The 45,071-nt window shown below is 60.1% G+C and carries 39 protein-coding genes and 4 pseudogenes; 14 read left to right on the top strand and 29 right to left on the bottom strand.

Annotated elements, in window-relative coordinates; translation table 11 throughout:
• The first annotated feature begins 8 nt into the window (after positions 1 to 8).
• Together ABK249_RS30330 and ABK249_RS30335 are read left to right on the top strand one after the other, a co-directional pair.
• Positions 9 to 923: a HEPN domain-containing protein gene (locus ABK249_RS30330; RefSeq protein ID WP_348864761.1), complete on the top strand. Its 915-nt coding sequence runs from the start codon at positions 9 to 11 to the stop codon at positions 921 to 923.
• A 536-nt stretch (positions 924 to 1,459) separates the two neighbouring features.
• Positions 1,460 to 2,086 (top strand): outer membrane protein, encoded by a 627-nt coding sequence (locus tag ABK249_RS30335; RefSeq protein WP_227702606.1) that lies wholly within the window; start codon positions 1,460 to 1,462, stop codon positions 2,084 to 2,086.
• Positions 2,087 to 2,190: 104 nt separating this feature from the next.
• Here the strand turns inward: ABK249_RS30335 and ABK249_RS30340 are convergent, their stop codons facing one another.
• A complete protein-coding gene (locus tag ABK249_RS30340; protein WP_227702607.1) occupies positions 2,191 to 2,871 on the bottom strand; it encodes a hypothetical protein in 681 nt (226 codons plus the stop codon).
• Positions 2,872 to 3,286: 415 nt separating this feature from the next.
• On the opposite strand from ABK249_RS30340, the gene ABK249_RS30345 reads away from it, so the two are divergent.
• The gene (locus ABK249_RS30345) at positions 3,287 to 3,769 is read left to right on the top strand and encodes a DUF2380 domain-containing protein (protein WP_037151271.1); all 483 of its coding nucleotides are present in this window, start codon (positions 3,287 to 3,289) and stop codon (positions 3,767 to 3,769) included.
• Between the two features lie 137 nt (positions 3,770 to 3,906).
• On the top strand, positions 3,907 to 4,338 hold the full coding sequence (locus ABK249_RS30350; protein ID WP_037151204.1) for an EF-hand domain-containing protein: 432 nt from the start codon (positions 3,907 to 3,909) through the stop codon (positions 4,336 to 4,338).
• Between the two features lie 386 nt (positions 4,339 to 4,724).
• Here ABK249_RS30350 and ABK249_RS30355 read toward each other — a convergent pair whose 3' ends face one another.
• From ABK249_RS30355 to ABK249_RS30365, 3 genes are all read right to left on the bottom strand, one after another.
• Complete coding sequence (locus ABK249_RS30355) at positions 4,725 to 5,423, bottom strand: RES family NAD+ phosphorylase (protein ID WP_227702608.1); 699 nt, start codon at positions 5,421 to 5,423, stop codon at positions 4,725 to 4,727.
• The gene (locus ABK249_RS30360) at positions 5,417 to 5,830 is read right to left on the bottom strand and encodes an MbcA/ParS/Xre antitoxin family protein (RefSeq protein WP_037151210.1); all 414 of its coding nucleotides are present in this window, start codon (positions 5,828 to 5,830) and stop codon (positions 5,417 to 5,419) included. Before ABK249_RS30360 ends, ABK249_RS30355 begins: the two co-directional genes overlap by 7 nt.
• 220 nt (positions 5,831 to 6,050) lie before the next feature.
• Entirely contained in the window at positions 6,051 to 6,725 is a 675-nt protein-coding gene (locus ABK249_RS30365) for a metallophosphoesterase family protein (RefSeq protein WP_280107502.1), read from the bottom strand.
• A gap of 78 nt (positions 6,726 to 6,803) precedes the next feature.
• On the opposite strand from ABK249_RS30365, the gene ABK249_RS30370 reads away from it, so the two are divergent.
• On the top strand, positions 6,804 to 7,445 hold the full coding sequence (locus ABK249_RS30370) for a winged helix-turn-helix domain-containing protein (protein ID WP_227702610.1): 642 nt from the start codon (positions 6,804 to 6,806) through the stop codon (positions 7,443 to 7,445).
• Positions 7,446 to 7,473: 28 nt separating this feature from the next.
• Here ABK249_RS30370 and arsH read toward each other — a convergent pair whose 3' ends face one another.
• The 16 genes from arsH to ABK249_RS30450 form a co-directional block, all read right to left on the bottom strand.
• Positions 7,474 to 8,190: an arsenical resistance protein ArsH gene (gene arsH / locus ABK249_RS30375; protein WP_227702611.1), complete on the bottom strand. Its 717-nt coding sequence runs from the start codon at positions 8,188 to 8,190 to the stop codon at positions 7,474 to 7,476.
• A gap of 37 nt (positions 8,191 to 8,227) precedes the next feature.
• Complete coding sequence (locus ABK249_RS30380; RefSeq protein ID WP_210052686.1) at positions 8,228 to 8,551, bottom strand: ArsR/SmtB family transcription factor; 324 nt, start codon at positions 8,549 to 8,551, stop codon at positions 8,228 to 8,230.
• A 783-nt stretch (positions 8,552 to 9,334) separates the two neighbouring features.
• Positions 9,335 to 13,150, bottom strand: a complete 3,816-nt coding sequence (locus tag ABK249_RS30385) for a vitamin B12-dependent ribonucleotide reductase (protein ID WP_227702612.1) — start codon at positions 13,148 to 13,150, stop codon at positions 9,335 to 9,337.
• 677 nt (positions 13,151 to 13,827) lie between these two features.
• A complete protein-coding gene (gpt, locus tag ABK249_RS30390; RefSeq protein WP_210052691.1) occupies positions 13,828 to 14,325 on the bottom strand; it encodes a xanthine phosphoribosyltransferase in 498 nt (165 codons plus the stop codon).
• A gap of 606 nt (positions 14,326 to 14,931) precedes the next feature.
• Positions 14,932 to 16,386: an NADP-dependent succinate-semialdehyde dehydrogenase gene (gene gabD, locus ABK249_RS30395; protein ID WP_037146183.1), complete on the bottom strand. Its 1,455-nt coding sequence runs from the start codon at positions 16,384 to 16,386 to the stop codon at positions 14,932 to 14,934.
• Positions 16,387 to 16,433: 47 nt separating this feature from the next.
• Complete coding sequence (locus tag ABK249_RS30400; protein WP_037146184.1) at positions 16,434 to 18,041, bottom strand: GMC family oxidoreductase; 1,608 nt, start codon at positions 18,039 to 18,041, stop codon at positions 16,434 to 16,436.
• Positions 18,041 to 19,465, bottom strand: a complete 1,425-nt coding sequence (locus tag ABK249_RS30405; RefSeq protein WP_348864759.1) for an FAD-binding oxidoreductase — start codon at positions 19,463 to 19,465, stop codon at positions 18,041 to 18,043. Before ABK249_RS30405 ends, ABK249_RS30400 begins: the two co-directional genes overlap by 1 nt.
• On the bottom strand, positions 19,462 to 20,307 hold the full coding sequence (locus ABK249_RS30410) for a shikimate dehydrogenase family protein (protein WP_227702613.1): 846 nt from the start codon (positions 20,305 to 20,307) through the stop codon (positions 19,462 to 19,464). The genes ABK249_RS30405 and ABK249_RS30410 overlap by 4 nt, the downstream gene beginning before the upstream one ends.
• 52 nt (positions 20,308 to 20,359) lie before the next feature.
• The gene (gene fabG, locus ABK249_RS30415) at positions 20,360 to 21,169 is read right to left on the bottom strand and encodes a 3-oxoacyl-ACP reductase FabG (protein WP_037146187.1); all 810 of its coding nucleotides are present in this window, start codon (positions 21,167 to 21,169) and stop codon (positions 20,360 to 20,362) included.
• A 1-nt stretch (position 21,170) separates the two neighbouring features.
• On the bottom strand, positions 21,171 to 21,875 hold the full coding sequence (locus tag ABK249_RS30420; RefSeq protein WP_037146189.1) for an ABC transporter ATP-binding protein: 705 nt from the start codon (positions 21,873 to 21,875) through the stop codon (positions 21,171 to 21,173).
• Positions 21,862 to 23,619 (bottom strand): branched-chain amino acid ABC transporter ATP-binding protein/permease, encoded by a 1,758-nt coding sequence (locus tag ABK249_RS30425; RefSeq protein ID WP_200883910.1) that lies wholly within the window; start codon positions 23,617 to 23,619, stop codon positions 21,862 to 21,864. Before ABK249_RS30425 ends, ABK249_RS30420 begins: the two co-directional genes overlap by 14 nt.
• 50 nt (positions 23,620 to 23,669) lie before the next feature.
• Complete coding sequence (locus ABK249_RS30430; RefSeq protein WP_227702614.1) at positions 23,670 to 24,557, bottom strand: branched-chain amino acid ABC transporter permease; 888 nt, start codon at positions 24,555 to 24,557, stop codon at positions 23,670 to 23,672.
• A gap of 58 nt (positions 24,558 to 24,615) precedes the next feature.
• Entirely contained in the window at positions 24,616 to 25,818 is a 1,203-nt protein-coding gene (locus ABK249_RS30435; protein WP_037146195.1) for an ABC transporter substrate-binding protein, read from the bottom strand.
• 43 nt (positions 25,819 to 25,861) lie between these two features.
• Entirely contained in the window at positions 25,862 to 27,601 is a 1,740-nt protein-coding gene (locus tag ABK249_RS30440) for an acetolactate synthase catalytic subunit (protein WP_227705111.1), read from the bottom strand.
• A 2-nt stretch (positions 27,602 to 27,603) separates the two neighbouring features.
• Complete coding sequence (locus tag ABK249_RS30445; protein ID WP_227702615.1) at positions 27,604 to 28,632, bottom strand: NAD(P)H-quinone oxidoreductase; 1,029 nt, start codon at positions 28,630 to 28,632, stop codon at positions 27,604 to 27,606.
• Positions 28,629 to 29,672 carry a zinc-dependent alcohol dehydrogenase gene (locus tag ABK249_RS30450; protein WP_037146198.1) on the bottom strand — a complete coding sequence of 348 codons (1,044 nt, stop codon included), beginning with the start codon at positions 29,670 to 29,672 and terminating at the stop codon, positions 28,629 to 28,631. Before ABK249_RS30450 ends, ABK249_RS30445 begins: the two co-directional genes overlap by 4 nt.
• Positions 29,673 to 29,815: 143 nt before the next feature.
• Between ABK249_RS30450 and ABK249_RS30455 the strand changes: the two genes are divergently transcribed.
• Together ABK249_RS30455 and ABK249_RS30460 are read left to right on the top strand one after the other, a co-directional pair.
• Positions 29,816 to 30,517 carry a GntR family transcriptional regulator gene (locus ABK249_RS30455; protein ID WP_227702616.1) on the top strand — a complete coding sequence of 234 codons (702 nt, stop codon included), beginning with the start codon at positions 29,816 to 29,818 and terminating at the stop codon, positions 30,515 to 30,517.
• Between the two features lie 175 nt (positions 30,518 to 30,692).
• Positions 30,693 to 30,821, top strand: a pseudogene (locus ABK249_RS30460) (type II toxin-antitoxin system VapC family toxin); the annotation flags it as partial.
• A gap of 245 nt (positions 30,822 to 31,066) precedes the next feature.
• Here ABK249_RS30460 and ABK249_RS30465 read toward each other — a convergent pair.
• Together ABK249_RS30465 and ABK249_RS30470 are read right to left on the bottom strand one after the other, a co-directional pair.
• Positions 31,067 to 31,489 (bottom strand): OsmC family protein, encoded by a 423-nt coding sequence (locus ABK249_RS30465; RefSeq protein WP_425272361.1) that lies wholly within the window; start codon positions 31,487 to 31,489, stop codon positions 31,067 to 31,069.
• A pseudogene (locus ABK249_RS30470) lies at positions 31,482 to 31,655 on the bottom strand (thioredoxin family protein); the annotation flags it as partial. The gene ABK249_RS30465 and the pseudogene ABK249_RS30470, both read right to left, overlap by 8 nt.
• 237 nt (positions 31,656 to 31,892) lie before the next feature.
• Here ABK249_RS30470 and ABK249_RS30475 point away from each other — a divergent pair.
• From ABK249_RS30475 to ABK249_RS30495, 5 genes are all read left to right on the top strand, one after another.
• Positions 31,893 to 33,140 carry an efflux RND transporter periplasmic adaptor subunit gene (locus ABK249_RS30475; protein ID WP_052182629.1) on the top strand — a complete coding sequence of 416 codons (1,248 nt, stop codon included), beginning with the start codon at positions 31,893 to 31,895 and terminating at the stop codon, positions 33,138 to 33,140.
• Positions 33,137 to 34,282 (top strand): ABC transporter permease, encoded by a 1,146-nt coding sequence (locus tag ABK249_RS30480; RefSeq protein ID WP_037146201.1) that lies wholly within the window; start codon positions 33,137 to 33,139, stop codon positions 34,280 to 34,282. Before ABK249_RS30475 ends, ABK249_RS30480 begins: the two co-directional genes overlap by 4 nt.
• Before the next feature lie 4 nt (positions 34,283 to 34,286).
• A complete protein-coding gene (locus ABK249_RS30485; protein ID WP_227702618.1) occupies positions 34,287 to 35,018 on the top strand; it encodes an ABC transporter ATP-binding protein in 732 nt (243 codons plus the stop codon).
• A gap of 584 nt (positions 35,019 to 35,602) precedes the next feature.
• Entirely contained in the window at positions 35,603 to 36,526 is a 924-nt protein-coding gene (locus ABK249_RS30490) for a DnaJ C-terminal domain-containing protein (RefSeq protein ID WP_227702620.1), read from the top strand.
• A complete protein-coding gene (locus ABK249_RS30495) occupies positions 36,523 to 36,864 on the top strand; it encodes a chaperone modulator CbpM (RefSeq protein WP_037146208.1) in 342 nt (113 codons plus the stop codon). Before ABK249_RS30490 ends, ABK249_RS30495 begins: the two co-directional genes overlap by 4 nt.
• A gap of 160 nt (positions 36,865 to 37,024) precedes the next feature.
• Here the strand turns inward: ABK249_RS30495 and ABK249_RS30500 are convergent.
• The 3 genes and pseudogenes from ABK249_RS30500 to ABK249_RS30510 all read right to left on the bottom strand — a co-directional run.
• Positions 37,025 to 37,370 (bottom strand): annotated as a pseudogene (locus ABK249_RS30500) (TSUP family transporter); the annotation flags it as partial.
• A 35-nt stretch (positions 37,371 to 37,405) separates the two neighbouring features.
• Positions 37,406 to 37,714 (bottom strand): annotated as a pseudogene (locus tag ABK249_RS30505) (phosphotransferase enzyme family protein); the annotation flags it as partial.
• Positions 37,715 to 37,853: 139 nt separating this feature from the next.
• A complete protein-coding gene (locus ABK249_RS30510; RefSeq protein WP_227702621.1) occupies positions 37,854 to 39,089 on the bottom strand; it encodes an MFS transporter in 1,236 nt (411 codons plus the stop codon).
• Positions 39,090 to 39,518: 429 nt separating this feature from the next.
• Here ABK249_RS30510 and ABK249_RS34045 point away from each other — a divergent pair, with 429 nt between their 5' ends.
• Positions 39,519 to 39,716 (top strand): YjiS-like domain-containing protein, encoded by a 198-nt coding sequence (locus ABK249_RS34045; RefSeq protein WP_425272363.1) that lies wholly within the window; start codon positions 39,519 to 39,521, stop codon positions 39,714 to 39,716.
• Positions 39,717 to 39,759: 43 nt separating this feature from the next.
• Here the strand turns inward: ABK249_RS34045 and ABK249_RS30515 are convergent, their stop codons facing one another.
• The 3 genes from ABK249_RS30515 to ABK249_RS30525 all read right to left on the bottom strand — a co-directional run bounded on the left by ABK249_RS30515 (position 39,760) and on the right by ABK249_RS30525 (position 43,250).
• The gene (locus ABK249_RS30515; RefSeq protein ID WP_227702623.1) at positions 39,760 to 41,082 is read right to left on the bottom strand and encodes a multidrug effflux MFS transporter; all 1,323 of its coding nucleotides are present in this window, start codon (positions 41,080 to 41,082) and stop codon (positions 39,760 to 39,762) included.
• 436 nt (positions 41,083 to 41,518) lie between these two features.
• Positions 41,519 to 42,361, bottom strand: a complete 843-nt coding sequence (locus ABK249_RS30520) for a universal stress protein (RefSeq protein ID WP_037146214.1) — start codon at positions 42,359 to 42,361, stop codon at positions 41,519 to 41,521.
• A 103-nt stretch (positions 42,362 to 42,464) separates the two neighbouring features.
• The gene (locus tag ABK249_RS30525) at positions 42,465 to 43,250 is read right to left on the bottom strand and encodes a competence/damage-inducible protein A (protein ID WP_037146216.1); all 786 of its coding nucleotides are present in this window, start codon (positions 43,248 to 43,250) and stop codon (positions 42,465 to 42,467) included.
• Between the two features lie 249 nt (positions 43,251 to 43,499).
• Here ABK249_RS30525 and wrbA point away from each other — a divergent pair, with 249 nt between their 5' ends.
• Positions 43,500 to 44,099, top strand: coding sequence for an NAD(P)H:quinone oxidoreductase type IV (wrbA, locus tag ABK249_RS30530; RefSeq protein WP_227702624.1), 600 nt, complete (start codon positions 43,500 to 43,502; stop codon positions 44,097 to 44,099).
• 168 nt (positions 44,100 to 44,267) lie between these two features.
• Here the strand turns inward: wrbA and ABK249_RS33980 are convergent, their stop codons facing one another.
• A complete protein-coding gene (locus tag ABK249_RS33980) occupies positions 44,268 to 44,564 on the bottom strand; it encodes a DUF982 domain-containing protein (protein ID WP_081952681.1) in 297 nt (98 codons plus the stop codon).
• Between the last annotated feature and the right edge of the window lie 507 nt (positions 44,565 to 45,071).

Below are 45,071 nucleotides of genomic sequence, written 5' to 3' on the forward strand. Positions count from 1 at the left end.
CGGGTGTTTTGGTGACGGACAACAATGACGGCCTCGGCCATCTTCCGGAGCGCAAGCAGCGGGAGTTGGCGCGCGCCTTGAAAATCATCTTCGAGGAATTCGAGGCGGCACAGCAGTCGAAGCTTTCAGAAAAGAAGAGAGCCGGGCGGATCTTGAAGGTCATCCTCTTTGGTTCGCACGCCCGCGGCGACTGGGTGGAAGACCGCAAGAGCGGTTACAGGTCCGACTACGACATTCTCGTTGTCGTCAACATGAAGAGCGTCGGGGAAGACAATGATCTCTGGCACGATGTATCCGATCATTTCCTGCGCGAATTGACGATCACCAAGGAAATCGAGACGCCGGTCAACATCATCGTTCACACGCTGCAGGACGTGAACGACCAGCTGGCACGTGGACGGCCGTTTTTTATCGACCTCATCCGCGATGGCATCATGCTCTACGAGAAGGAGGGCCATCCGTTCGTGCCACCGAAGCCGCTTGCCGAAGAAGTTGCGAGGAAGGAGGCTGAGGGTTATTTCGAGCAGTGGTTCAAACTTTCTAACCAAGCCCTTGAAGTAGCTGAACTTGCGCTCGCCAAGGATATATGGCGAGATGGTGCATTCATGCTTCATCAAGCTACTGAGCGCCTCTATCACTGCGCGCTACTTGTCTCGACCCTCTACTCGCCAAAGTCGCATCGCCTGAAATTCCTGCGATCCTCGGCCGAGCGGATCGACCCGCGCCTGATCGAGGCATGGCCACGAGATACCAAATTCGCGCGTCGTTCTTTCGAGCGGCTCGATCGCGCCTATGTCGATGCAAGGTATTCGCCGCATTATGAAATCACGGAGGAAGAACTTCGCTGGCTGATCGAACGCATAAAGGTTCTACTGTCGCTCGTCCGGATAAGCTGCGAAGAGCGCCTCGTAAAAATGCCGTAGCGTGCGCCGAGAAAGTGCGCGCGGGGGCGAGATTTGCTACGGCAAGGTTGACACGTTGCAAAGCGAAGCATGTGACGCTTCGTGACGCGTCCGCCAAGCGGCATGAGATGTCGCATTCCCTGACACGAGCCGATACCGACCGGGCCTCTTTGATCCCCTTCGTTCGTCTCACCATAACTTTGTAATCCAAGCACCCACGCCAGCTTAACGGCGGAGCCTGCCAGCGCAGGCGAAATTCCAGCTGCCGCGAGCTTATGCTTCCGATAGCCGCTGGTAGTGCCTTCCCCGGCCCGTCAGAAAGGGTGTGAGGCGTGCTCGCGCAATCGTTACTCTCGCAGTTTCGCTTGCCTGCTCCAACTGGGGCTCCGGTTAAGGAAGTGTTTATAGATTCATGAAAATGAGAGGGAGCCGCCGTTGATGCGGCGTCGCTGTACGGGAAGTCTGAGGACGGGCGGGACGGCCGCGCAGCGCTTGTAACCTGAGTAAATTTGCTTGCGCTTTTTGATCCGCAGGCGCTGTACGGAGTAAAGCATACCATGAACGCGAAGCCCTTCGCCCTGGCGTTGATCGCCGCATTTTCCACCACGCCCGTCTGGGCTGCCGACCTGACGTCCTATTCCGAACCGCCAGCCTATAACGAGCCGGCCACGCCGAACTCCGGCTGGGGCGGTGCCTATGTCGGTGGCGATCTCGGCATGTCGTCCCGCAAGCTCAACCCCTTCGACGGCGACAAGGGCCTGGTTCTCGGCGTCCATGGCGGCTACAACATGGACCTGGATTCCGGCGTCATCGGCGGCGAAATCGAGGCTTCCCATCTGGGCAACGTAAAAAGCCGCGTTCCGGGCGGCAATATCAAGGAACAGGGCCGTGTGGCTGCGAAGGCCAAGGCCGGTGTCGGCATCAACCAGACGCTCGTCTATGGCACCGCAGGCGTAGCGCTCACCAGCTTTGGCGATCACCGGGGCACCGATGGTCCCGATGGCTGGAAGCCGGGCTGGATCGTGGGCGCCGGCGTCGAGCAGAAGCTTTCCGACAATCTCTCGGCCCGGTTCGAATACAACTATACCATGACCAACGATGTCCGCAGCACCACCGGCGGCGTCAGCTCGAAGACCGACGTGCGTGACCAGGTGCTCAAGGCCGGCGTGAACTATCGGTTCTGAGCCGAGGCCTTCGGTCCCGGTCCGGGTCGAAGGCGGATTTCGGGGATTGAAAGATGACGGCGCTGCATGCCTGAACGGGGATGCAGCGCCGCTGGTTTTGTGGATCAGTCCTCGATGACCGGTTCGGTGGCCGCTTGGACGGTCATATCCTCGCGGACCTCGTCAATCTTGCCGACCGCAGGGCCGACGCCCAGAACATCCTGCGCCCACGACAATGTTTCGTCACTCACCGGCGCACCAGAAAAATCTTCCAGCGCATCACGCAGCGCCAGTTCGCCAAGCGCGGGGTCCGTCACGGCCGGATCCATGCCATTGGCGAGCTCATATTCTGCATAGGCCGTCACATAGGCTGAAAGCGAGGCCATGCGCGGATCGCTTGTGTTGAGATAGGCGTGATAGTTCCGCTGCAGCGAGTTAAGGCCGGCGAGCGTGGATGCTGCCGGCTTCGATGTCGGCACGGGCACCGTTTTCGAAACCTGACGGGGCGTATCCTTCCTGACCCGTTCCTTGCCGGAACCGCGATCGGCGGATGCCGAGCGGCTTTTGACCGAATTGCTGTGGTCCGAGGCCTTGTCACGGCCTCCGCCGTGGCCACGATCGCCCCCATGGCCACCGCCATTGCCACCACCGTTTCCGCCGCCATTGCCGCCACCGTTTCCGCCGCCACCGCCGTCACCGCCTTTGGCGAATGCGATGTCGGCAAATCCGGCCACACCTCCGCCGACGGAAACTACCACGAGCCCCATGGCCACGATGCCGTTCTTCAGGACGTTCTTCAGCTTCATCGCTTTCCTCCACACGCTCATTGCGAAAACGAATCGACGCTCATCGCTTCGCGCCTCCATTCCGTTACGTAAGTCTGGCGCAGCGGTCGGGACAAATCCATGGGCATGGGACCAAATATCCAGATCTCGGGACCAAGGTCGGGCCCCGGGAGGACTTTGGTCTGATGGGAGAGGGGTTTTGCCAAGCCTCTCTCATCAAAAGGAAGGTCGGCGGCGGTGTCCGGAGACTGTCTTCGCAGGGATGCGCTCAGGCTGTTGCCGAGCCTGCTGCCCGCCCGATCGCTTCCCGTTCGCTGCACGCATGACGAGACGGCATGTTCGCGTTATAATTCCGGCTGCCATTTTCCGGCCGGAGGAGAAAATGCGACACCTGCCCATGCCAAGTTCGTATCTTCCTGCATGTTGCGCGCTTCTGATGGCGTCCGCTGGTATCGTCGGAGGTGCTGCATCCGGTTTCGCCGATGCCGCGGAACCGGTCACTCTGGCGACATCCGGTTTCGATTTCAGGGACACGTCCGGAGAAGCCAGGGACCAGCGTGCCGAGCACGCGAAGCGGCTGAAGGTGCTGGGAACTGCGCTGCAGGAAGGTCTCTCCACCAGCGCGAGGATGAATGTTGTCCCGCTGACCTGTGGGGGCGGCAAATGCACGGCAAGAACCGCCGGACTGGAAGCGCTATCCGTCCAGGCCAGAGAAGCCGGGGCAAGATACCTGCTGGTCGGAGAGGTTCAGAAAATGAGTACGCTGGTCGGCGGGGTGAAATTCGCGGTGCTCGACCTGGTCAGCAACAAGCCGACCTGCGACCGGTTTCTGAGCTACCGGGGCGATACCGATGAGGCCTGGCGGCGCGCCGGGGCATTTGCGGCACAGGACATCGAAAAACGCTGCCTGCCGGAGTAGGGGTGGGGCATGCAGTCGCCGGCGGGATTGTTTTAAGCCGCGCCCATTGCCAACGCTCTTGCCGTGCCTTCCGGATTGACCGCGATGACCTTGAGATCGGCCTTGAAGGGACCAAGCCAAGCCAAAGGAGAAACGAGATGAGAACGACAACAATTCCAGCCGCGGTCCTGCTGGCCGCGGCAATCGCCGTCGGAAGTGCAGGCTTCGCCCTCGCGCAGACAAGCGGAGCGGATCCGCATCATCCGGCGGACTCGTCGCAGGCGGCCTCGCCCTCGGGAACAGAGGGCGTGACCGGACAGGGGCAGGGGACGCTGGGCTCCGACATGATGCCGGGCGGAATGATGGGGCGGGGCATGATGATGCAGCCCGGCATGATGGGGGGCATGCCGCCGATGGGCATGCGCGGGCAGATGATGAAGATCATGTTCGCAATCGCCGACACCGACGGGGACGGTGCCCTGTCCTTCGAGGAGGTGACGGCGGTCCACAAGCGGATTTTCGACAGCGTTGATGCGAACAAGGACGGCAAGGTAACGCCCGAGGAGATGCAGGCGTTCTGGCGGCAATAAGTGCCGCACCGGCGACTGCGGGATCGGCGACCCGCAACGCCGCTACGATCTCGGTTGTTCTGGCCGGTGTTGATTGCCGCTGAGAACTGACCCGTCGCAGCCCAATATTTCCATTGAGAATTCTCGGTGGAAATGCCGGGTCAGTTCTCAGTGGCAATCAACAGTCCCAGGTTTCTCATTGAGGTTGAGACTGCGAGCGGTGCGACTTTTGATGCGGCGTTTACCTATTACGCTTTATGGCAGACTCCTAATTTAACTCCCGAACAACAGCCTAAATGAGGGCAAGAAGAGATAACTTTCCCTGCGTGTGTTCAACTCGCGCTCTAACGGTTAGTGATCGAGTGCAGGTATCACGGTATTGTGGAACAAGCGCCACAAGCCACCAGCTAAGTGACTGCAAGTACCGCTCCAGTGTCGTATTGACGCACGAAATCTACCCGAGTACCGTTCCAGTGATAGCAGTAGTGCCGCCCTTGGACGGGAACAGGGATGGTATCCGGCCAGAAGATGCCGATACAGCGTTGACCAGGCTTTCGAACGCTGTTCCACAGGAGGCCATCGCTTCCAGCCGCCCGAAGTCTACGTCCCTCAACTTGCGAAGCGGTGTAATCGTCCGGATGCAGAACCTCAGGCACCGCGTTCACGTCGTCAAGTGCCCGGTCAACGCTGCCCACCAGGACACGAAAGTCCGATGTCCATCCTGGAGGCTGGGGCGTCGAACTCATGAATTTCTGTTGGTGATGGATTGTCTCGGCCAGCGCGACGTCTTCACTCTCGCCTGCATAGTAGATGCCATAGCTTCCATCCGTGAAGCGTCCTGGCCGCCCTGTTGAGCAATGGACGAATGGGGCCATTACGTAACTCGCGCCGGGGCCAGAAACGCGACGGTTGGCGGGCACCTTGCCTAGATCGCCTACTTCAAAACGAATCCGCGGATTGGTTTTTGCCTCGACGGCAACAAGGGCCTCCCAGTCGCGGGGATCGGCGATGTCCTCGAACAAATCGATGGGTGGATAGATCGATCGAATGATGCGGTAGGTCTTTGGCCAGCGCACATGGGAACGGACAGCAAGGCCACTTACCAAGCGCTGCGCTCCGCATCGAGCCATTCACGCATCACGGCAAGATCAGAAAGCTCGCCTTGCAGCATCACGTCCAGCGCCGACTTGCCGCCAAAGGCCGTATTTGGCGCTTTGATCCACTCATATCCCCTTGTCGGATCCTTAAACAGATGTCGCACCCCCTTATGGATACCCATCAGGTGAGCCATCCGCATTTTCAGGTCTCGATCAATACGTCCGACGCTGCCTTCTTTCCAACGTGCCCACGTTCGAGCTGACAAACCGCCAAGCAAGGTGCAAGCCTGCGCGTCTGTGAGCTTCCAGGCGTTGAAGAGGTTCACGGTGGTACGAGCAAGCGCCCCTGCTTCCTCATCGGTGATTTCCGTTGAGGTTCGGTTGAAGGGAGTTGAAGCAATGGGTTGAAGTTGCATGGCATCCTCTCTTTTTGGCGGAAGATTAGCATGTTTATGCCAATTGGCAAGATCCAGTTGCTTTCGAACGGGCCACATCACATCGACAGTGATGGGCTACCTACCTTCTTACCGAGGGCGTGTCCTTAAACTTCTTCATGATTTCACCCGCCCCTGATGGGCGATAGTTAGTTCAATCTGGATTAATTTAAGCTGCGTTCCAGAGTTGAACGGAACTTTTTCAGCCTGCGGATAGCGATGCTGCGAGGCTCTGCGGGCGTCGACGAGAATCTGACCACCAAGGTAGAGCCCGATCCGAACGAAGGTCGAGAGGCTCGGCTATGCTGACCACATTCCCTGTCGATGCCTGCAGGAAGAACCGCGCGCCATCGTCCAGGATCCCGAGCGCCGAGAGGCCGCCGGATGCTCCAGCTACGGTGTCGAGCGCAATACGGTTGTCGTAGATTTCCGGCCGGCGCGATGTCGTCACCGTGTGACCATGGACGACGATCGGACCGAAGTCGAAATCGCTTTCAAGGAAATCCGCGCGGATCGTGCGCAAGTCCTTCGTGGTCTGCTTCTCAATCGCGACGCCGGGTCGAAGGCCGGCGTGGACAAACACGTAGTCGTCCTCCGGAATGAGCGCCGCCGCTGTCCGCACTGCCTCGATGTGCGCCGGGTTCGCCATCAGGAGGTCGATGAGCGTTTCGTGAGCGTCTTCTATCCGAGGGTGGGGACGTTCGACATCCAGACCGTAGGACGCTGCGGTCGCCGCTCCGCCATTCGACATCCAGTGATCGAAAATGATTTCCCGCTTGTCCGGCCGGTCGAGGAAGTGGAGAAGGACTTCCTCATGGTTTCCCAGGATGAGCCTGCTGGCCGGTCGTTTCCGCAGTTCTCCGATCACGAGGTCCACCGCCTCCTTGCTCTGGGCTCCGCGGTCAATGATATCCCCACACCCGGAAGCTTGGGAGGGAAGACCGATAGGAGCACCATGCGCAACATCCTGCTCGTGCAGTCCAATCCCTATCTCGGAGAGATCCTCAAGGCGAGCTTCCAGCGTGAAGGGTTCAGTGCAATGCTGCTGGGATCTGTCAGTGAAATCCCCCGGAGTGCCGCCGAGACCGTTACGGATCTCGTAGTCCTCGAAGAGACGTCCGCCATGGGCGGTATCGATATCTTTACAGACATCAGGCTCGCGACCTCCGCCCCCATTCTCGTTCTTGCACGTGCAGAGGCGGAACGGCAATGGGCGGGGATCGCGGACGACGTGCTTGCGGCTCCATTCGCCGTTCAGGAACTTTTTGCACGGAGCAGCACGCTCGTGGGCAGGGGGGCGCTGCGTCGGACAATCTACGCGGCCGGGGATATTTCAATGAACCTCGAGATGCACCGGGTGACCAGGGGAGCACGTGTCATTCATCTGGGGCCCACCGAGTTCAGACTCCTGCAACTCTTTCTTGCCGAGCCCCAGAGACTGTGGTCCCGTGCCGAGATCGTCGATAAGGTGTGGTCACCGGGCAGGGACGAGCGCAACGTCGACGTTGATGTGAAGAAGCTACGCGCCGCCTTGAACCGGAAAGGGGAGAGTGATGCCATTCGCACGGTCCGCGGGGCGGGATACGGCATGGCGTAAGCCGCCGCACGCACTTGCCTTCGGCTGTTCAGCCTCCGGCAGCCTTGCCAAGATTGACGCGCTTCGACAGCTCATCCACGGTCTCCTTGCGCTCGCTGTAACGGTCCGTGAGGTATGGCGACACGTCCCTTGTGAGGAGCGTGAACTTGACCAGTTCCTCGCAGACGTCGACGACCCGGTCGTAGTAAGACGATGGCTTCATCCTGCCATCCTGATCGAACTCGAGGAAGGCCTTGGCGACGGACGACTGGTTGGGAATGGTGATCATCCGCATCCACCGACCCAGCACCCGGAGCTGGTTGACCGCGTTGAAGGACTGGGACCCGCCACTGACCTGCATCACCGCGAGCGTCTTTCCCTGCGTGGGCCGGACTGACCCGATCGAAAGCGGTATCCAGTCGATTTGCGCCTTCATGATCCCGCTCATCGATCCGTGCCGCTCGGGGGAAATCCAGACCTGACCTTCCGACCACTCGGAAAGTGAGCGCAACTCCTGGACCTTCGGGTGGCTCACCGGCTCCTCGTCCGGAAGTGGAAGTCCGCGTGGATCGAAGATCTTCACCTCGCACCCGAAGTGCTCGAGGAGGCGCCGCGTCTCGTGCGCCAACAGTCGGCTGTAGGAGGTTTCCCGGAGCGAACCGTAGAGGATCAGGATGCGGGGCTTATGGGTGGACATCGGCGGACGGAGGGCTTCTGCATCAGGGAGCATCAGATGCTCGTCGACGGCGGCGGGGAGGCTTGTCATTTCGTGTCTCCGTGGTCTTGTGCAGCAGCGTTGCTGTTCATGCCTGCTGGGATGGAAGTTGTTCCTGATCGACTGGAAGGCCCCGGCAGCATTCCTTCAGGAGGAATGATACGAGGTTGCCGATGGCGTCGAAGCGGGCGCTGTAGATGAGCGATCTGCTGTCGCGCCGCATCGAGATCAGGCCCGCGTGCTCCAGCTCCTTCAGATGGAAGCTGATATTGGAAGGGGAGGTGCCCAGTATCTCGGCGATCCTGCCAGCGGCCAGGCCGTCAGCGCCAGCGACGACCAGCGTGCGAACTACGTTCAGCCTGGTCTCCTGTGAAAGTGCCGCAAAGGCGGCTAGCGCCTGCTTGTCATCCATGATTCAATATCCGTTGAAATCTAATAATGCAGATATGTCACGGGACGGCTTGGTGCAAGGAGGAGTTGGAAAAAGATCCGGCACCTCGAGGGCGTGCCCAGCCATTGCTTTCGGCAGCCAATGGGTCGCTCGCTTGCCCCATCGTGCGCCCTTAAACATGCAATTCACTACTATAAGATGTATCGAGTAGGGCGCTGAGGGGGGGATGCCATGCCATTTCTGGACGACGACATCGTGCATCTGCGTAGGCCTGACTTCGTACCCTGCCACTGGCGCTATTTCGTCTATACATCAATTCATGGGCGCACCCACGGAGCTTGGTATGGCGGTAGTCGACGCTCGGATCCTCATTCTCTAGCGGACTTATCAAAACGTATTCGGAGACTGGAGAATCTCATCTCCAACAGTGTGTTCGCTCGCCGGATTCGAAGGGACGTCTTCAACACCTAGATCATCCGGCGAGCGAAATCCTCCAGGCCGCACCGAGATGGGTGAGAGAGCGGCTTTGGCTTCGTCGAGATGAGTACGCCCCTGCTCGGGAGTCGCGACTTAAATTCGTCTGGCTGGACACAGCCATTGAGATATCCAATCGAAGGACGTTCGAGCAGACAAAAAATTAAGCAAATACAGGCGTCGAAACGCCTGTATTTGCCGGACTTGCGACCGTCCCAACTCGTTGGCCGCTTTTGGCTTCCAGATCGGCCAGTAATTGGCCGTTTTTCGCCTTTTTAGCCAGTTCTAGGTTCGGTTTCTCACTGCTGTTGCCGCGAGTACGATGAGTACTCAAGAACACCCACTTGTACTTCCGCACGTGTCGCATTTCTCGCAGGTGCCGTTTCTTACCATAGTGAAATTCTGGCACTCGGAGCACATGTTGCCCGTATATCCCTGGGCGATGGAGCGCATGCGGCGTTCGTTCTCCACCTTCTTGGCTTCGGTCTTCGCGGTTGCGGCTTCGTCGGCTGCAGCATCGGAGAAGAGGCCGGTGGTCGCCTGCTGTTCCTCTGCCAGTTCCTCGACGATCTCTTCGGCAAGCTCCCGGGCGCGTTCCTCGTAGTCCCGCTTGAAGGAAACCACTTCCGAAGTGGAGACGGCGACGGTCGGCTCCAGCTTGCGGGCCGCAGCGCCGGCAAAGGCGGTGACGGTCGCGCCGGCCGAAGCCCGCGCCGGCGCTGCGGTCGCGGCACCCTTGGCTTCGGAGGCGGCCGGGCGCTCGCCGCCGATCTTCGGCACCAGCGTGGGCTTGTATCCGCGGGTCAGGCCTTTGGAGACGATGTCCGCCTTGCCTTCCGAGACACCCCGGCCGAGCGCGGTGTTGGAAAAGTCCGACGTGTCCACATGGGCGAGATCGTGGCGGCCGAGATAGGAAATCGCGAGTTCGCGGAACACGTAGTCGAGGATCGACGTGGCGTTCTTGATCGCGTCATTGCCCGTGACGATGCCGGCCGGCTCGAACTTCGTGAACGTGAAGGCGTCGACATATTCCTCGAGCGGCACGCCATATTGCAGGCCGAGCGAGACAGAGATCGCGAAATTGTTGATGAAGGCGCGCAGCGCCGAACCTTCCTTGTTCATGTCGAGGAAGATTTCGCCGAGACGCCCGTCGTCATATTCGCCGGTGCGCAGGAAGATCGTGTGGCCGCCGATCTTGGCCTTCTGGGTGTAACCCTTGCGGCGGGCGGGCAGCTTTTCCTGCGAGCGGACGACCTTTTCGATGATCCGCTCAACGATCTTCTCCGTGACCTGCACCGCTTGGGCGGCAGCCGGCTGGCTGAGCAGTTCCTCGATCGCGTCGTCCGCATCGTCCTCATCGATCAGCGACGAGTTGAGCGGCTGCGACAGCTTGGAACCGTCGCGGTAAAGCGCGTTCGCCTTCAATGCGAGCTTCCAAGAGAGCATGTAGGCCGCGCCGCAGTCCGCGACGGTCGCGTCGTTTGGCATGTTGATCGTCTTGGAGATTGCACCCGAGATGAACGGCTGGGCGGCCGCCATCATGCGGATGTGGCTTTCGACCGAAAGGTAACGCTTGCCGATCTTGCCGCAGGGATTGGCGCAATCGAAGACCGGCAGGTGCTCGGCTTTCAGGAACGGCGCGCCTTCCAGCGTCATCGCGCCGCAGACATGGATGTTGGCGGCCTCGATGTCCTTCTTCGCAAAACCGAGATGTTCGAGCAGGTTGAAGCTGACGTCGGAAAGCTGCGCGTCGGTGACCTTCAGCGTGTCTTTCAGGAAGTCGGCGCCGAGCGTCCACTGGTTGAAGACGAACTTGATGTCGAAGGCCTGCTTCAGCGCTGCATTGACCGCTTCGATCTTTTCCGCGGTGAAACCCTTCGCAGCAAGCGTGGTGGGGTTGATGGCGGGCGCCTGGTTCAGATTGCCGTGACCGACCGCATAGGCCTCGATCTCGGCGATCTGCGCTTCGGAATAGCCGAGCGTGCGCAGCGCCTCGGGTACTGCGCGGTTGATGATCTTCCAGTAGCCGCCGCCGGCGAGCTTCTTGAACTTGACGAGCGCGAAATCGGGCTCGATGCCGGTCGTGTCGCAATCCATGACAAGGCCGATCGTACCGGTCGGGGCGATGACCGAGACCTGCGCGTTGCGGTAGCCGTGCTGTTCGCCGAGTTCGAGCGCCTTGTCCCAGGCGGCCTTGGCATGGGCCGCGAGATCCTGGTCCGGGTTGTCGGAATGGACGAGCGCGACCGGGTTGACCGACAGCGCCTCATAACCCGAGGTTTCGCCATGGGCCGCGCGGCGATGGTTGCGGATGACGCGCAACATGTTGTCGCGGTTCGGCGCAAAGTTTGGGAAGGGGCCGAGCTCGGCGGCCATTTCAGCCGACGTGGCGTAGGAAATGCCGGTCATGATCGCGGTGAGCGAGCCGGCGATGGCGCGGCCTTCCGCCGAGTCATAGGGAATGCCGGTGGACATCAAGAGGCCGCCGATATTCGCATAGCCGAGGCCGAGCGTGCGGTATTCGTAGGAGAGTTCGGCGATGCGCTTCGACGGGAACTGCGCCATCATGACGGAGATTTCGAGCACGATCGTCCAAAGACGCGTGGCATGTTCGTAATCGGCGATATTGATGCGCTTGGTGGAGGCATCCTTGAAGGCGAGCAGGTTCATCGAGGCGAGGTTGCAGGCCGTATCGTCGAGGAACATGTATTCCGAGCACGGGTTCGAGCCGCGGATCGGGCCGCCGGCCGGCGACGTATGCCAGTCGTTCATCGTCGTGTTGAAGTGGATGCCCGGATCGGCGGACGCCCAGGCGGCATAGGAAATCTGCTCCCAGAGGTCCTTAGCCTTCAGGGTCTTCATCACACGGCCGTCCTTGCGGGCGGTGAGGTTCCAGTCGCCGTCGTTTTCGACAGCGCGCAGGAAGTCATCCTTCAGCGAGACGGAGTTGTTGGAATTCTGGCCGGAGACGGTGAGATAGGCTTCCGAATCCCAGTCCGTGTCGTAGGTCTTGAACTCCATGTCCTTGTAGCCCTGGCGGGCGAACTGGATGACGCGGCCGATATAGTTTTCCGGAACCTGATCCTTCTTGGCGGCGCGAATCTCGCGCTTCAGCGCCGGGTTCTTCAACGGATCGAAGCAGTCTTCTCCAGTGCCGCCTTCGCAATTGACGCAGGCCTTCATGATCGCCTTCAGATGCCTGGCGACGATCTTCGAGCCGGTGACCAGCGCCGCCACCTTCTGCTCTTCCTTGACCTTCCAGTTGATATATTCCTCGATATCCGGATGGTCGATGTCGACGACGACCATCTTGGCGGCGCGGCGCGTCGTGCCGCCCGACTTGATGGCGCCGGCGGCGCGGTCGCCGATCTTCAAAAAGCTCATCAGGCCGGAGGAGCGTCCGCCGCCGGAAAGCTTTTCGCCTTCGCCGCGCAGCATGGAGAAGTTGGAGCCGGTGCCGGAGCCGTATTTGAAGAGGCGCGCCTCGCGGACCCACAGGTCCATGATGCCGCCTTCGTTGACGAGGTCGTCCTCGACAGACTGGATGAAGCAGGCATGCGGCTGCGGATGTTCATAGGCCGACTTCGACTTCGTCAGCTTGCCGGTGAAGGGGTCGACATAGAAATGGCCCTGGCCGGGGCCGTCGATGCCATAGGCCCAGAAAAGGCCGGTGTTGAACCACTGCGGGGAGTTCGGCGCGACGCGCTGGGTGGCGAGCATGTAGGCAAGCTCGTCCATGAAGGCGCTCGCATCTTCCTCCGACGAGAAATAGCCGCCCTTCCAGCCCCAATAGGTCCACGTGCCGGCAAGACGGGAGAAAACCTGACGTGCATCGGTCTCGGAGCCGTACTGCTCGTCCTTCGGCAGCGCCTTCATCGCTTCCGTGTCGGGGACCGAACGCCAGAGGAACGAGGGAACATCGTTTTCCTCGACCTTTTTCAGGATCTTCGGGACGCCGGCCTTGCGGAAATATTTCTGCGCCAGAACGTCGGTCGCGACCTGGGAGAACTGCGCCGGCACGTCGATGTCGGCCGCCCTGAAGACGATGGAACCGTCGGGATTCTTGATCTCGCTGACGGCCTTGCGGAATTCGATTTCCGCATAGGCGCCCTGGCCTGGCTTGGTGAAACGACGTTCGATGCGCATTGCCTTAATCCCTCGTCTGTTGGCCCTTGCTCAGGGGCGCAAATATCCGCTCCCGCTGCACGCCATCATGTGCAGCCGGTTGAAATTCCATCCAGGTGAATCATCGTGGATGCCTACCTGTATATTGCGATGAATGCTGGCTGCAAACACTAAATATAGTATTAACAGGTTCTTTTTGCCAGTCCCAATCGCAGTTTTGGCGAGCAAATCCGGATGCGCACGAAAGCCCTCTGGCAGGCCGGCTCTTCACCGCCGATCTGCCATCTGTCGTTTCCGTTCAACTCGAAAAGGAACCGGCCTCGTTATCCCCGGTCCAGTCGCCGCCGCAACATGAGGAACACTGTCGGACGACGCGAGAGATTCGTCAAGGCGTAGATTGCTACGGTTTTATAACCACAAGATATTGTGCTTTGCTGCTGTGGATAACGGGGAGAAAAAATAATCGAGGAATCTCAAGGTATTGCGAGGATGGCTTGAAGCTTGCGCAACGGCGTCCGGCGAATTTTTTCACGCTCGGACGCTTCGCGGGCCCGCGGCTGAGCCGGATTTGCAGGAATCCGGCGTACCATATTGAGGCATCTGGGAGATTTTGCACCCGCTAGGAATAGAAGAGCCCGCGCGGCCTGCGGCAGGGCGGGTTCTCGACAGGGCGTTAGAACTCGGGCAGGCGGGGAGAATCAGCCTTTGGCGCCTTTGGCGATCGGCTCCTGATAGGTGAAGCCCATGTCCCAGGGAAAATAGATCCAGGTGTCCTGGCTGACCTCGGTCACGAACGTATCGACAGTCGGAACGCCCTTGGGCTTGGCGTAGACGCAGGCGAAGTGCGCCTTGGGCAACATGGCGCGCACTTCGGAAGCCGTCTTGCCCGTATCGGTCAGGTCGTCGACGACGAGCACGCCGGCGCCTTCGTTTTTTGTGAGCTCGGGAGTGATTCCCTTGAGCAGGGCCATTTCGCCCTGGTTGACGTAGTCGTGGTAGGAGGCGACGCAGACGGTCTCGATCAGGCGGATGTTGAGTTCGCGCGAGATGATCGCCGCCGGCACGAGGCCGCCGCGGGTGATGCAGACGATGGCGCGGAACTCCTGGTTAAGACCGGCGAGCCGCCAGGCAAGCGCCCGGGCGTCGCGGTGGAATTGATCCCAGGAGACGGGGAATGCTTTTTCAGGAAGAGACATGGTTCAGCCAATCAGCGAGAGCTTTCGTTGGCTCTCGCTAATAGCGGCAATCCCGGCTTCCTGGCAAGCCGGCGATTCGCGGCTGTGGATTGCAAAATGGCCGATGGGAACGGTGCAGGTGACGAGTGCCGCACACGCGACGGCTTCCGGCCTTGGAACGAGCCCGCTCGCGCGAAAGGGGTGCGGGTTTTGAGGCTTGTGCCTTGCTAACGGCACCGGTGAGGCTTTGGATCATGGATTGGAAGTCGTCATTGTTCGCCCACCAGGCCTGATAGCGCCGCGTGCTCTTCGGTCGGCTGAATTCGACCGCGTTTTGATTTCGACAGCCTCGTCGTCTTGCAGCAAAAGGGGATGTGCTGCCTCAAGGCAGGACGCGATCCGGCCCATGCGGTTCCGACGGCAATTATTTCCGCTCTTGCAACGGTTTTCTAATAGGAAAGACTTGGGCTTGCTGCCTCCAGGCGCTCGGCCCTTTCTTGGCGCCTTCAGATCAAAGAGCCGCCATAAGCTGTCATTTCCACCCCTCGTATATTACCGGAGGCGTGCAAAGCTGACCGGGTCGTCTTCAGGCAGTAAAGGGGCCGCTATCACGGGGAGCAGCCAACCTCATGCTATACCGCCGAGGCAGACGTATTTTAGCTCCAGGAATTCCTCGATTCCGTAGCGCGACCCTTCGCGTCCGAGGCCGGAGAGCTTGACGCCTCCGAACGGGGCTTCGGCGGTTGAGATCAGGCCTGTGTTCACACCGACCATGCCATACTCGAGAGCTTCTGCGACCCGGAATACCCGTGCCATATCCTTTGCGAAGAAATACGATGCTAGACCAAATTCAGTATCATTGGCCTGTCGAATGACGTCTGCCTCGTCCCGGAAGCGGAACAGCGGGGCGACCGGTCCGAAAGTTTCCTCCCGCGCGACCGCCATATCCGCCGTGACATCTGCAAGCACTGTGGGCTCGTAGAAAGCCTTCCCGAGTGGAAGCCGCTTGCCTCCAGTGATGGTGCGGGCCCCCTTGTTCAGGGCATCCGCCACATGTTCTTCGACCTTCTCCAGTGCCGCCTGGTCGATCAGCGGCCCGAGGATGACACCTTCGTCAAAGCCGTTACCCGTGACGAGCTTACCGACCGCGCCAGCCAGCTTGTCCGCGAACGCGTCATAGACGCCGTCCTGTACGTATAGGCGGTTCGCGCAGACACAGGTCTGTCCGTTGTTACGGAACTTTGCGATGATTGCGCCTTCGACCGCCGCATCGAGATCAGCGTCGTCAAAGACGATAAAGGGTGCGTTCCCGCCGAGTTCGAGGCCGAGCTTCTTGATGGTCGGCGCCGACTGCTTGTAGAGTTCTGCGCCCACTTCGGTCGAGCCGGTGAAGGTCAGCTTTCGCACGACCGGATTTTGGGTCATCTCGCCACCGATCTCGCGTGCAGAGCCCGTCACGACGCTGAACAGCCCCTTGGGCAGCCCGGCCCGTTCGCCGAGAATGGCGATAGCAATGGCTGAAAACGGTGTCTGCGACGCCGGCTTCAGCACCATGGCGCAGCCAGCCGCGAACGCGGGACCGGCCTTGCGCGTGATCATGGCGTTCGGGAAGTTCCACGGTGTGATTGCCGCGACGACACCGATAGGCTGCTTCATCACCATGATCCGCTTGTCGGGCTGGTGTCCTGGAATGAGGTCGCCATAGACACGCCGAGCTTCTTCCCCAAACCACTCTATGAAGCTTGCGCCGTATGCGATCTCTCCCATGGCCTCGGCGAGCGGCTTGCCTTGCTCGAGCGTCAGGATCTTTCCGAGATCCTCCTTGTTCTCCATCATCAGTTCGTACCATCTGCGCAGGGTGCCGGCGCGCTCCTTGGCGGTGCGGGCGGCCCAGTCCTTTTGAGCGGTGCGGGCGGCTTCAATCGCTGCTCGGGTGTCCGACGCCCCAAGCTTCGGCACATGACCTATGATCTCTCCGGTTGCCGGATTGTCGACGGCAATGCGCCTGTTCGCATCCGCCTCGACCCAGTCTCCGCCCACGAGAGCGGCTTCACGGAAGAGAGATTGATCCTTGAGTTTCATGGTTTGATTCCTGTTGTCCAAAGCGGGCGCTTGCCGCAACCTGGTCCTTAACTTGCATCCTGAAGGATCAAGTCTGCAGCCTTTTCTGCGATCATGAAAACGGCGGCCTGCGTATTCCCTGAGACCATGGTCGGCATTATCGAGGCATCGGCGATGCGAAGGCCGTCGACACCGCGAACCTTGAGACTAGGGTCGGTGACTGCGTTTTCATCCGTTCCCATCCGACAGGTGCCGCAGATATGGTAGATAGTTTGGCCGTCACGTCTTGCGAAGTTCAGCCAGTCTTCGTCCGTTCTGCAATCCAAACCGGGGCTCATTTCTTTGTCGCGGAAACCGTCCATGGGAGCCTCTTCGACAATCTTTCGCGCGATCTTCATTCCATCGACGATCGTCCGGCGATCCTCATCCGTTGCCAGGAAGTTAGGGCGGATGGCTGGTGCCGCAAAGGGGTCTGGAGATTTGGAATGAATGGTTCCGCGGGACTCCGGCCGAAGCTGGGTGACGCCGATGGTCATGCCAGGCAGCCGGTCAAGCTTACGCTCGGCTGCATTGGCGTAACTCGCATGCATGAAGAAATACTGGACATCTGGCCCCTCAAGGCCGGGGCGGGTGCGGACGAAACCGTGAACGAGACCGGTTCCGAGTGTCAGGATTCCACTGCGCATCGCGAAGTAGCGCGTCACCGCCAGCCCGAGCCTAATGCCACGTGTCTGCTCATTGAGCGTGACCGGCCGCTTAACGCGCCAATTCATGCGGGTACAAAAGTGGTCGATGTAGTTGGCGCCGACTCCTGGTAGGGCGTGTTGGACTTCGATCCCCAGCGGCTGCAAGACCCGTGGATCGCCAATACCAGACAACTCCATCAATTGCGGCGTCTGAGCAGCGCCGGCGGTAAGGATGACTTCCCGGCGTGCGTGGATTTCAATGGAGCGGCTGCCCGATTGTATTACGACTCCTGTCGCGCGACTGTTCTCGAGAAGGATGCGGGTCACGTGGGCGTCGGTTCGGACGTCCAGATTGTGCCTGGCCAGCGCTGGCTGAAGATAAGCGGCGGCCGCACTGACCCGACGGCCACGCCGCTGGTTCACCTGGTAGTAGCCGAAGCCATCCTGACTCTGTCCATTGTAGTCGACGTTACGCTCAAAGCCCGCACTCCTCGCTCCGGCAATGAAGGCTTCGGCAATGAGAGGGCGTTCCTTGACCTGCGTGACCGGCAATGGACCGCCTCGGGCACGCAGCGAAGAGGCAGGACCGTCATAGTCTTCAAGTTTCCGGAAATAGGGGAGCACCTCCTGAAAGCTCCAGCCCCGGCAGCCCTGTTGCGCCCAACCGTCATAGTCCTGCGGCTGGCCCCGCACATAGATCATGCCGTTGATCAATGTGGAGCCGCCAAGCCCTTTGCCACGCGGAACGGAGATGATGCGGTTGCCGGTCGCTTCCTCAGGTTCGGTCTGAAAGCGCCAGTTGAAGGCCGGGTTGGTGAGGAGCTTGCTGAAGCCGGCAGGGATCTCCACCCAAAAGCTTCGGGCGGCCTTGCCGGCCTCCAGCATCAGGACCGTGTGCTTTCCTGACTCTGTCAAACGATTTGCGAGCACGCAACCAGCCGTGCCACCACCCACGATGATGTAGTCGAACGAGTCGGGGGCATGCTGCATCAAATCGTTTCTCCGATCGCTTTGGAGTGGGAGAGTTTGGAAGGGAGGATCTTGCCGGGATTCAACAGACCGTCTGGGTCAAGCGCCGTCTTCAACGTGGAAGCGAGACGCAGGTCGGCGTCCGGGGCGACACGCAGCCATTCATCGACGCGGTACTGTCCTAATCCATGTTCTGCGGAGATCGAGCCGCCGTGCTTGACCACGACATCGTGCACCACCCGATTGATCGCCTGTTGGTCGTGATCGGGTTCCAAGAGGACATTGTAATGGAGATTGCCATCGCCCAGGTGGCCGAAGAGGTTTAGGCCGGCGCCGGGAGCCACGGATTCCAATGCAGCCTCGGCATCAGCCAGAAAGGCTCCCATGCGCGTGAGCGGTACGGAAATGTCGTGCTTCAGGCTCGAACCCCGCCGTGCTTCCGCCTCCGTGACGTGCTCCCGCAAAGCCCAGATCTGGCGCGCCTGCATGTCCGATTCCGCGACAACCCCATCAACTACCCATCCGATTTCGAAGCCAGCGGCAAGCACCGCCTCGGCTGCATCCCGTAGACCGGATAAACTGGACGTCGCTTCGAGCAGGATGAACCACTCACCTGCCGCTATCGGGCTCTTTAACTGGGCGTAGCGCTCGATGAGATCGATCGATTGCGCCGAGATCAGCTCGAATGCCGAGAGCGCCTCGCCGATGTCCTGTTGAGTGAGTTCAAAAAGCGAAATCGCCGCGTCAAGGTTGGTGACGCTGAGGAGTGTCGTGACCGAGTGGCGGGGCACAGTGACGAGCCGCATGACTGCGGCGGTGACGATGCCGAGAGTTCCCTCCGAGCCGATGAACCATTGTTTCCAGTCATAGCCGGCATTATCCTTGCGCAGATGACGCAAGCCGCTTGCCACGCTACCATCGGCGAGAACGACTTCAAGTCCAAGAGTAAGGTCGCGTGTCATCCCATAGCGCAGGACGTTGAGACCACCGGCATTCGTGGCGATCACCCCGCCGATGGTGGCCGAGCCCTCAGCCGCTATGGCAATTGGCAGCATGCGACCTACTTCCGAAGCGTTTTCGCGCACGGTCTGGAGGATCGCACCCGCTTCTACTTCTATCGTCATGCCGACCGGATCGAGAGAGCGGATTGCTCGCATGCGATTCAGAGACAAGACAACCTGGCCTGCGCTACTGTCAGGAATGGCCCCTGCGGCAAGGCCGGAGTTGCCGCCCTGAGGCACGATGGTGAAGCCGAGCTCACGGCAATGCCGGACAACTCCGGCGACTTCTGATGTTGAGGCGGGCCGTACCACACAAGCCGGCACACCCGTGGAGCTTCGCTTCCAATCCGTTGCGTAAGGCGCGACATCTTCGTTTGAAGTCAGGACGTAGCGCCCGCCCACGACGTCAGCAAGCGCCGAGAGAAGTTGGCTTCGGTCCGTCATGCCAGCGCGCCCATATGCTGCGCCATCAGCACGATCTGCGATTCCAGCATCGGCTTGCCAGGGAATATCCGGCACCCCTTGGCCTCTGCCGCCTTGAGCAGCGGGGTCATGGCGGGTTCCATGATGGCATCCGCGACAAGCTGGTCCCCGCGCAGCCTTGACAAATCGAGTGGCGGCTCGTCGTTCAAACGCATACCGAGGGAGGTGCCGTTGACGACGAGATCGTGGTTCGCGATGCGATCAGCATCCGTGTCGACCGTGAGTGCCGGATAGGCCGCTCTGAGACGCTCGGTGAGGCCCTTGGCACGTTCTATCGTTCGGTTGGCCACTGTGATGTGAACCACCCCCGCCTCGGCAAGCGCGAAGGCGATTGCGCTGGAGGCACCACCCGCGCCCGCCAGGTAGACGCTCATCCCCGCAGGATCCGCATTTGCAACGCGCAAGGCCTCGACAAAGCCAATGCCGTCGAGCATGGCGCCGACCATGCGGCCGTCCGCCTCACGGCGAACGCAGTTCACCGCCCCAATATTGCGTGCGGCACCCGTGACCTCGTCGCACAGCGCCAGCATGTCCGTCTTGTGCGGCACGGTGGCGATGAAGCCGCCGAAGTTCTCCATGCGCCGAAGGCCATCAACGAGCGTCTTCAAACCATCGGGCTTGACGTGGAAAGGGACGAGCACCCCATCGACGCCGCGTGATGTCAACAGGGCGTTCATCACCTCTGGCGTTTTCACATGGTAGATCGGGTCGGCGAGGATGCCGTAGATGCGGGTGCGTCCGGTGACGGGTGGCAGGAAGCCCCGGTGGAGCGCTTGGCCTTCGCCAACGATCGGAGAGTTCATGAGAAGGTCCTGTCCGTTGTCTTGAGCGACACGTGTCCATTGGCCTGCGCATTCAGGTCATGTAGAGGCCACCGGCTACGTCGATAGTCTGCCCGGTGACGAAGCTTGCTTCCGGCGAGGTGAGGTAGAGGGCGAGATCGGCCACTTCCTCGGGAGCGCCCAATCGTCCCATTGGCGTCATCCGAACCTGTTCGTCGTTGACCTCGCCCGCAACCGCGCGAACCATAGGCGTCTCGATCCTCCCAGGCGCGATGGCATTGACCCGCACTCCGAATGGCCCGAGTTCTGCGGCCAGATGCTTCGTAAAGCCGATCAGTGCCGATTTGGTCGCAGCATAGTGGCAGGCGACGATGGGCGAGTATGTTTTGCCCGCGACCGACGACATGTTGACGATCCAGCCGGCTTTCATGTCCCGCATGCTGGGGGAGAGCGCGCGGATGGTGTTGAAGCAGCCGGAGAGGTTGACCGCAACAACCCGGTTCCATTCGTCGGGCTCCATCTCCCAGATCTTGTGCGCAACTCCGTCATGTTTCGGAGAAATTCCGGCATTGTTCACCACTGTGTCGAAGGGGCCGCCAATCTGGCTTGCTGCTTGGGCAAGCGTCTTCTCGACCGAGGGGTAATCGGAGACATCAAGCACCAGTGGAACCGCTGCCCCCTTGCGATTGCCACGGATCGATCGCACCGTCTCGTTGATGTCGGCTTCGTTCATGTCGGCGACGCCGACGGTTGCGCCACGGGCCGCAAAGCGTTGGGCAATAGCGCGCCCGATACCGCGTCCGGCCCCCGTTACCAAGACCCGACGTCCTGCGTGGCTTGGTCTGGTGGCGATTTCTTCCGGATTGATTTCCCGATTCGACATTTCAGATTCCCAGATATGCTTGACGGACGTGATCGTTGTGGAGGAGTGCGTCGGACGTGTCGGCCAGAACGATTTCGCCGTTCTCGAGGACGTAGCCACGGTCGGCTGCTTTCAGCGTATGGAAGACGTTCTGCTCGACGATCAAGACGGTTGCTCCCGTCTTCACGATCGTCTCAATGACTTCGAAAACCTGTGCGACGATGATAGGCGCCAGGCCGAGCGATGGTTCATCGAACATCAGAAGTTTCGGCCGCGCCATCATGCCCCGAGCGATCGCGACCATCTGCTGTTCGCCGCCCGACAGTGAACCAGCCTTTTGGGCAAGACGCTCGCGCACTCGCGGAAAGAGCGACAGGACCTCCTCCAAGGCCGTGTCCTTATGCTGTCGGGCGGCCTTTCGATAGGCGCCCATCAGCAGGTTCTCCTGGACCGTCATGTCCGGGAAGAGCTGCCGCCCCTCCGGGATCAGGGTGATACCGCGATCCACCGTGTCATGCGAGGAGAGCCGCGTGACGTCCTCACCTTCGAACGTGATCTTTCCCGCCGCCGGACGGATAAGCCCAGCGATGGTGCGCAAAGTAGTCGTCTTGCCGGCGCCATTGGCGCCGACGATTGTTACGACTTCTCCGGCCTCAACCGTCAGTGAAATATCGTGCAGGATCGTTGTCGGGCCGTAGCCGGCGTGGACGTTCTCAAGCCTGAGCATCGATGAATTCCTTTCCGAGATAAGCTTCGACGACCAGGGGATCCTTGACCACCTCGCGGGGTTCTCCGTGGGCAATGATCTTGCCGGAGTTGAGAACGATGACACGATCGGAGAGAGACATGACGGCCTGCATGACGTGTTCGATCGCGACGATGCTGACGCCGCTGTCGCGGATAGATTTCATCAGATCGATTGCCCGGCGTACGTCCGTCTGATTGATTCCGGCCATGACCTCGTCGAGTAGGAGGATCCGTGGCTTCATGGCCATGACGCGCGCCACTTCCAGCCGCTTCAGGCCACCAATGGTCAGGCCGCGTGCCTCCGCATTAAGCCATGGTGCCAGCCCCATCCGCTCTGCCGTTTCGCGCGCAACCTCACGGGCCTCCTCAACGTCCGAATAGCGATGGAATGCGCCGACCATGATGTTTTCTTCAACGGTCATCGCGGCGAAGGGCTGAACGATTTGGAACGTGCGCCCCACGCCGATCGCAGCGAAATCGCCAGGCGTGATCGGACTTTGCCAACCGCCGTCGGGCGACCGAACGGTGACCGAGCCACTGTCCGCCTTCAAGAAGCCGGAGATCATGTTGAAGACCGTGGTCTTGCCGGCGCCATTGGGACCGATGAGCCCGAGGATTTCGCCCTCTCGGAGGGTGAAGCTCACATCATTGGTGACATGAAGGCCGCCGAACCGCTTCTGCAGATGTTCTACACGCATGATGTCGGAACCGATCGGTGCCCGTTCTGCTGGGGTTGCCGCGGCCGGGCTGGCAGCAACGGTGCCGGCAGACACTCCGCGCTCCCGCTTCTGCTTCATGAAGCGGGAGACTGGGCCCATCAGGCCGTTCGGCATGAACAGAACGACCAGCATCAGAACGACGCCATAGACGAAGCCGTGAAGACCGAGTGCATGCGCCCCAAGCCAGCCGCGCGCAAGCTCGCTGATCGGTACGAGAAGGACGGCGCCGAGGAGGGGGCCAAATACTGTACCCAAACCGCCGATCAGAGCAAACATGGCAATCTGGATCGACGTTTGCAGAGAGAACATCGCAGCCGGCTCGATGAAGGTCAGATACATCGCATGGAATGTGCCGAGAAAGGCGGTGAGGGCGGCGGATACCGCCACGGCTGCGAGCCGGACCCTTATTGTACCGACACCAGCGGCAAGCGCCGCCGATTCCCTTTCGCGTGTTGCGACAAGGTAGAAGCCCATGCGGTTTGAGCGAATCCACCAGGCGACCGCCAGTGTCAGGAGGAGCATACCGAATGCGATCAGCAACTGCGGGAGGCGGTCACGGAAGACCATCCATTCCCAGCCGATCTGCAGCGGGATCATCAGCCCGGTGGCGCCGCCGGTCAAGTCACGCCAATGAAGGGCGAGAACTCGGAACACTTCCAAGAACGCAATAGTAGCAAGAGCGAAGAACGGACCATGTAGGCGGAAGCAGGGGTAGCTGATGACCACCGCGGCCACCACAGCAATCGAGGCTCCCGCAAACATGCCAATCCAGGGACTGATCCCCATGTTCATGAGGATGACGCCAGTGTAGGCGCCGATCCCGTAGAAAATGGCATGGCCGAGCGAAAGCTGGCCGGCAAAGCCGCCCACTATGTTCCACGCCGTCGACAAGGCTGCAAAGATGCAGATCGTGATGAAGATATGGTAGACGAACTGATCGCCAACCATGAAGGGGATTACGATCAGCGACGCCAGGATCGCTGCGAGAGGAAGCGCTTTCAGCATCCGGCCATTCGAGAGTGCCTGAGACTGAGCGGAAGTGGCGGAGATATCTGTCATGGCGACACGTGCGAAAGGTTGAGACGCGAGCTGAACAGGCCCGACGGCTTCAGGATGAGGATCAGGAGGAATACGCTGAAGACGGCGACCTCACGAAGGTCGGAGCCGATATAAAAGCCGGCGAAGCTGTCGATCAGGCCGATGATCATCGAACCTGCGAAGGCCCCGCCGATCGAGCCAAGCCCCCCAAGCACCACGACGACAAACGCGGTCAAGACGAAGTATGTGCCGATGCCCGACGACGTGGGATAAAGAGGAGCGATGAGGACCGAGGCGACCCCGACACAGGCGGCGCCGACGCCGAACGTCAGGATATAGATCCAGTTGACGTTGATGCCCATCAATTGGGCGGCAGCGCGGTTCTGAGCCACGGCGCGGATGGCGCGGCCCGTTTGTGTGCGGGAAAGGAAGAGCTGGAGAGCCAAGACGATTGCAACGGAAGCAATCAGGATTGCGAGTTGCCCTGACAGCAGGCGTACGGGTCCAAGCTGCAAGGGCGTGCGGAGCCCACTTGCGGGCGTGCTGGCAATGTCGGCACCGAAGATCAGTAGGGCCAGGTTGATTAGCGCTGTGGAAAGGCCGACGGTCGCGAAGATCTGAATGTGATCGTCATCCGCAGACATGAGCGGCTGAATCAAAAACCGCTGCGTCAGGGCACCCAGGACGAAGAGGGCTGGCGCGACGAGGATGACGGTAGCAAAGGGATGAATCCCCATCCAGGTCGTCAGCACGTATGTCAGATACATGCCCACCATGAGAAATTCCCCATGAGCGAAATTGACGACTTTGACGATGCCGAAGATCAAGGTCAGCCCCACAGCGACGATCGCAAACAGGCTACCGAGCATGATCCCGTTGGTGAGAACTTGCAAAAACGTGTTCATCGGGCCTCCCCAGGACAGAAGGGTGCCGGGCGGTGGCCGCCCGGCACGGTCAGAAGGCTCACTCGCCTAGTTTCATAGGCGTGATGGCGGCTGAGTCCGGGAAGACGGTGACAAGTTTGCCATCCTGCCACTGCATTCCCATCATCTCGGCGCGTTCGTTTTGGTTGTCTTCACCGAACTTGAAGCCATAACCGGTTGCTGTGACGCCGGCTTTGATGTCGATGGACTTGACGGCCTCTACGATCGTGTCCGGCTCGAAGTCGGACGCTTTGCCGAGAGCTTCCAGGACGACCTTGGCACCGACATAGTTGTTCAGCGAGTGCCCGGAACGAGGCGCCGAGCCATATTTCTTCTGATAAGCTTCGACAAACTCTTCTAGGCCCGGAGTATAACTTGTGTTGACGCTGTATTGGGTGAAGTCGACGTCCAATACGCCTTCGATTACCTCATGCCCGACCGCGTCCGCAGTGGGCTGCATTGAATAACCGCCGCCGCCGCCGATGATGGCGGATGGCTTATAACCCGCCTCGTTTGCCTGCTGCAGGAAAAGCACCGAGTCATTCTGATACGAGGTCTGTAGGACGATATCGACCTCACGGTTCTTCAGATCGAGAACAAGCGACGACATGTCAACCGTGGCGGCTGGGTATGCCTGCGTGTTGACGATGTTGAGGCCGGCTTCCTTGGCATAAGCGTTCTGCCGTTCAGCAACGGATGTTCCGTAGCTGGAATCCTCGTGGATAATTCCGATCTTCAGGTCAGCCGGCCCTTTGCCGATACCGGGGCCGACTTTTTCAACGACCATCTGGATGATCATCTTGGCCATGTCGTCGGCGGTCGGGTTGGTGCGATAGAGGTACTTGAGACCGCGGCCGGTGACTTCTTCGGCCACGGCGCCGAGCTCAAAATATGGAATGCCTGCCAGCTCCGTCACCTGGCTGGCAGCGATCGAGCGAGCCGAGGAATAGGTGCCGAAGATTGCCTTTACGCCCTCCAGTGAAGTAAGGCGTCGTGCTTCACCAATGGCCTGGTTGTTATCGACCGCATCGCCCCGCACCAACGTGATCTGCTCGCCCTGGATGCCTCCCGCGGCGTTGATCTCCTCTACAGCCAGCTCAAGGCCGCGAGCGCTCTCTTCACCCAGCAGGGCAAGCTGCCCGCTGAAAGGATAAAGCGCGCCAAACTTGACCTCGGCATTTGCCGCGGAGGCAGTAAAAGCCAGAGAGATAGCTGTGGTCTTCAGTAGGTACGACAGTTTCATTGTTTCCTCCCGTGAAAACGTCGTTGCTGATGGGTCTGATGTGTCAGTAGTTCAGGGCGTCCCTGCCTTCGAAGCTGGTGATAGGCGGATAGGCCCGCTGATCGGTGATGACGTCCAGCACCGTCGTCCGGCCGCTCGCCAGTGCGTCCTTCAGCGCAGGCAGGAAGTCTGCTGGGCTTTCGATACGGACGCCGTCGCAGCCGACTGCGCGTGCGATCGCAGCGTGATCGACGGCTTCGAAGTCACACACATCGGTGAAGCCGCCGAAGAGGCTGAGCTCTGCGTGTTTTTGGTAGCCGAGAATCTGGTTGTTGAGCACGACCACAACGACGGGCAGCTTCATGCGTCGCGCGGTTTCCAGCTCTGACCAGACATGCCCAAAACCTCCGTCGCCCGTGAGGCAGATGACGGGCGCATCCGGACGCGCTGTCTTCGCGCCGATAGCGTAGGGCAATCCCCAACCAAGGCCGGCGATGCCGCGCGGCGTGAGGAAGCGTTGCCCTGATTTTTGTGCAGTCAGGAAGTTCGCGATCCAGATGGACGAATAGCTCGCGTCGGCTACGGTGATAGTCTCGGGTGTTAGGACGGTGTCGATGTCTGCAAGGATGCGTTCCGGCCTCAGCGGGGAGGCGTCCATGTTGACCAGGCGTTTCATGTCATCCTTGTGGGCTGCCCGGCCACTGGCGATTGTCGCTTCGAGTGTCGGGCGTCTAGATGTGATCGCCGAGAGATCCCGCTTCTTCAATTCGGCTTCCAGGGCTGAAAGAGTGAGCTTGGCGTCACCGACCAGCCTGAAGGCCTCGTAATTTCGGCCAACCTCGCTGCTTTCGATGTCGATATGGATGTAGGTGGCGTTCTTTGGATAAAGGGACCAACTGTCGGTCCCATTCTGGTTCGTCCGGTTGCCGACAAGGATCACTAGATCGGCTTCCGTGACCAGCGAGCGCAGGTGTGACGAACGGCTCCGAGGGGCCATGAAATAGCCCACGACACCGACGGAAAGCGGATGAGATTCCGCCACCGAGCCTTTCCCCATGACCGTGGTAGCAACTGGAAGACCGAGCGCTTGCACGGCTTCCAATTGCGCCCACGCCTGGGAGGAATGAACTCCGCCACCAGCAATGACGATCGGCGTTTTGGCGGCGGCGATCATGTCGGCTGCAGCCGAGACCCTCTCCGGATCAGCAACCGTCCGGTCGAGTGGGAATGTGCCAAGCGAGGCGGAACGTTGCGGCGTCGCAGGGTCGAGATCAGGCCGCTCGTCCAGCACATCGAGCGGCACCAGCAGGACCGCAGGACCGGCGCGACCGCTTGCGGCCGCTGTGAACGCCATGTCGACATAATCGTCGATCCGCTGTGGATCGGCGACGCGACGAACCCATTTGGCGACGCCGCTGAACAAGGCAAAATGGTCGAGCTCCTGAAACGCGTTCTTGTCGGTGAAGCGCCGCGAAACATCCTGGACGATCGCCACCATGGGAATCGATGCCTTCAAGGCTTCAGCGAGGCCAGGAACGAGTAGCGTGGCCGCAGGGCCGTTCTGGGCGGTGACAACTGCAACTTTCCCGGATGTCCGCGCATAAGCGTCTGCCATGGCGGCGCCGGCGTTCTCGGTACGATAGCCAATCTGGCGGATGCCATAGTCCGGAGCCGCAAGAAACAATGCGGAGGGAATGCTCTGCCCGAAGATCTCCTTTACGCCATGACGTTTCAGGGCAGCCGCCAGAAGATGGGCCCCTGTCATGTTGCTGCCCGTAGACTGGACCGGATGATTGGCGACCATGTTCATGCCCTTGCTCCCTTGTGTGCCTTGCCTTCGCCGTTCTGCATGGAAAGAACGATCTTCCCGATGTGAGTGCCCGCATCCATGCGGCCATGTGCTTCCTGCACGTCTTCGAGGGGGAAGACGGAATCGATCAGCGGCTTCACCTTGCCTGCCTCGATGAGCGGCAGGACCCTTTCGCGCAGTGCGTCCGCGAGCTTTGCTTTCATCTCGATCGGCCGAGCGCGAAGGGTGGATCCGGTGAGGGTGACGCGCTTCATCAGCAGGGGCGTGAAGTCGACCTCAGCCTTTGCTCCACCTAGGAAAGCGATCTGCGCGATCCGGCCGTCGACGGCGATTGCTTCCAGATTTCGGGCGATGTAGTCGCCGCCGACCATGTCGAGGATCACGTCGGGGCCACGCCCATCGGTGAGCGCTTTGCATTCCGTCACGAAGTCCTCGCCGCGATAGTTGATGGCGGCGTCAGCGCCGAGATCGAGGCACGCCTTGCATTTCTCGTGCGAACCCGCCGTAGCGATCACGCGTGACCCGAGAGCCTTGGCGAGTGAAATCGCCGTTGTCCCGATCCCCGAGGTGCCGCCATGGATCAGGATGGTCTCACCCGGAGCCAGCCGGGCCCGTTCGAAGACATTGCTCCAAACCGTAAAGAACGTTTCGGGAAAGGCGGCGGCCTCTATAAACTCGAGGCAGTCGGGGATCGGGAGTGTGGCGCCCTCCTGAACGATGGCCCAGTCGGCATAGGCGCCGCTGTGAACGAGCGCCATCACCCGGTCTCCTTGCTTGAACCGCTGGACATTCGGGCCGACGGCTTCCACCGTTCCGGCAAGCTCGAGTCCCAGAACGTCGGATGCTCCCGGAGGCGGAGGATAGTTGCCCTGCCGCTGCATGACGTCGGGCCTATTGATGCCGGCCGCACGAACCCGCACCAGCATTTCTCCGTCGCCCGGAACGGGGCAGGGGCGATTGATCAGTTCCAGCACTTCCGGTCCGCCCGGCTGTTTGGCAATCACAGCTTGCATAGTGGAGGTCATTCCTGTTCTCCGTCAGGGATTAGGAGGACCTTGACGGCCTCCCGGCTGCGAGCGAGCTCGAACCCTTCGGCCGCCTTTGAAAGCGGGCACCGATGCGTCGCCATGGCCGATAGAACCTGTGCATGATCAGCCAGGAGGGAGATTGCCTCCGACAATGCCTCATTTGTCGTGTCATGGGCCGCGCGGAGCTGCTTCTTCTCGCGTACGAAGCGTGTCAGATCGAGTTCCAGCGGCCGAGAATGGATGCCCGCTACGACGAAGATGCCGCTCGAGCGAAGGACGGCGAGCCCCTCTGCGACAGAGGTGGAGATGCCGGTTGCCTCCAGAACTCGATCCACAGGCCGACCGAAATGTTGCTCGACAGCTTCACGCAGCGTTTCCCGTGCAAGGTCTACCGTTGCCGCGACACCAAGGTCCCGCGCATGTTTCAAGCGCACATCGTCGTTGAAACCAGCGACTAGGACTTCGGCGCCTCGTTTCGATGCAACGAAAGCCATACCCAGCCCGATGGGGCCCGGGCCCAGGACGACAACCTGGTCACCGGCCGAGATGTCGGCGGTGTTGACCGCATGTACGGCAACGGCGAGCGGTTCGGCCAATGCAGCTACGTCCAATGGAAGATCGGTCGGCACCACCCGACAGTTGATTGCGGGAACTGTCACGCGACCAGCAAAGCCGCCGTTGACATGAAAGCCGATGATACGGCGATCGCTGCAATCCTGAGGGCGCCCGGCTGAGCAGGCATGGCACTTTTCACAGGCGATCGTTGGCCAGCAGACAACTCGGTCGCCTACCTGGATGTCTTGCACGCCCTCTCCGACAGCCTCCACGATACCAGAGAACTCGTGGCCCAGTGTTAGGGGCAAAAATCTCTGCATGAACTCGTAGCCGGATGTCCACTCATAGGCATGAATGTCGCTGCCACAGATGCCGGCTGCCGCGACTTCGATGGTCGCCATGCCGGCTGCTGGCAAAGTCGGCTCAGGAACTGTAACGATATCGGCACCGAAAGCCGGCGCCGTCTTACGAAAGGCAAGCAAATGTCACTCCTCCCATTGCACCCGCTTTGGACCTCCTCGTCCAGGTTCATCAGCAAATTTGGCTTCGCCTAACCGTCAGTGGGTGCTATATGTAATTTGTTATAACACTTTTTCGCAAAGGATCTCGGGTGTCAAGAAGGCTGGTGCAAAATTATGAGCAGGGCGGCGATGGTGAGGATTGGGCGCGTCCGATCGTTAAAGAAAACCTCAGCGAGCGGGCCTACTCCGACCTTAAGAATGCGCTCATGCACGGCAAGCTGAAGCCAGGGGAACGTTTGAGATTGCGGCCGATGTCTGCCCGCTTCGGGATAAGCGCCACACCGATGCGCGAAGCCCTGCTGCGCCTTGTGAGCGAAAAGACGCTAACCTTGGACGCACGAGGCACCGTCGTCGTTCCGACCCTGAGCCTTGATGAACTTGTGGAAATCCGCAGTATCCGTGTCGATCTGGAGGGAAGGGCGGCCGCCGCGGCAGCGGAATCCGCGACGAAAGAAGAGATCGATGCTTTGGAGGCAATCCACGCCGAAATATCGGAGTGTCATCGCCTCCAGCAGTTCGAGCGGGCGATCGTTCTTAATACCGAGTTCCATCTCGGCCTCTGCCGCTCAGGAAGAATGCCGATTACCTACGATATTGTGGAAGGTTTGTGGATGCGCTGCGGCCCGATCTTGTCACACCTTTATGACGGCGGATTGCCTGATTGGGAACCACATCCGCACAAGAAAATCATAGCAGCTTTGAGGGCAGGGGATGCAGCAGCGGCACAGGACGCGATTAAAGAGGACATCGTCCGTGGAGGACACGGGCTTCTTGCCCATGTGAGGTCGGCGGACACGACGGATTGATCGAAGCGGAACAACGTCTTGGCAGGCGGCGGGAGGTCGCTACCCAGACTGAAAAATTTCGGCAGAACGAGGTTGCAGTATCGTGTTCGAAGGCGGCGCAAACCGAAGAAGTTGCTGACGCCTCTGTGGCCCCAGCCAATCTTGTGGCGAGCTGAAAAGGTCTGCGCGCCGCCGGAAGGGCAGACATAAATCTGGATTGAATTTGGGCGACTGCTTTGCCTATGCTCTCGCCAGGGATTTCGATGAGCCGTTGCTATTTAAGGGCAACGACTTCACCGAGACGGACATCCGTTCGGCTGCATGACATTGCCACCTTGGCATGATGGGAGCTGCGTGCTGATTGGTGCTTTGGCACCCCGGAAGCGGCTCCGCTTTCAGCTCGTTCGAGTCATTGACAACAAGAATTTTCTTTTGGGAGTGGGTCCCCAGCCGTCTTTTTATAGAGCTCCAGGCATCGCCGGGCTTTGGAGGACGTCACATGATTTTTAAACGCGAAATCGCGCCAAGCATCTGCGAAGACGTCACTTTTCTGGTGGGGAATGGTAGCTATCAAACAGAGGAAACAGGTCCAAAATGGCTTGCTTGGGGAACCTGGATTCTCACGTAAGTTTCAAGAGATCGCTTACCGAACTTGCGAACATTGGTGTACAGCAGATCGAGGCGACGATCCTCCTCGTCGGTATCGACGATGATTTCATAGTCGATGGAGATCATCTTCGGCGGGCCGTCCTGTCGGACGCCGTGGAGCTTGACTTCGACGCCACGCAAATCGAACTTCAGCATCGGCGTCACCCGTTCAACGCCCTTGATCATGCAGGCTGCGAGGAAGAGTTCGGCCGGGTTGAAGGCGTCCAAGCGGCCGCTCACGTCGGTGTCGAGCGTAATTTCCGCTTGTTTCGTGGTGGTGAGGCTTCGGTGTGCGTCGATGCGGCGTGCTTCTATAGAACATTCCAGCATCATGCCCTCAGCCACGTCTTGAGGGCGTCTTCCTTCTGCGGTCCGTATGGACAATCTTGCCGTCTGTGACGATGCCAGGCTCCGAGGCGATGCCGAACTTCGCGATCTCGGCATGGTCAATCGCCTTCTCGACCTTAACGTTGACGCCGAATTTGACTGCGGTGTCCTTCATCATCGCCTCCGTGGCCTCGCAGCACTAGCAACCGGACCCGAGCACCTTCACGTCCTTCATCATACGGGTTGCTTGTGTGTCGCAGTGAAACGGCATGTTGAACAGGAGGCCGACGGCATATGCGCCCCTCCGCACACTTGCCAATCAAACAGAAGCCGCAGTTTGATCGAGATCATTGCGAATGCCGCGGCCAGGGCGCAGCAAAGATAGCATGAGCTGTCTCCACCCCCACCGCAGGGAACGTATATGCTTGAAGTTCCAAAGCCGATCATGAAGGAGAACCCTTCAGTCATCGAAAAGGCACAGGACCAAGCCATCGGAAGGACACGGCGACGATCGGCTCGTGTTTACGCGTTCGTTGTCGTGCTGGCCGTAGCCATTGGCGCAGGTTTCGGCGCATGGGCGATGCTCCTGCGCCCGATCGAGGTTCAGGTTGCGAGCACCGAGCAAGACGTGCCCGTGCAGGTCTTCGGTCTCGGGACGGTCGAGGCGCGGGTGACTTCAAGGATTGGCTTCAAGGTGTCTGGCGTAGTGATCGACTTGCGCGCCGATGTCGGAGATCGCGTTGCCAAGGGCGCGGTTCTCGCCCGCCTTGACGACCGCGAGCAGAATGCACAGGTTGCCCGCGCGGCCGCGCTCGTCGCACAGGCTGATGCCAACCTTCAAAGGGCAACGGCAAGTCTCGAAAAGGCTCGTGTGAACCACGCGAATGCCAAGAGCATCAACGAGCGCCGGCAATCGCTGCTAAAGGGCAATACCACCTCGCTTGAAGCGGCGCAGACAGCACAAGCGGCACAGGACGCAGCCTTGGCCGATGTGAATCTGGCGCAAAGCGATCTCCTGGTGGCCAAGGCCAATATTGGCGACGCCAAGGCGCAACAGCAACTGCAATCAACCATACTGGACTTTTACGCCCTCACGGCGCCCTACGATGCCATGGTGACCACGCGCCTCAAGGAACTCGGCTCCGCGCTCGGCGCGGGTGAGTCGGTGTTCACGCTGATCGACCCAGAGACCGTGTGGGCGCTCGCTTACGTCGACGAGAGCAAGGCCGGCGAGATCACCGTCGGCGAGCCCGCTGAGATCGTGCTGCGATCTCAGCCTGGCAGGCGTATCGCCGGCCACGTCGCGCGTATCCAGCCGGAAAGCGACCGGGTCAACGAGGAGCGGCGGGTCGAGATCACGTTCGATACGCAGCCCGACGAGTTGTATCTCGGTGAACAGGCTGAGGCTCACATCACGACCGTCCGCCTTCCGCAGGCGCTATTGGTCCCGGAAACGGCCATCGCCGGGCTCGGCGGCAATCACGGGACCGTATGGACCATCGAGGACGGATACCTGGAGCAGCGCAACGTGACACTCGGGCACCGGCTGCTCGACGGGCGTTTTGAGGTCACCGGTGGTGTCCCGGAGCACGCCCTCGTTCTCAAGATGTTGCGCAGCGGGCTGCGCGTCGGCCGTGCAGCAAAGGTCGCCGAAGGGGCAAGTCGATGAACTTGGCCTACCGGGACATTAAACACAATCTCCTGCGTTTCGTCCTGACCAACTTCGGATTGAGCCTGCTATTGGGTATCGTCATCATGATGACCGGCGTTTATGGCGGCCTGATCGATGACGCATTGCGTCAGGCCCGCGCGGCCAATGCGGATCTCTGGGTGGTCGAGGCCGGGACCAATGGGCCGTTCGCTGAATCGTCGCGCATTCCGGGCGACACCAGGGAACTGGTGAGCCGGGTCTACGGTGTGCAGCGCGCCGGGTCTGTCACATATCAATCGGTCCAGACTGAGCTGAACGGTGCACCGCACCGCCTGTTTCTCATCGGCTTCGAGCCAGGCAGGCCCGGCGGACCGCGCCAGCTCTCGGCTGGCCGCGACATCTTGCGCGGCCACTATGAAATGATCGTCGACCGTTCCGCCGGTCTTGAGCTGGGCCAAGAAGTCATGCTGGGGACCCGTGATCACAAATTCTCCGTTGTCGGACTGATGCGCAACGAAGTCACTTCTTCCGGCGATCCCGTCGCCTACGTTACTCTGCGTGACGCACAAGCGCTCCAGTTCGAATTGGCACCTCCGGCTTCGCGGCGCGAGCAGGCGCGCGGGGGATCCATGGAGACCAACGACCAGATCAACGCTGTCATAGCCAAGGTGTCACCCTATGTTCCGGTCGCCGAGACAGCGGCGGCGCTCTCGCGGTGGAAGCACCTGACGGCTCTCACGCAGGTCCAGCAGGAGACTTTGCTGAGCAAGTTCGTGATCGAAAAGGCGCGTAAGCAGCAGCTTCTGATCATGGTTCTGCTGATCATCGTGTCGGCCGTCATCATCGCGCTGATCATTTATACGATGACTATGGACAAGGTGCGCTCGATCGCCACACTCAAATTTGTCGGAGCGCCTGATCGCACCATCGTCGGCCTTATCGTTCAGCAATCCCTTTCGTTGGGAATCACCGGCTACGTCGCCGGGCTCGCGCTTGTCTTTATTTTCAGGCCCTTTTTTCCGCGGCGGCTGGTATTCGATCCAGAGAGCGTTATGGCCGTGTTCGCGATCACGATCGTGGTCTGCCTTGCCGCGAGCACCCTGGGCATCCGGCTCGCGCTCAAGGTGGACCCGGCGGAAGCACTCTCGGCGGCAGGGTAAGATCATGACCGAACCAGGCAGACAAGCGGTCGTAAGTGTCGAACATCTCTCCAAGCATTTCGGCGCAGGGAGTGCGCGGGTCGACGCGCTGATCGATATCAACATCGAGGTCCCTTCCGGCCAGGTCGTTGGTCTCATGGGGCCGAGCGGTTCGGGCAAGACCACGCTGCTAAACTGCATGGCCTGCATTCTGGAGCCAAGCGGCGGCCGGCTCACGCTCGACGGCGAAGCCGTCTATGATGACCATTGGCTCAAGGCAGACCTGCGCCGGCTGCGGCTCGACAAGATCGGCTTCATTTTCCAGTATCCCAATCTGCTGCCGTTCCTCGACGCCACCGACAATGTCGCCGTGGTGCTTCACCTTGCGGGACTAGGCGCCGCGGCTGCCCATAAGCATGCTGTTGAATTGCTTGATTATCTTGAGGTCGGCCATCGCAAGCACGCAATGCCCGCGCAACTGTCCGGCGGTGAAGCCCAACGGGTGGCCATTGCTCGCGCGCTCGCCAATCGGCCGCGCATCATCCTCGCCGACGAACCGACCGCGCCGCTTGATTCCGCCCGCGCCCGCATCGTGATGGATTTGTTACGGCGGATCGCGATCGACCAGAGCGCGGCTATTATCGTCGTCACGCACGACGAGATGATCCTCGACCGCTTCGACCATATTTACCGGCTGCGCGACGGTCGCCTGGAAACCGACGAGCTTTCGCGCGCTCCAGCGGGAGCTGACCACTGATGTTCGTTTTGTCGCTGCCGTGACCCGGCGGATTCGCCGCTTTTTGCCGCTTCCCCGTGGAAATCCGCAGCGGCAAGACGTTTCGGAACTGGGACCATCCTCGCGCAGACGCAGATCGATACGTCCCTACTGGATGTGCTTCGGATACTCTCAAGCTGCAATGCGGTGTGTGGAAAACCCTCTTGATACGGAGTTGAGAACCGCCGCAGCAATGGTTGCGGCCTGCGCAATGGGCTCAAGCTCACGGGCAGATCGGCCAGAGCGGGCCTTGAGCGTCGGCCACCGCGCCACCGATGAAATCATTCCTGCCGCCGCAGAAGATGGGATTTTCCCTTCCTCAGACCAGCCGGCTTTGTGAAGGCGCTCTTCTATTTGCATTTCCAGGGCGGCAAAACGATGATCGAGCGATAGGGCGCAGCCGGCCTCGCCTGGCGAGGTGAAGCGCAGATGATTGCCGTGTCCATTGCGTCTCGCCGCCGCTCTGAATAGGTTTCGAAGGACAGGATTCAGGCGAGCCAATCGGGCAATTCGGCCCCTGATAGGTCCTTTCGCCGATCAAGATGCGCATGAGATGGGATCAAAGCATGACCGACCCTTATGAGATCCTCGGCGTGGCCCGCACCGCGACCGACAAGGAGATAAAGGACGCGTTCAAGAAGCTGGCGCGTAAATATCACCCTGACCTGAATCCGGATGACAGGACGGCCGAGGCGCGGTTCAAGGCCATCTCGGCGGCAAACGACCTGTTGAAAGACAAGGAAAAGCGTCGGCGGTTCGATGCGGGCGAGATCGACGCCAGCGGCGCGGAGAAGCCCCAGCAGCGGTACTACCGAGATTTTGCCGATGGACCTGCTTACGCCTCGCACGCTGCACAGGATGGCTTCGCCAGCAACGAGGATCTGGAGGATTTCCTGACTCGCGCGTTTGGTGCCGGGGCCGGGACGCGACGGTCGCAAGGCCCGTTCCGGGCGCGGGGGCAGGATGTGAGCTATGTACTGCCTGTCAGCTTCATGGATGCCGCCAATGGGGCCATTCGCACCATTACATTGCCCGAGGGCAAGACGCTGAATGTGTCGATTCCGGAGGGGGCGGAAGACCGGCAGATGTTGCGGTTGAAAGGCCAGGGCATGCCCGGCTTCGGCGGCGGGCCGGCAGGTGACGCTTTTGTCGAGCTGCATGTCGAGCCGCATGCATTTTTCCACCGCAAGGACGACAATATCCATGTGGAGGTGCCAATCACGCTGAAGGAAGCCGTACTGGGCGCGCGCATTAACGTGCCGACGATCAGTGGCCCGGTCGCAATGACGATTCCGAAAGGCGCAAACACCGGCCAGACGCTGCGACTGCGCGACAAGGGAGTCTTCGACCGCAAGACCGGCAAGCGCGGGCACCAGTTGATCACCTTGAAAGTCGTTCTGCCCGCCGACGAAGAGCCAGAATTGGCTGCGTTCCTAGAGACCTGGCAGCCGAAGACCGCGGACGAGCCGCGCAAGGAGATGCTGAAATGATCCGCGTAGACGAAATTGTCGAGCAGATAGATGCGCTTCAGCGAAGCGATCTCGACGCCTGGATCCGCGACGCGCTGATCTCGCCACAGGATGAGGATGGTACTCCGGTCTTTTCGGAGATGGAATGCGCACGTATCCGCCTGATCTGTACTTTGCATTATGAACTGGAGATCGGCGCGGAGGCACTGCCGGTTTTGCTGTCTCTGGTCGATCAGCTCTACCAGACCCGACATCGCCTGTTGAAATTGACGGCCGCCGTGGCGGCGCAGGACAAGGCCGTGCAGACAGCAATCCTAGCGGCAATCGACGCGGGCAGCGGGACCGACGGGGGGGCTTAGAACCTATTGTCGGCTAGAATTTATCATACCCCGCGACCGCCCTCTTGATCTTCAACGAAATCAGCCGGTACCCACTAATTGGCTCGGGCTTGATGGTCAGCGGCCACCGGCCGCAAGTCCGGCACATAAGCTCCACACAGAGAGCGTAGCGTCTCGTTTCTTGACGCCGCCAGACATTGACCGTCGAGAGCAGCAGGGGCACAAAGCTCGGAACCATCCTGAGGAGCTGGCCACCGAGGAACGCGCCGACAGTCGAGCCTTCCGTCATGAACAGTACAAACCTGCCATTGCGGCGGATGGTCGAAAAAACTCTGGTGCTGGCTATATCGCGCGAGCCCTATCAGCATGGTGGGCAGGCTCACCGCCAGTGAAAGACTCGCCAGTTTGATATCAGCGCTGAACAGCAGCATGAGGGTCGGGATGAGCAACTCGCCTCTCGCCACGCCGAGCAGCGAGGCGACAATGCCGATTGCGAAGCCCGCTTCGATGCCCGCGACGACCTTCGCCGCGTCGCCGTCAGTACAGAAAGCTCGCAATCGAGCTCCGGCACGGACTCCTGCAGGAAGAAAGTGCCGTCGCGGGTGGGCAGAGGCGCAGCGACCGGAACCCCGGTCTCCGAAAGATGGTTGAGGAATGCCGTCTCACTTTTGACGTCCGCTGGCCCGCGCGCGGTGGTGTGAAAGTCGGAAAACATAACGCTCGCGACCGCTTACGGTAGAGAGATAAACATCGTTCAACCCGTGTTGAAGTAATCTGCAGAAACCGGTCCTCCGAGGGAATAATGCTCGTTGATAAACGCGTCGATCGACTCGATCTTCGACGTGGAATACAGCGGATCGAAGTCGAGCATGATCTTGTCCCGTCGTAGTCTCAAGGGCCGTCCTCGGATTGCAGCCAATTTCGTGAGTTCGCAAAACACAGCGTTCTGTCACTGCCGCAATGACGGCTCCTGGCGCGATCCTGCCAGGACGGCAGTCGGCCCAAACCAGTCATTTATGCCGTCCGCACAGGAACGCTATCACCGCAAGAAACTGGATCGCCGCCGCCAGTGTAAAAACGGCGAGGTCAGAGACGGTCCTTGCGATGCCGAACAGCGCGGGTGCGAGGGCATAGGTCGCTTGGCTCAGAGCTACGATCAGCGGCACCACGCGGAAGACATCGGCTTTGTCGAATTCCACCTGTGCGATCAGAGGCGGGAGCGACGTCGCGTTGCCAATGCCGAGGCCGAAAAGCAGGACACCGACAACCATCGCAGCTGCGTTATCGCCACCCGTCACCAAAAACATCAGGGAGCCGATGATCTGAACGCCATAGCTTGCGGACGCGATCAGACGGCGGTCCGCCGAAGGCGGCATCAGCCAACCGATGCCGGTGCGCCCGACGATTGCCGAAACGGTAGCACCTCCCATCAGCAGGCCCGCTGCCTGTGATCCGAAGACCGGAACCATGATCGAAAACAGATGAGCCAGCAGGCCGATCTGCGCAAACAGCCCGGCAGCCATACCCGCTGCCAGCGTTATGAAGCGGCGGTCGCGCCACAGCGAACCGCCTGGCACGGGCGTAGCGAGCGACGGAGCCGTCCTTGGCACCACTTGATCTGACTGTGCTCCGTCCGGAGATTGACCCAGGACATCAGGAGATTTGGAAAACGCCAGAATAGACAAGGCGGCCACGACGGTGACCATAGAGATACCAACGATGATGGCTGCCTGTGCAAACCCGCTCGAAGCAATGAGCATGACCCACAAGGGTGAGAAAATTATGCCACCCACACTCGCTCCATTGTATGCCATGGATAGTGCTGCCGGACGGCTGCGGACAAACCAGGGAGCGATAATGGCGTTCACCGCCGCAGCGCCCATCGCAACCCAGCCCGTTCCGCTCAGGAGAGCGGCTGCAAATAGGTGCCACGGCTGATCGGCTACGGACCAACCGACGACACCGAGGGCGAGAAGGACCGCTCCAGTGACGGTTAGAACCGGAACGCCCGTAAACCGATAAAGTCGAGGAAGGTTTGCAACGACTGCCGCGCCGATTAGAAAATGCAGCGTTACGGCGGTGGAGACGAGTGCGACGGACCATCCGGTTCGCTGGACCACCATCTGCAGATAAATAGGTGGCCCATAAAAACCGACGCCCCAGCCGAATATTGCCAGAACGAAGGTCGCAGCGACCACGTACCAGCCGAAAAATGGTGCGGTGTTGGATGTAGGTAGAGATGTCATGACGTGGGCTCCAATGGTGATTGGCCCTTATTGCAGCTTCCAGGGAGTCAAGCTTCGGTCATGATCGAAGTGTTTGCGATTAACCGCTAATGGCGGATACCGTTGAAAAAAATCCTAGAATTGGCTGTACGTCCGCTCGTTTCTGTCAATTGGGCCGAGTAGGTACGCCACTCCGCCCGGCGCCCCAGCGCGAGGTATCGATTTGTTCTGCTCTCATGGGGCAATGACCCCATGTGGTGGCCTAACTTTGGCCAGCCTCCTGAGATATTGTGCGGTTGCTGCATGGAGGAATTCGTCTCACGCACCACCCGGCCCCCGAAGCCGCAAACGCGCCATCGGCAGGATGCAGCTCTGCCGGTTCGTGACGCTTGCTGCGATCGGCTCGCTGGCGATCGGATATGCCTTCGACGGAATTTGGGCGATGCTTCCGTGAACGGTGGCCTGTTCAGAACCGCTTTGGCGGCGCTCGGGCGCAAGCTTTGCGGGCGGCGCAGCGCGCAAGGAAATCGGCCGCTATCCAGACTCGACGACCGTCTGCTTGACGACCTCGGGATAACCCGCGAACAGGCGAGCGAACTGGACAGACGCCGCGAGCATCAAACGAGATCGAACGACAGCCCCGACTAGATCGTCATTCGGCGTGGTGCGCTCCGTCGTGTTTTGCTTCTGATTATCGAACCGCTTCGACTGGCGAGGTGTCACTCCGTATCGCCAGTTCCGCCAGAATGAGCGAACTGACGCCCGAGATAAAGAAGCCTGCTGCCAAATTTACGGTCGTGCCGTCGTAGAAGTTTCCTATGCCGACGGCATACACGGTGGCGATTAAGCTCGATCCCGACGCGATCAGCGATGCGCCCAAGCCCGCAACCTGGCCGAGGGAGCGCATTGCCATGGCATTGAGATTGCCGAACAGGATCCCGATGGCAAAGAAGGCCGAGAACGCGAACCCCATCAGAGCGACAAGAGGCAGGCGACCGTCCCAAAGCATAGATGCCAGCAGCATCAGAAAACCGACCGATGCCAGTCCCATGAAGGCGGCACGCGCCATGGCATCCATCCCGAAACGCTGCACGAGCCTTGCATTGAGAAATGAAGCAAGTCCTATTCCTGTGGCCAATACTGCAAAATAGAAGGGGAAGGTTTCCTTGATTCCATAGGCGTCAAAAAACAAATCGGCCGCCGTGCTGAGATAGAGGAGTTGCGCCCCGAACACGATGCCGGTCGCAATGATCAGCAAGGCCACACGGCGCTTCGATAGGATGCGTCGGCCGTTCCGGAGCAGCAATTTCGGACGGAAAGCTATCCGTTTTTCGGCGGGCAATGTTTCCGGTTGTCGCATCACCAGCCAGAGGCCGAGCAGCCCCGCTATCACGAGATAGATGCCGAAGACGCTGCGCCACCCAGCGAGAGAGATTACACCCTGTGCCAAGGCGGGGGCCAGCATCGGCACGAGAATGAAGAGCGTGAACATCAAGGACATGACGCGAGCCATCGCATCGCCCTCGAACTGATCGCGGATCATGGCGCGCGTTGCGATCTTCGGGCCGGACACGCCCACACCTTGAAGGAACCGGCCCAAGATCACCATTTCGAGCGATCCCGCCAGCATGGCAGTCATAGTTCCGACCGCATAAACTCCGAGGCCGAGCACGAGCGCTTTCTTGCGCCCCATCGCATCGGACAATGGCCCCAACAGCAGTTCACCGAACGCCATACCGAATATGAAGAGCGATATGACGTGCTGCGTGGATAGCGGAGGTGCGACACCAAGCTCTTCGCCGATCTGGCGTAACCCGGGCAAGAGCGCGTCGATGCTGACGGAGGTCAGGGCGGTCAGAAGGGCATAGAGGGCGATGCGTTCGCGAAAACTGATAGAGAATGTCATAGGCCGTGTACACTGAAAGGAATAGCCTCGACCTGTACCAGTTTTCCCCAAAAGGCCTCGCAGTTTTATTTCGTGCAACTGCTGAATTTTGCACGCCCTCTTTCCCATTGGGGAACTAGCTTATTCTGAAATCCCGAGAGCAATCATGACTTTCGGGGCCATTAGCGGCCCCCACGTGAAAGTGCGCCGTGCGTCCAACGGCTGCTGTTTGGCGCATTCCGGATGTGGCCTCTGGCATAGCAGACTGATGGCTTTTAGGAACTCAAGCGGATGGTCCGGTCGAGCGACCTCAATCGAGGGGGGAGCGATGACAAGTTCCTCTCGTTGAAGGGAAGTCCATGGTCGGATTGCAGCCTCGGCTTGCTCAAAGGCTATGAATACGACGCCACCTCAGCACCAGGCGACACTCCCGTAAAGCGGGTTCGTGCATGGCCGCAAACCTGCCATCGCGGGCCAGGCCTGCTGACATTTGCTGTGCATTTTCGCAATGTATGTATGCGGACGCCGGCCCCGTGGTCCAGAGGCCGGCTGGTTGCGCGATGGGTCAGCGCGAAAGCAGCGTCAGCGCCGTCATCGAATCAAGCAGGCTGCGGGTGACGCCGCCGAACAGCATCTCCCACCAGCGCGAGTGACCGTAGCCGCCCATGACGAGGAGATCGATGCTGTTGTCGGCAAGCCGGTTTTCGATCGCCGCCGCCGCGGGAAGCCCGCCGCTGGTCTCCTGCGTCGTCAGCGTCACCTTGACGCCATGCCGGGCAAGCGTCGCGGCAATTTCCGTTCCGGCCAGTTCCGGCGTCTGGTCATTGCGTTCCGGCGGGTCGATCAGAAGGATTTCGACCGCTTCCGCAGCCTTCAGGAAGGGCAGCGAATCGAAGGTGGCGCGCGTCGCCTCGCGCGATCCGTTCCAGGCGACCAGCACGCGCCTGATCGGCTGCGGCGTCTTCATCGTATAGGGGACGAGCAGCATCGGTCGTCCGCTTTCGAAGAGAAAGGTCTCGAGGTCGGCGCGGTGGTCGGCGTGCGCGGGGTCGCTCTGGCTGGCGACGATCAGGTCGGAACTGCGCACGGTTTCCATGACCGAGACGGAGCCGTAGCCGGCCGAGGAGATGAAGCTGCGGCATTCCGTCGACAGCCCTTCTTTGGCGGTCCGCTCCCTGAAGATGCGTTCGACCTCGGCGGTTTCCTTCTGCGCCACTTCCTGCAGCACCTGCACGGCGGCGGGATCGGGAATTTCCATCGGCGCGATGAGCGGCACCGCGGCCAGTGTTTCGGCATGGACGCCGACCAGATGGGCGGAGAACTGTTCGGCAAGCGCGATACCGAAATCGGTGATCTGAGTGGCATTTTGCGGGGTATCGAGAACGGCAAGAATGGTTTTGTAGGCCATGGCGATGTCTCCTGACGGCGCTGAAACTGACTGCCAGTCTCAGACAATAACGTGGGTCGCACTTTGACACTGGTCAAGAAGAACCATAGCGCGACAAACGGGCTCACGCGTCCGCGGTGGGATTGGTCGGGGTCTTCGCCCGGTCGATGCCGGCGATCATTTCCGCAACAGCCTCAGCTGCTGCATCTAGGATCTGCGGGTCGCGGGCGCGCACGACGATCTCGGTCGAAAACCGCTGCCCGTCATATTTCGGATAGGAGCCGATGCTGGTCTGCGGATGCGCCTTCTGGACCTCGGCAAGCAGCGTGCCGATATCGCCCTCGCCATAGGGGCAGGGGAGCGCCCGCGACAGCATCTTCGCGCCTAAGCGGAGGGTCGGCAGGACATTGTCGACCATGGCCTGGAAAACCTGCGGCACGCCGGCCATCACATGGACATTGCCGATGATGAAACCGGGCGCCGTCGAAACCGGGTTCGGGATGTGCCTGGCACCCTCCGGCATGCGGGCCATGCGCTGCCGGGCATCGGTGAATTCCATCTCGCGGCGCTTGTACATGTCGGCAAGCAGTTTCATCGCATCGGGATCGTAGATGCAGGGCACACCGAAAGCTTTCGAGACCGCATCCGCGGTGATGTCGTCATGGGTCGGGCCGATGCCGCCGGAGGTGAAGACGTAGTCGTAGCGCAAGCGCAGGGCGTTCAACGCCTCGACGATGGCATCCTCCTCGTCGGCAACGATGCGCACTTCCTTGAGATCGATGCCGGAGAGCGTCAGCAGATCGGCGAGATGGCCGATATTCTTGTCCTTGGTGCGGCCGGACAGGAGTTCGTCGCCGATGGCAAGCATGGCGGCGGTGATGATCGAAGGGGATTGCGACGCTTCAGGCATGAATATTCCTCCATGGGGCGAACACTCCTAAGCCCAATTTTTTCGAGGCAGAAGCGATTTTCGTTGTGACGGATGCAGAAACGACGTTCGTTACGGATTTGTGATCGGCAAGCGAAAAGTCGTCTCCGGATGCTGAACGGTGCGTTGACCGGGCAGGGGCTGTCCCGGCCGAGGGAACGCGTTACATGTCGGTCCGGTTACGGCCGAGATACGGCCCTGTTCAGACCGAAAGACAAATTGGAGAAGATCATGGCGAAGGTTCTCGTCCTTTATTATTCCGCCTATGGCCATATCGAGAAGATGGCCTATGCAGTCGCGGAAGGCGCGAAGTCGGCAGGCGCCGACGTGACGGTCAAGCGCGTTCCCGAACTGGTTCCGGAAGAGGTCGCAAAGGCCTCATACTACAAGCTTGATCAGGGAGCCCCGATCGCCACCGTCGATGAGCTTGCAGACTATGACGCGATCATCGTCGGTGCCGGTACGCGCTTCGGCACTGTCGCCTCGCAGATGCGCAACTTCTGGGACCAGACCGGCGGCCTGTGGGCGCAGGGCAAGCTGGTCGGCAAGCTCGGCTCGGTCTTCACGTCGTCCGCCACCCAGCATGGCGGCCAGGAATCGACCATCCTCGGCTTCATCCCGACGTTCCTCCATCAGGGCATGGCGGTCGCCGGCCTGCCTTACGCCTTTGCCGGCCAGATGGGCACCGAAGAGGTGAAGGGCGGCTCTCCCTACGGTGCCTCGACCATCACCAACGGGGACGGCTCCCGCCAGCCTTCGGAAATCGAGCTGGAAGGCGCGAAATATCAGGGCGCGCATGTCGCCAGGCTGGCCGCCAAGCTCGCGGCCTGAACCGTCATAGTACCTTGAAGAAAAGCGCGAGGAGCGATCGTCGCGCTTTTCATGCCAGGTGAGATAGACGTCGCCGATCATTAACGCCGAACCGGTGATGAAGCGCGTTCGAGGACGAGTTCGCCTGCTACCGATCCATGACGTCCACGCGGCTACAAGAGGAATGTCCTAGTGACCTTTTTGAGCCCTGGCCAGTTGGTCCTCATAGGCTGCGAGGAAGAAGACCCTTGCTATATCGGGGTCCGTTTCCCGGCGAAGGGCGGCCAGACATATATCAATCGCTCGCGAGTAAGACGGCCCGGATTTGTCCATGAAGCAGTCCCGCATATGCCGGATGGCGTCCGCGGGGCCTGATATCCGCTTCACTTGCTGCTTTTGAACGAAGCACACAGGCATGCTCCAGCGAGCCGAGAAGGCTACCGGAATAATCTCAGTCAAAATCAACCCCCACATAACCCCACTCATCGAGTAGGCATTTTAGGGGTCTCTGATGTTGCGCGGCAATTGACCCTGCTTAACCAAAAAGACGTAGGCAGGGCTACTCCAAAGTTGACAGAACCAAGCTTCTGCCGGCGAACCGGTTGCACGACATTTTCCCGTAACGCATCCCTTCCATTTGCCGCCATCCGAAGATATTGAAATTCCCCGCTGCGGACGTGGCGAAACTGGTAGACGCAAGGGACTTAAAAGCCCGATCGCCCGCAACCCAATGAGCGAGACCGCCAGACCATTTGCTTTCCGGCCCGGTCCATCTAGCCATTCACGTCCCCTCCTGCTCTGCAAGGCGACGGATGGGAAATGGCGCATCCCAAGGTACGAGAGGAGTGGCATAGGCAAGCATTAGCGGATGCCGTGGCTGCCCATCAGGCGCGGTTCCCCAGCACATCGGCTTGGCGCCAGCCTCGTTCAAAACGTCCACCACCGCATGCCACCTTGTGCGCAATGGCTTCGGAAGCTTTGATAAAGGCCCCC

The sequence above is a fragment of the Neorhizobium phenanthreniclasticum genome, assembly GCF_040066075.1.
Classification (GTDB): domain Bacteria; phylum Pseudomonadota; class Alphaproteobacteria; order Rhizobiales; family Rhizobiaceae; genus Neorhizobium; species Neorhizobium petrolearium.

What these genes read in the sequence shown, in the direction of transcription:
- ABK249_RS30525 (WP_037146216.1), bottom strand. Translation starts at nt 43,250, where the DNA reads ATGCCTGAAGCGTCGCAATCCCCTTCGATCATCACCGCCGCCATGCTT.
- ABK249_RS30400 (WP_037146184.1), bottom strand. Translation starts at nt 18,041, where the DNA reads ATGCAGCATGCCCCCGACTCGTTCGACTACATCATCGTGGGTGGTGGC.
- ABK249_RS30435 (WP_037146195.1), bottom strand. Translation starts at nt 25,818, where the DNA reads ATGAAACTGTCGTACCTACTGAAGACCACAGCTATCTCTCTGGCTTTT.
- ABK249_RS30420 (WP_037146189.1), bottom strand. Translation starts at nt 21,875, where the DNA reads ATGCTCAGGCTTGAGAACGTCCACGCCGGCTACGGCCCGACAACGATC.
- ABK249_RS30410 (WP_227702613.1), bottom strand. Translation starts at nt 20,307, where the DNA reads ATGAACTCTCCGATCGTTGGCGAAGGCCAAGCGCTCCACCGGGGCTTC.
- ABK249_RS30345 (WP_037151271.1), top strand. Translation starts at nt 3,287, where the DNA reads ATGGCGTCCGCTGGTATCGTCGGAGGTGCTGCATCCGGTTTCGCCGAT.
- ABK249_RS30380 (WP_210052686.1), bottom strand. Translation starts at nt 8,551, where the DNA reads ATGGATGACAAGCAGGCGCTAGCCGCCTTTGCGGCACTTTCACAGGAG.
- ABK249_RS30335 (WP_227702606.1), top strand. Translation starts at nt 1,460, where the DNA reads ATGAACGCGAAGCCCTTCGCCCTGGCGTTGATCGCCGCATTTTCCACC.
- ABK249_RS30490 (WP_227702620.1), top strand. Translation starts at nt 35,603, where the DNA reads ATGACCGACCCTTATGAGATCCTCGGCGTGGCCCGCACCGCGACCGAC.
- ABK249_RS30495 (WP_037146208.1), top strand. Translation starts at nt 36,523, where the DNA reads ATGATCCGCGTAGACGAAATTGTCGAGCAGATAGATGCGCTTCAGCGA.
- gpt (WP_210052691.1), bottom strand. Translation starts at nt 14,325, where the DNA reads ATGTCTCTTCCTGAAAAAGCATTCCCCGTCTCCTGGGATCAATTCCAC.
- ABK249_RS33980 (WP_081952681.1), bottom strand. Translation starts at nt 44,564, where the DNA reads ATGAGTGGGGTTATGTGGGGGTTGATTTTGACTGAGATTATTCCGGTA.
- ABK249_RS30445 (WP_227702615.1), bottom strand. Translation starts at nt 28,632, where the DNA reads ATGACCTCCACTATGCAAGCTGTGATTGCCAAACAGCCGGGCGGACCG.
- ABK249_RS30480 (WP_037146201.1), top strand. Translation starts at nt 33,137, where the DNA reads ATGAACTTGGCCTACCGGGACATTAAACACAATCTCCTGCGTTTCGTC.
- ABK249_RS30360 (WP_037151210.1), bottom strand. Translation starts at nt 5,830, where the DNA reads ATGCAACTTCAACCCATTGCTTCAACTCCCTTCAACCGAACCTCAACG.
- ABK249_RS30475 (WP_052182629.1), top strand. Translation starts at nt 31,893, where the DNA reads ATGCTTGAAGTTCCAAAGCCGATCATGAAGGAGAACCCTTCAGTCATC.
- ABK249_RS30520 (WP_037146214.1), bottom strand. Translation starts at nt 42,361, where the DNA reads ATGGCCTACAAAACCATTCTTGCCGTTCTCGATACCCCGCAAAATGCC.
- ABK249_RS30350 (WP_037151204.1), top strand. Translation starts at nt 3,907, where the DNA reads ATGAGAACGACAACAATTCCAGCCGCGGTCCTGCTGGCCGCGGCAATC.
- arsH (WP_227702611.1), bottom strand. Translation starts at nt 8,190, where the DNA reads ATGACAAGCCTCCCCGCCGCCGTCGACGAGCATCTGATGCTCCCTGAT.
- ABK249_RS30515 (WP_227702623.1), bottom strand. Translation starts at nt 41,082, where the DNA reads ATGGGAAAGAGGGCGTGCAAAATTCAGCAGTTGCACGAAATAAAACTG.
- ABK249_RS30405 (WP_348864759.1), bottom strand. Translation starts at nt 19,465, where the DNA reads ATGACGGACCGAAGCCAACTTCTCTCGGCGCTTGCTGACGTCGTGGGC.
- wrbA (WP_227702624.1), top strand. Translation starts at nt 43,500, where the DNA reads ATGGCGAAGGTTCTCGTCCTTTATTATTCCGCCTATGGCCATATCGAG.
- ABK249_RS30425 (WP_200883910.1), bottom strand. Translation starts at nt 23,619, where the DNA reads ATGCTGAAAGCGCTTCCTCTCGCAGCGATCCTGGCGTCGCTGATCGTA.
- ABK249_RS30340 (WP_227702607.1), bottom strand. Translation starts at nt 2,871, where the DNA reads ATGAAGCTGAAGAACGTCCTGAAGAACGGCATCGTGGCCATGGGGCTC.
- ABK249_RS30485 (WP_227702618.1), top strand. Translation starts at nt 34,287, where the DNA reads ATGACCGAACCAGGCAGACAAGCGGTCGTAAGTGTCGAACATCTCTCC.
- ABK249_RS30385 (WP_227702612.1), bottom strand. Translation starts at nt 13,150, where the DNA reads ATGCGCATCGAACGTCGTTTCACCAAGCCAGGCCAGGGCGCCTATGCG.
- fabG (WP_037146187.1), bottom strand. Translation starts at nt 21,169, where the DNA reads ATGTCGAATCGGGAAATCAATCCGGAAGAAATCGCCACCAGACCAAGC.
- ABK249_RS30370 (WP_227702610.1), top strand. Translation starts at nt 6,804, where the DNA reads ATGCGCAACATCCTGCTCGTGCAGTCCAATCCCTATCTCGGAGAGATC.
- ABK249_RS30510 (WP_227702621.1), bottom strand. Translation starts at nt 39,089, where the DNA reads ATGACATCTCTACCTACATCCAACACCGCACCATTTTTCGGCTGGTAC.
- ABK249_RS30440 (WP_227705111.1), bottom strand. Translation starts at nt 27,601, where the DNA reads ATGGTCGCCAATCATCCGGTCCAGTCTACGGGCAGCAACATGACAGGG.
- ABK249_RS30430 (WP_227702614.1), bottom strand. Translation starts at nt 24,557, where the DNA reads ATGAACACGTTTTTGCAAGTTCTCACCAACGGGATCATGCTCGGTAGC.
- gabD (WP_037146183.1), bottom strand. Translation starts at nt 16,386, where the DNA reads ATGAAACTCAAGGATCAATCTCTCTTCCGTGAAGCCGCTCTCGTGGGC.